This is a genomic window from Nocardia mangyaensis (assembly GCF_001886715.1).
GTDB lineage: Bacteria > Actinomycetota > Actinomycetes > Mycobacteriales > Mycobacteriaceae > Nocardia > Nocardia mangyaensis.
In genome coordinates this window covers 1,094,256-1,149,058 of sequence record NZ_CP018082.1, presented here as the reverse complement: position 1 = coordinate 1,149,058, position 54,803 = coordinate 1,094,256, and the positions used below count along the sequence as shown (strand labels likewise).

Annotated in this window: 55 protein-coding genes, 2 tRNA genes and 1 pseudogene (1 of these 58 only partly in view); 39 read left to right on the top strand and 19 right to left on the bottom strand. The window is 68.8% G+C overall.

All coding sequences use genetic code 11. The features are described from left to right. Positions 1-427 carry the 5' portion of a hypothetical protein gene (locus BOX37_RS05245; RefSeq protein WP_071926646.1) on the bottom strand. It extends 20 nt beyond the left edge of the window, so the window shows 427 of its 447 coding nt (coding positions 1-427); it begins with the start codon at positions 425-427; its stop codon lies beyond the left edge, outside the window. 130 nt (positions 428-557) lie between these two features. Here BOX37_RS05245 and BOX37_RS05240 point away from each other — a divergent pair, with 130 nt between their 5' ends. The 9 genes from BOX37_RS05240 (at position 558) to BOX37_RS05205 (ending at position 6,216) form a co-directional block, all read left to right on the top strand. Continuing rightward, positions 558-1,406, top strand: a complete 849-nt coding sequence (locus BOX37_RS05240; RefSeq protein WP_240505212.1) for a GntR family transcriptional regulator — start codon at positions 558-560, stop codon at positions 1,404-1,406. Positions 1,407-1,418: 12 nt separating this feature from the next. Next, a complete protein-coding gene (locus BOX37_RS05235) occupies positions 1,419-2,087 on the top strand; it encodes a YdcF family protein (protein ID WP_071926644.1) in 669 nt (222 codons plus the stop codon). A gap of 69 nt (positions 2,088-2,156) precedes the next feature. Next, positions 2,157-2,594 (top strand): winged helix-turn-helix domain-containing protein, encoded by a 438-nt coding sequence (locus tag BOX37_RS05230; RefSeq protein WP_167659898.1) that lies wholly within the window; start codon positions 2,157-2,159, stop codon positions 2,592-2,594. Then, positions 2,546-2,662, top strand: coding sequence for a sigma factor-like helix-turn-helix DNA-binding protein (locus BOX37_RS35930; RefSeq protein WP_338039862.1), 117 nt, complete (start codon positions 2,546-2,548; stop codon positions 2,660-2,662). Before BOX37_RS05230 ends, BOX37_RS35930 begins: the two co-directional genes overlap by 49 nt. Positions 2,663-3,480: 818 nt before the next feature. Further along, positions 3,481-3,543: transfer RNA gene (locus tag BOX37_RS33680), tRNA-Ser, on the top strand. A 115-nt stretch (positions 3,544-3,658) separates the two neighbouring features. Further along, positions 3,659-4,246 (top strand): Rv0361 family membrane protein, encoded by a 588-nt coding sequence (locus BOX37_RS05220; protein WP_071926642.1) that lies wholly within the window; start codon positions 3,659-3,661, stop codon positions 4,244-4,246. A gap of 68 nt (positions 4,247-4,314) precedes the next feature. Then, positions 4,315-4,386: transfer RNA gene (locus BOX37_RS05215), tRNA-Cys, on the top strand. 40 nt (positions 4,387-4,426) lie between these two features. Continuing rightward, the gene (locus tag BOX37_RS05210; RefSeq protein WP_084760650.1) at positions 4,427-5,014 is read left to right on the top strand and encodes a MarR family winged helix-turn-helix transcriptional regulator; all 588 of its coding nucleotides are present in this window, start codon (positions 4,427-4,429) and stop codon (positions 5,012-5,014) included. A gap of 149 nt (positions 5,015-5,163) precedes the next feature. After that, the gene (locus tag BOX37_RS05205; protein WP_071926641.1) at positions 5,164-6,216 is read left to right on the top strand and encodes an Hsp70 family protein; all 1,053 of its coding nucleotides are present in this window, start codon (positions 5,164-5,166) and stop codon (positions 6,214-6,216) included. Here the strand turns inward: BOX37_RS05205 and BOX37_RS05200 are convergent. Next, entirely contained in the window at positions 6,213-7,007 is a 795-nt protein-coding gene (locus tag BOX37_RS05200) for an enoyl-CoA hydratase (protein WP_071931203.1), read from the bottom strand. The two genes, BOX37_RS05205 and BOX37_RS05200, sit on opposite strands and share 4 nt — an antisense overlap. Positions 7,008-7,176: 169 nt before the next feature. Here BOX37_RS05200 and BOX37_RS05195 point away from each other — a divergent pair, with 169 nt between their 5' ends. Continuing rightward, a complete protein-coding gene (locus BOX37_RS05195) occupies positions 7,177-7,728 on the top strand; it encodes a hypothetical protein (protein WP_071926640.1) in 552 nt (183 codons plus the stop codon). 3 nt (positions 7,729-7,731) lie between these two features. Here the strand turns inward: BOX37_RS05195 and BOX37_RS05190 are convergent, their stop codons facing one another. Both BOX37_RS05190 and BOX37_RS05185 read right to left on the bottom strand, forming a co-directional pair. After that, the gene (locus BOX37_RS05190) at positions 7,732-8,907 is read right to left on the bottom strand and encodes a DUF2157 domain-containing protein (protein WP_167659897.1); all 1,176 of its coding nucleotides are present in this window, start codon (positions 8,905-8,907) and stop codon (positions 7,732-7,734) included. An 85-nt stretch (positions 8,908-8,992) separates the two neighbouring features. Then, positions 8,993-9,643: a TetR/AcrR family transcriptional regulator gene (locus BOX37_RS05185; RefSeq protein ID WP_071926638.1), complete on the bottom strand. Its 651-nt coding sequence runs from the start codon at positions 9,641-9,643 to the stop codon at positions 8,993-8,995. A 102-nt stretch (positions 9,644-9,745) separates the two neighbouring features. Between BOX37_RS05185 and BOX37_RS05180 the strand changes: the two genes are divergently transcribed. The 6 genes from BOX37_RS05180 to BOX37_RS05155 all read left to right on the top strand — a co-directional run bounded on the left by BOX37_RS05180 (position 9,746) and on the right by BOX37_RS05155 (position 15,162). Then, positions 9,746-10,582, top strand: coding sequence for an SDR family NAD(P)-dependent oxidoreductase (locus BOX37_RS05180; protein ID WP_071926637.1), 837 nt, complete (start codon positions 9,746-9,748; stop codon positions 10,580-10,582). A gap of 26 nt (positions 10,583-10,608) precedes the next feature. Continuing rightward, the gene (locus tag BOX37_RS05175) at positions 10,609-11,532 is read left to right on the top strand and encodes a reductase (protein WP_071926636.1); all 924 of its coding nucleotides are present in this window, start codon (positions 10,609-10,611) and stop codon (positions 11,530-11,532) included. Next, positions 11,529-12,092: an NAD(P)/FAD-dependent oxidoreductase gene (locus tag BOX37_RS05170; RefSeq protein WP_071926635.1), complete on the top strand. Its 564-nt coding sequence runs from the start codon at positions 11,529-11,531 to the stop codon at positions 12,090-12,092. The genes BOX37_RS05175 and BOX37_RS05170 overlap by 4 nt, the downstream gene beginning before the upstream one ends. Continuing rightward, a complete protein-coding gene (locus tag BOX37_RS05165) occupies positions 12,089-13,609 on the top strand; it encodes a flavin-containing monooxygenase (RefSeq protein ID WP_071926634.1) in 1,521 nt (506 codons plus the stop codon). Before BOX37_RS05170 ends, BOX37_RS05165 begins: the two co-directional genes overlap by 4 nt. 11 nt (positions 13,610-13,620) lie before the next feature. After that, entirely contained in the window at positions 13,621-14,025 is a 405-nt protein-coding gene (locus BOX37_RS05160) for a hypothetical protein (protein ID WP_156910265.1), read from the top strand. An 87-nt stretch (positions 14,026-14,112) separates the two neighbouring features. After that, positions 14,113-15,162: an amidohydrolase family protein gene (locus BOX37_RS05155; protein WP_071926632.1), complete on the top strand. Its 1,050-nt coding sequence runs from the start codon at positions 14,113-14,115 to the stop codon at positions 15,160-15,162. A gap of 2 nt (positions 15,163-15,164) precedes the next feature. On the opposite strand, the gene BOX37_RS05150 is transcribed toward BOX37_RS05155, so the two are convergent. Together BOX37_RS05150 and BOX37_RS05145 are read right to left on the bottom strand one after the other, a co-directional pair. After that, entirely contained in the window at positions 15,165-15,914 is a 750-nt protein-coding gene (locus tag BOX37_RS05150; RefSeq protein WP_071926631.1) for an SWIM zinc finger family protein, read from the bottom strand. After that, positions 15,915-18,746, bottom strand: coding sequence for a DEAD/DEAH box helicase (locus BOX37_RS05145; RefSeq protein WP_206045767.1), 2,832 nt, complete (start codon positions 18,744-18,746; stop codon positions 15,915-15,917). Positions 18,747-18,943: 197 nt separating this feature from the next. Here BOX37_RS05145 and BOX37_RS05140 point away from each other — a divergent pair, with 197 nt between their 5' ends. Then, positions 18,944-19,306, top strand: a complete 363-nt coding sequence (locus tag BOX37_RS05140; protein ID WP_071926629.1) for a hypothetical protein — start codon at positions 18,944-18,946, stop codon at positions 19,304-19,306. A 55-nt stretch (positions 19,307-19,361) separates the two neighbouring features. Further along, positions 19,362-20,048, top strand: a complete 687-nt coding sequence (locus BOX37_RS05135) for an HNH endonuclease family protein (protein WP_071926628.1) — start codon at positions 19,362-19,364, stop codon at positions 20,046-20,048. Between the two features lie 117 nt (positions 20,049-20,165). Here the strand turns inward: BOX37_RS05135 and BOX37_RS05130 are convergent, their stop codons facing one another. Further along, the gene (locus BOX37_RS05130) at positions 20,166-20,984 is read right to left on the bottom strand and encodes a sulfurtransferase (RefSeq protein WP_071926627.1); all 819 of its coding nucleotides are present in this window, start codon (positions 20,982-20,984) and stop codon (positions 20,166-20,168) included. 256 nt (positions 20,985-21,240) lie between these two features. On the opposite strand from BOX37_RS05130, the gene BOX37_RS05125 reads away from it, so the two are divergent. After that, positions 21,241-22,443, top strand: a complete 1,203-nt coding sequence (locus tag BOX37_RS05125; RefSeq protein ID WP_071926626.1) for a benzoate/H(+) symporter BenE family transporter — start codon at positions 21,241-21,243, stop codon at positions 22,441-22,443. A 58-nt stretch (positions 22,444-22,501) separates the two neighbouring features. Here BOX37_RS05125 and BOX37_RS05120 read toward each other — a convergent pair whose 3' ends face one another. Further along, entirely contained in the window at positions 22,502-22,996 is a 495-nt protein-coding gene (locus BOX37_RS05120; RefSeq protein ID WP_071926625.1) for an Lrp/AsnC family transcriptional regulator, read from the bottom strand. Positions 22,997-23,165: 169 nt separating this feature from the next. On the opposite strand from BOX37_RS05120, the gene pdhA reads away from it, so the two are divergent. From pdhA to BOX37_RS05095, 5 genes are all read left to right on the top strand, one after another. Further along, positions 23,166-24,260, top strand: a complete 1,095-nt coding sequence (gene pdhA, locus BOX37_RS05115; protein WP_071926624.1) for a pyruvate dehydrogenase (acetyl-transferring) E1 component subunit alpha — start codon at positions 23,166-23,168, stop codon at positions 24,258-24,260. Then, a complete protein-coding gene (locus tag BOX37_RS05110) occupies positions 24,257-25,231 on the top strand; it encodes an alpha-ketoacid dehydrogenase subunit beta (RefSeq protein ID WP_071926623.1) in 975 nt (324 codons plus the stop codon). The genes pdhA and BOX37_RS05110 overlap by 4 nt, the downstream gene beginning before the upstream one ends. 2 nt (positions 25,232-25,233) lie before the next feature. Then, positions 25,234-26,577 carry a dihydrolipoamide acetyltransferase family protein gene (locus BOX37_RS05105; protein WP_071926622.1) on the top strand — a complete coding sequence of 448 codons (1,344 nt, stop codon included), beginning with the start codon at positions 25,234-25,236 and terminating at the stop codon, positions 26,575-26,577. Between the two features lie 76 nt (positions 26,578-26,653). Then, on the top strand, positions 26,654-28,054 hold the full coding sequence (locus BOX37_RS05100) for a uracil-xanthine permease family protein (RefSeq protein WP_071926621.1): 1,401 nt from the start codon (positions 26,654-26,656) through the stop codon (positions 28,052-28,054). A gap of 180 nt (positions 28,055-28,234) precedes the next feature. Next, complete coding sequence (locus BOX37_RS05095) at positions 28,235-29,038, top strand: SDR family oxidoreductase (RefSeq protein ID WP_071926620.1); 804 nt, start codon at positions 28,235-28,237, stop codon at positions 29,036-29,038. A 133-nt stretch (positions 29,039-29,171) separates the two neighbouring features. On the opposite strand, the gene BOX37_RS05090 is transcribed toward BOX37_RS05095, so the two are convergent. Continuing rightward, positions 29,172-29,588 (bottom strand): acyl-CoA thioesterase, encoded by a 417-nt coding sequence (locus BOX37_RS05090; RefSeq protein WP_071926619.1) that lies wholly within the window; start codon positions 29,586-29,588, stop codon positions 29,172-29,174. A gap of 27 nt (positions 29,589-29,615) precedes the next feature. After that, positions 29,616-30,566, bottom strand: a complete 951-nt coding sequence (locus tag BOX37_RS05085; protein WP_071926618.1) for an AraC family transcriptional regulator — start codon at positions 30,564-30,566, stop codon at positions 29,616-29,618. Between the two features lie 81 nt (positions 30,567-30,647). On the opposite strand from BOX37_RS05085, the gene BOX37_RS05080 reads away from it, so the two are divergent. The 7 genes from BOX37_RS05080 (at position 30,648) to BOX37_RS35080 (ending at position 36,775) form a co-directional block, all read left to right on the top strand. After that, positions 30,648-31,490, top strand: coding sequence for an NAD(P)H-binding protein (locus BOX37_RS05080; RefSeq protein ID WP_071926617.1), 843 nt, complete (start codon positions 30,648-30,650; stop codon positions 31,488-31,490). 149 nt (positions 31,491-31,639) lie between these two features. Next, on the top strand, positions 31,640-32,638 hold the full coding sequence (locus tag BOX37_RS05075) for a FecCD family ABC transporter permease (protein WP_167659896.1): 999 nt from the start codon (positions 31,640-31,642) through the stop codon (positions 32,636-32,638). After that, positions 32,635-33,690, top strand: coding sequence for a FecCD family ABC transporter permease (locus BOX37_RS05070; RefSeq protein WP_071926616.1), 1,056 nt, complete (start codon positions 32,635-32,637; stop codon positions 33,688-33,690). Before BOX37_RS05075 ends, BOX37_RS05070 begins: the two co-directional genes overlap by 4 nt. Positions 33,691-33,700: 10 nt before the next feature. Beyond that, positions 33,701-34,513, top strand: a complete 813-nt coding sequence (locus BOX37_RS05065) for an ABC transporter ATP-binding protein (protein ID WP_071926615.1) — start codon at positions 33,701-33,703, stop codon at positions 34,511-34,513. 46 nt (positions 34,514-34,559) lie between these two features. Next, positions 34,560-35,555: an ABC transporter substrate-binding protein gene (locus BOX37_RS05060; protein ID WP_084759425.1), complete on the top strand. Its 996-nt coding sequence runs from the start codon at positions 34,560-34,562 to the stop codon at positions 35,553-35,555. Between the two features lie 28 nt (positions 35,556-35,583). After that, positions 35,584-36,426, top strand: a complete 843-nt coding sequence (locus BOX37_RS05055; protein WP_071926613.1) for a siderophore-interacting protein — start codon at positions 35,584-35,586, stop codon at positions 36,424-36,426. Positions 36,427-36,472: 46 nt separating this feature from the next. Beyond that, positions 36,473-36,775, top strand: a complete 303-nt coding sequence (locus BOX37_RS35080) for a hypothetical protein (RefSeq protein ID WP_071926612.1) — start codon at positions 36,473-36,475, stop codon at positions 36,773-36,775. A 24-nt stretch (positions 36,776-36,799) separates the two neighbouring features. Here BOX37_RS35080 and BOX37_RS05045 read toward each other — a convergent pair whose 3' ends face one another. Beyond that, the gene (locus BOX37_RS05045; protein ID WP_071931201.1) at positions 36,800-38,500 is read right to left on the bottom strand and encodes a nitroreductase family deazaflavin-dependent oxidoreductase; all 1,701 of its coding nucleotides are present in this window, start codon (positions 38,498-38,500) and stop codon (positions 36,800-36,802) included. 104 nt (positions 38,501-38,604) lie between these two features. On the opposite strand from BOX37_RS05045, the pseudogene BOX37_RS05040 reads away from it, so the two are divergent. From BOX37_RS05040 to BOX37_RS05030, 3 genes and pseudogenes are all read left to right on the top strand, one after another. After that, positions 38,605-39,165: pseudogene (locus BOX37_RS05040) on the top strand (TetR/AcrR family transcriptional regulator); the annotation flags it as partial. A gap of 137 nt (positions 39,166-39,302) precedes the next feature. Then, on the top strand, positions 39,303-40,895 hold the full coding sequence (locus BOX37_RS05035; RefSeq protein WP_071926611.1) for an MFS transporter: 1,593 nt from the start codon (positions 39,303-39,305) through the stop codon (positions 40,893-40,895). 159 nt (positions 40,896-41,054) lie between these two features. After that, positions 41,055-42,188, top strand: coding sequence for an isochorismate synthase (locus BOX37_RS05030; protein WP_071926610.1), 1,134 nt, complete (start codon positions 41,055-41,057; stop codon positions 42,186-42,188). 128 nt (positions 42,189-42,316) lie between these two features. On the opposite strand, the gene BOX37_RS05025 is transcribed toward BOX37_RS05030, so the two are convergent. From BOX37_RS05025 to BOX37_RS05005, 5 genes are all read right to left on the bottom strand, one after another. After that, entirely contained in the window at positions 42,317-43,711 is a 1,395-nt protein-coding gene (locus BOX37_RS05025) for a serine hydrolase domain-containing protein (RefSeq protein WP_167659895.1), read from the bottom strand. Positions 43,712-43,746: 35 nt separating this feature from the next. After that, complete coding sequence (locus BOX37_RS05020) at positions 43,747-44,748, bottom strand: poly(ethylene terephthalate) hydrolase family protein (protein WP_071926608.1); 1,002 nt, start codon at positions 44,746-44,748, stop codon at positions 43,747-43,749. A gap of 172 nt (positions 44,749-44,920) precedes the next feature. Further along, positions 44,921-46,342 carry an NAD(P)(+) transhydrogenase (Re/Si-specific) subunit beta gene (locus BOX37_RS05015; protein WP_071931200.1) on the bottom strand — a complete coding sequence of 474 codons (1,422 nt, stop codon included), beginning with the start codon at positions 46,340-46,342 and terminating at the stop codon, positions 44,921-44,923. Between the two features lie 17 nt (positions 46,343-46,359). Continuing rightward, a complete protein-coding gene (locus BOX37_RS05010) occupies positions 46,360-46,662 on the bottom strand; it encodes an NAD(P) transhydrogenase subunit alpha part 2 (RefSeq protein ID WP_071926607.1) in 303 nt (100 codons plus the stop codon). Next, positions 46,662-47,780 (bottom strand): Re/Si-specific NAD(P)(+) transhydrogenase subunit alpha, encoded by a 1,119-nt coding sequence (locus BOX37_RS05005; RefSeq protein WP_071926606.1) that lies wholly within the window; start codon positions 47,778-47,780, stop codon positions 46,662-46,664. The genes BOX37_RS05010 and BOX37_RS05005 overlap by 1 nt, the downstream gene beginning before the upstream one ends. A gap of 407 nt (positions 47,781-48,187) precedes the next feature. Between BOX37_RS05005 and BOX37_RS05000 the strand changes: the two genes are divergently transcribed. The 3 genes from BOX37_RS05000 to BOX37_RS04990 are packed head-to-tail and all read left to right on the top strand — an operon-like array spanning position 48,188 to position 50,111. Next, the gene (locus BOX37_RS05000; protein ID WP_071926605.1) at positions 48,188-48,628 is read left to right on the top strand and encodes an HIT family protein; all 441 of its coding nucleotides are present in this window, start codon (positions 48,188-48,190) and stop codon (positions 48,626-48,628) included. Further along, on the top strand, positions 48,628-49,470 hold the full coding sequence (locus tag BOX37_RS04995) for a maleylpyruvate isomerase N-terminal domain-containing protein (RefSeq protein ID WP_071926604.1): 843 nt from the start codon (positions 48,628-48,630) through the stop codon (positions 49,468-49,470). The genes BOX37_RS05000 and BOX37_RS04995 overlap by 1 nt, the downstream gene beginning before the upstream one ends. Further along, entirely contained in the window at positions 49,470-50,111 is a 642-nt protein-coding gene (locus BOX37_RS04990; protein ID WP_071926603.1) for a Type 1 glutamine amidotransferase-like domain-containing protein, read from the top strand. Before BOX37_RS04995 ends, BOX37_RS04990 begins: the two co-directional genes overlap by 1 nt. Before the next feature lie 150 nt (positions 50,112-50,261). Here the strand turns inward: BOX37_RS04990 and BOX37_RS04985 are convergent, their stop codons facing one another. Together BOX37_RS04985 and BOX37_RS04980 are read right to left on the bottom strand one after the other, a co-directional pair. Then, positions 50,262-50,774 (bottom strand): GtrA family protein, encoded by a 513-nt coding sequence (locus tag BOX37_RS04985; protein WP_071926602.1) that lies wholly within the window; start codon positions 50,772-50,774, stop codon positions 50,262-50,264. 98 nt (positions 50,775-50,872) lie between these two features. After that, entirely contained in the window at positions 50,873-51,184 is a 312-nt protein-coding gene (locus tag BOX37_RS04980) for a hypothetical protein (protein ID WP_071931199.1), read from the bottom strand. 337 nt (positions 51,185-51,521) lie between these two features. On the opposite strand from BOX37_RS04980, the gene BOX37_RS04975 reads away from it, so the two are divergent. Together BOX37_RS04975 and BOX37_RS04970 are read left to right on the top strand one after the other, a co-directional pair. Further along, the gene (locus BOX37_RS04975; protein WP_071926601.1) at positions 51,522-52,895 is read left to right on the top strand and encodes an FAD-binding oxidoreductase; all 1,374 of its coding nucleotides are present in this window, start codon (positions 51,522-51,524) and stop codon (positions 52,893-52,895) included. Positions 52,896-52,911: 16 nt separating this feature from the next. Further along, positions 52,912-53,196, top strand: coding sequence for a GNAT family N-acetyltransferase (locus tag BOX37_RS04970; protein WP_071926600.1), 285 nt, complete (start codon positions 52,912-52,914; stop codon positions 53,194-53,196). 337 nt (positions 53,197-53,533) lie between these two features. On the opposite strand, the gene BOX37_RS04965 is transcribed toward BOX37_RS04970, so the two are convergent. Further along, positions 53,534-54,682 (bottom strand): IS30 family transposase, encoded by a 1,149-nt coding sequence (locus tag BOX37_RS04965; RefSeq protein ID WP_420811610.1) that lies wholly within the window; start codon positions 54,680-54,682, stop codon positions 53,534-53,536. Positions 54,683-54,803 lie beyond the last annotated feature (121 nt).

Genomic DNA, 54,803 nt, shown 5'->3' with positions numbered 1-54,803 from the left:
CAGGCTCGTTGACCTTCGCACCCGAGTTGTCACCGACAATGCCGGTCGCACGGATGTAGAACCCGATCGACTTGAACTCACCGTTGCCGACCACACGCGGCTTGAGCATCAGCCCTTCCAACTGGATCGGCCGGAAGCCGGGCATCACCTCATCCGCAGACGGCACCGGAACGACATCGGAGACGAAGGTGATGTCCAGGCCGGTGTTCTTCGCACCCTTGCCCGCACCGGCCGGGTCCATGACCGTGGCCTTCCACATCCGCTTACGGGAACCGTTGCCGTCGCGGTCCATGTCGATCTTCTGCCGCTTGGGCGCGTTGCGGTCCGAGCTGAACTCCTCGTCCGGCTCGATGTTGCCGACGAGCATCAACCCCTGGGGGAAGACGGCGGCGAAGTCGGTGGGAATCCACATGTCCTTGAGTGCCATTGGAATCAACTCCTGTGCTGGTGAGCCAGAGCGAGCGGTGCGCCTGGCGGAGGATGGTCGCATCAGTGATTAGAACCACCTCTATTGGACACCAGCGACCGAGAGCTGTCAATAGAACCACCTCTATTGAGTGTCGGACCCTCCCTGCACACTTACAGCTACTCTTAATGGACGAGCCGACTTCACAGTCGAGGAGAAGGGAAGGCTCATGGGCACGACCGGATATCGGGAGCTCGCGGCTACGCTGCGGGACGCGATCAAGGCAGGCGAGTATCTGCCAGGATCCAATCTGCCGAAGCAGGGAGATCTGGCAGAGCAATACGGCGTGAACGTGAAGACGGTCCGCCAGGCGGTCGGGCTACTCGAAAGCGAAGGCCTGGTTACACCGATCCGGCGCCGGGGCACCGTGGTCCGCGAGCATCCCCCGATGCGACGTCAGGGCACCGAACGCTACGCCAAGAGGAAGTGGAAGTTCGGCGACACGGTCGCGTTCGTTGCCGATCGTGAGGCATCGGGCCGACCGTGGAAACTCACGGACCAGACGAACACCGTCCAGTTGATCGAAGCCGACGCCGAGGTCGCCGAGGCCTACGGAATCCCGGTGGGTACCAACGTGTACGAACGTGCCCGCACGGTGAGCGATGCAGGCCGACCAACACACACACTCACCAGCTACTACCTCCCCGAACACGTCGAAGGAACGCCGCTCGTCGACCCGACCGCAGGTCCCGCCGGACGGGGTGGCGGGTTCGCGGTCCTCACCCTGCAGGGATACGAGCCCGACCACATGACCGAGACGATCTCTGCGCGCATGCCAACGCCCGAAGAGGCCAAAAAGTTGGACCTACCTTCCGGCGAACCGGTGATGATCCTTGTCCGACAGACCTATACCGCCGAGGATGTTCTGATCGAGTTCGCACGCGGCGTCCACGCGGCCTCCCGGTTCTACTGGACGTACGACTTCAAGCTGCCCGACTGAGAGGTGCCACCGATGCCGACAACCGCCTATCCCGCCGCGGTTCGGCCCGACGTCGAAACGCTGTGGCAGTACAACCAACTCCACCATGACGTTCGACCGACCGACGTCGGCATCGGTCTCGGTAGCCATGATCTGGGTGTTGCCACCCACACCGCACACCTCTATCAGGCCGGCATGTTCCCCCTCATCGTGTTCACCGGCGCGAATGCACCCACAACAGTCGAACGATTCCCACGGGGCGAAGCCGTTCACTACCGGGAACACGCCATCGAACAGGGAGTGCCATCCGAGGCCATCCTCCTCGAGCCAAGAGCCACGAACACCAGCGAGAACATCGATTTCACACGAGCCCTCCTTGCCGATCACGGGCTGGTCGACTCGATCCGATCCGCGACTCTCATATCGAGGCCATACCAGCAGCGACGTAGCTACGCCATATTCCGCAAGCACTGGCCGGATGTCGAGGTCATATGCTCGTCGCTCCCTCTCGAACTCGGCGAGTACATTGCCGCCATCGGCGACGCCGACCGTGTCATCGACATGCTGGTCGGCGACACTCAGCGCATCTGGCTGTACCCCGAGCGCGGCTGGGCCATCGAGCAAGAAGTTCCAACACCCGTCAAAGACGCTTATGACCGACTTGTCAACGCCGGGTACACATCTCGGCTTCTCCCCACTTGATCCACTGCCGCTTCGATCCGTCGCCAAGTCATGTCACACTCGACTGATGCTGCGCCCCGAGGAGCCGCGTTGACCCGATCCGAGCCCGGCAGCCCCGACAGGCATGCCTACGAACGTATCGCCGACGACTACACGCGGCAGATTCACAATGGTTCTCTGCTTCCAGGCTCAGCCCTACCCAGTCAGTCCGAGATGGCTCAGCGATACGGCGTCTCAGGCATCGTCATTCGCGAAGTGATCCGCCTGCTGAAGTCGAGGGGTCTCATACGGACTGTCCCACGACGAGGTTCCTTTGTTGCCGAGCAACTCCCGGACGACCACGTTGCTGTGCCTCAAGGCCCGATCGCCGAGATCGACCGAATCCGCGCCACTGCTGACCCGATTCGTCGTGCGAGACTCGCGACCGAGCTGAGCACCCAGTACCAAATCCGCCTTGCCGAGCTATCGAGCTATCCAGCATCCGCCAAGCCGCTATTGACGATGCCTACGCAGCCGGTCTCACCGTGACAGAGATCAGCCAGCACCTCGGTCTGACCAAGGGCAGGATCAGCCAAATCCGGCGCCCGAAAGCCTGAACCAGCCACCTTCACAGAGTTGTTGCTGAAATTCGCTATATAGAGTCAAGGGCGCCTGCGGCGGCGCGTGCGCGCCGCCGCCGCGCTGCGACCCGCAGCGCGCTCCCTGAACGGCGGTCGCGCGGCGGGTCGGCACGTCGGCGACGAGCACGCGCTATCAGCAGACGCCAGAGCTCCTGAAAGCCCTCTACCGCATCGACCCGAGCAGCAGACGAGGCCGACGTGGTCCCCGCCGGAATGGCTGAACGAACTCCCGAGCCCGAATCGGTCGACATCCTGCCCGATCGACGGTCACCAGCGCACCGAGTCGCATACGTACTGCCGCACGACTTCGTCGCTTGCCTCATAGGACCAGCCTGCCGAACCCGTGCAGGTGGTCACCGAACCGTCACCGGTCCCAGCCGAAAAGGCCGGCATAGTTCCCAATCACGTTGGCCGGTCACCAGGTGCGAGTGAATTGCTGAACGGAATCCGCGCGGTGAGGGTGGTGGTATCGCGACCGGTGGCCGCGTGGCCCTGGTCTGGGTTGGCCTGCATTGTGATCCCGCGCCCCTCACACCTCAAGGGCGCCGATGGCGTCACTACGTGATGGCATTCGCCACCCTTGACCTGTGAGCCTCTGCGCGTGAACGGCAGGCCTTATCGGGCAGGCGGTGAGCCAGCCCCGGTATGCGCATCCCAACCCAGCACAGGGCCAAGAACGGACCCACTCCCCCGCCGCTCAGTGTCACCACGTTGTCACAAGTACCCCGGACAACCCCGGATTTCGCCGGACTGAACCCGCAGGTTACGGTACGCCGACAGTATTCGCAGGACTCGCCTGGACGGGCCGAGGCTGCCTCCGGAGCAGAAGGCCGCAGGTTCGAATCCTGCCGAGGGCACAACAGTTCGAGGCCCCGTCCGCTTGGTCGGGGCCTCGTTTGTTTGCAGTCAGGTTTGATCACGCACGGTTCCACAGGATTCGGGGCCTCGCCCCGGTGACAACAGGAGCGGGCCATGACGAATCCACCAGATCTTCCCGAGAACCTGCCCTCCGGGCCGCCCGGCTATCCGCACGCCGGTTCCGGGCCGGGTGGGCCGCCGCCCGGTCAGCCGGGGCCGGATGTCTTTCCCCCACCCCAGCCGCCGAAGAAGAGCCGCACCGGGCTGTTCATCACGCTCGGCGTCGTCGCGCTGGTGGTGATCGGGGCGCTGATCACCGGCATCGTGCTCACCATGCAGGGCCGCACGCCGCTGGCCTCGGACGAGAAGAAGATCGAGGTCGCCATCCGCGACTTCTACGACACCCTCGACAGCGACGGTTTCATCGCCGCCGCGCAGCTGGCCTGCCAGGCCGATCGCAGCGAGATCGACAATCTCAGCGCCGAGCAGCGTCAGCAGTTCGACAGCGCCTCGGTCTCGGTGGTCATCGACGAAGTCACCGACATCGTCATCACCGGAGACACCGCCAAGGCGACAGTGGTCGGCGAGTTGACTCTCACGGTCGAGGGCTCCGAGCCCAATACCGAGGACAGCACCGAAGAGCACCTGCTGAACGAGGACGGCACCTGGAAGATCTGTTCGGCACCGGCCATGCGCCGCTGACCGAGATCGGATCACGCTGATCGCAACCCTCGGCGCGAGCGCCCGCAACCGGCATCATCATGGGCGAGGCGGGCGTGGCCGAGTGGTTGAGGCAACGGTCTGCAAAGCCGTTCACGCGGGTTCGATTCCCGCCGCTCGCTCTGTGCCGGATTGCGGCTGGGTCGTGGAATGATCGGAATCATGTCACGGCCCAGACCGCTTCCCCATGACCCCATCGCCGAGGCGCACCGCCAGTGGGTGCAGCACGGGTGGGGCTCCGTCGCCGATGGCATGGCACTGGTGACCTCGCTGGTCCGGGCTCAGCAGATCGTGATGGCCCGCGTCGACGACGCGCTCAAGCCCTCGGGGCTGACCTTCTCCCGCTACGAGCTCCTGCAGTTGCTCAGCTTCAGCCGGACCGGCGCCTTACCGATGGCGAAGGCCAGCGCGCGACTGCAGGTGCATCCCACCAGCGTCACCAATACCGTCGATCGGCTGGAGGCGGCCGAACTGGTGCGCCGGGTTCCCCATCCCAGTGACCGACGGGCCACTCTCATCGAAATCACCGATGCGGGAAGGGAATCCGTCGCCGCGGCGACGGAAGCGCTCAACGTCGAGGTCTTCGCCGAACCGGGTCTGCCGCCCGAGCAGGGCAGGCAACTGCTGGAGCTGCTCGCCCAATTCCGCCACGATGCAGGCGATTTCGCTGCCGATGGGGTGAAAAGCCCGGCATTCCCGTCGACTTCGCGACCAGCGGGTGAGGCATCGGCCGGCACCGGCAGCGGATAGTCGCACGGTCCACACCCTTGCGCGGGCATCGGCCGAGTTTCCGGCCTCGAATGCCGCGAACCTCGCATTACACGCGACTTCGGGTCCGACCGTCGAATTACCGGCCGAATCGCTTGGCAGGTGACCGGCGACGGGCCACGATGTAGCCCATGGTTCTGATCCTTGGAGTGTCGGCGGGCGCTGGTGGCGCGCGCGCCGTGCTGACCCATTCCGATCAGCCGCACCTGTCACCGCTGGATCGGGCGCAGGTGCCGCGCCGAGCGGGTGGCCCGGTTGAGGAGCCGGTGTTGACGGCGATTCACCGGATGCGCGCGGCCGCGCTGGCGCGCGACGAGTGTGTCACCGGCACCGCGGTCACCTGCCGCAGCGAACTGCACGCCGAAGCGATCCGCGCGGCGGCGGGCCAGTCCGATATCGACATCGTGGACGAGCCGCTGGCCCAGCTGCGCTATCTGCGCTTCACCGGGCTGCTGCCCGATACCGACTCGGTGATCCTCTACGACCTCGGCTGCTCCGGCCTGACGGTCACCCATGCCGACTGCCGCACCGACGCCATCCTGGCGAGCCGACGCAGCACGGTGCCCAGCGGCGACGGCTACGACACTCTGGTGCGCCGGCGGCTGGCCCGCGGGGGCGTCGACGCCGACGCCCGCACCAGTCGCGCGCACCGGGAAGCGCTGAGCCAGGCCAGAGTGGTCACCGCCACCGATACCGACACCGGCGGACGGGCGGTGGTGACCCGCAGCGACCTGGCGGACCTGTGCGCGGCGGGCCTGCGCCATTCGGCCTCGTTCGTCCGGCAGGTGACCGAGGAGACCGGGCGGCGCCCCGGCGCGCTGGTGCTGCTCGGCGGGTGTAGCCGCAGTCCCAATCTGCGCGCGGGCCTGGCCGAGCTGATCGGATTGCCGATCGTGTACGACCCCGAGCCGGAGTACGTGTCGGCGCGTGGCGCGGTACTGCTGGCCACACGTCGCCCGGCGGCCCGGTTGCGGATGCCGCGTCTGCGGACCGGCGCCGCCCTGGCGCCCCGCGACGGTCCGCAGCGGCCGGGGCGCCGAAAACTCCTCGCCGCGGTAGCGGTCACAGCGACCCTCGGCGGCACGGTCGCCGGGCTGCTCGGCACCCAGGATCCGTCGGCGTGGCCCCGGGAACCCGGTACCGCGCCGACGCCCGCACAGCACACCGAGGATTCGGCGAACTAGCTGTTGGTGAAGTTCGGCGTCCGCTTCTCGACGAAGGCGGCCATGCCTTCCTTCTGATCGTCGGTGGCGAACAGCGAGTGGAACACCCGCCGCTCGAACAGCAGGCCCTCGCCCAGAGTGGTCTCGAAGGAGCGGTTCACCGCCTCCTTGGCGATCATGGCCACCGGCAGCGACATCGAGGCGATGGTCGTCGCGGTCTCGAGCGCGGTGTCGAGCAGCTGGTCGGCGGGCACGATGCGCGAGACGAGCCCGGCCCGTTCGGCTTCCTCGGCGCCCATGTTGCGGCCGGTCAGGATGAGATCCATCGCCTTGGCCTTGCCGATCGCGCGGGTCAGCCGCTGCGAGCCGCCGATACCGGGGATCACGCCCAGCTTGATCTCGGGCTGACCGAACTTGGCGGTGTCGGCGGCGATCAGGATGTCGCACAGCATGGCCAGCTCACAGCCACCACCCAGGGCGTAGCCGGAGACGGCGGCGATCGTGGGCTTGCGGAAGTTGCCCAGGCGGTCCCAGCGGGCGAAGTAGTCGGCCAGGAACATGTCCATGTAGGACTTGGGGGCCATTTCCTTGATGTCGGCACCGGCCGCGAAAGCCTTGTCCGACCCGGTGATGACGACGGCGCCGATCGAATCGTCGCGGTCGAGTTCGTCGAGCGCGGCGATGACGTCGTCGAGGACCTGCGCGTTGAGGGCGTTGAGCGCCTTCGGCCGGTTCAGCGTGATCCAGCCGACCCCGCCCTTACCCTCGCTGCCGCCCTTGCGTTCCAGCAGAATGGTCTCGAATTCGGTCACCAGGCACCTCTTACGCTCTTGGACAACGGTCACGGTCGGTGTGACGATACCCAGCGGCACCGCCATCGCGGTCACGTATGCCACCATAAAGTTGGATGTCCTAGTATCGACAAGCCCGGCGGGCCCGGTGTGACGCATCCCACCGGTCGTTCTGCGGCACAATCAGCGCATGGGCACCGACCACTTCGTGCGGATCACTCGGCTGCGCGCGCTGATCGAGCACGAGAACACCGGCGCGGGCGAGCGGGCGACCGCCCAGCGCATGCTCGATCGTCTTCTGCGAAAGTCGCTCGGAGACAAGACTTCCCATGGATCGCCGGATCGCGTCTACGGTTCGCGCCATGACCGGCCGGGCAGGCACGCGAGCACTGCCTCGATCGTGGAATCGGTGCGCGAGGACATCGCCTTCGCCCGCGATTTCGCGCCGTCCGGCGCGCCGGGTGAGCTGATCGTGCACAGCCCGCTGGCCGCCGCACCCGCCGAGCTGACCGTCGCGGTGAGCACGCCGTTCGCCGATCAGATCGTCGTCACCATCGAGAACATCCCGTCCGCGTGGGGCTGGGAGGCCGACGAGTTCGACCGCATCACCGCGACCAGGGATCTGCGCCGACTGGCCGCGGAGCTGGCCGAGATCATCGACAGCTACAACCACGACGGCTCCGATGTGGGGCCGCGCTTCTTCCGCACGATCCGCGCGCAGCAGACCACGCTGATCCGCTGAGGATCAGTCGGGCGGTCGCGGCTGCGACCGGGTGTTCAGCACGAGGACGCCCACCGTGAGCACCACCGCGCCGACGCCGAGCACCGCACTCGCCACCGCGGGCCCACCGGCCGTGTAGTCGGCCACCACCTGACCCACCGCTATCGCGACCGCCGACGCCCCGCCGAGCACGAGGACGGCCTCGCGTCGCCACAGGTAGAGCACCAGGCAGAGCACGCCGATCAGCCCGGTCAGCATCGGCCGCCACCAGGATTCACCGAGCGTCACCGACTGCGCGCCGATCACCGCCACGATCCCCCCGAGCAGGTAGCCGGCCCAGTCGACGACGACCAACCGTGCCGAGGCCAGCGCGAACCAGCCCGCCCCGAAGACCATCAGCGCGATCCCCTGCCACGGCGAGCGCGCGGCGAACACTCCCGAGGTCAGCTCGACGATGCCGGCCACGCCGAACACGGCCACCGCGACCATCCCGAGCAGGCTCGGGACCAGGAGGTACCCGAGCACCGCGACCAGCAGCCCGGCGATCGGGGCTGCCCAGTCAGGACCCCGGGTGTCGAACGCCGTCGCCACCGCGCCGGTCACCGCGCCCGCCGCCAAGGCGAGCAGCACGGCCGCGAGCCGAACGCGGCCCGGCGAGGCGATCGGCACGCGCCGGAACACACCGCGCCACCCATCGGCCAGCACGACCGCGCCGCCGATGGCGCACCCGGCGACGACCATCAGCAGCACCACCCGCCCGGTGCGCGCGATCTCGACCCACGCGCGATCGAGGAACAGCACCAGTCCCGCGGCCACCAGTCCGGCCCCGAGATAGGCGACGATCTCCGCGATCACCCGTCCCGCCGGCGCCCGCCGCGCCCGTTCCTGCTCGTCGATCGTGCGGACGATCGCCGTCCGCTGCTCAGCGCTGATCACACCCGAGGCCACCAGCCGCTCCAACGCCGTTCCCACCCGGTACTCACGAGCCATCCGTCGAGTATGTGTGCGGGAGCCGGCCACGTCGGCGATTCCACGCGGTGCGTTGCCCTCTGGTCCCCCGAGGCCGCTGCTCGACAAGCCGGGTTCGACGACGAGCAGCGACCCCGCCCACGGCGCGCCGTGCCACGCTGAACCGCGCCATTCCGCGCCACGCTGCCAGCGCCAGACTTGCGCCGTGCCGTACCACCACGGCTGGACCACGCAAGGCCGCACCACACCACGCGGGACCACACCACGCCCGCGGGGCCACACCACGCTGGACCGGGCCGCCCTGGATCGGCCGGGCTCAGCCGCCGATGATCTCCGGCGGCAGGAACATCGCGCCGAGCTGGGTCGCGATGGCGCTGGTGTGGTCGACGATGCGGTCGGTGTCGACATCGAGTGCGCCGGTACGCCAGGCGGTGAGGAGTTCGATGAAACCGCCGATGCCCGCCAGGGTGCTCATGCGCACGGCGGTCTCGTCGACGTCGGGGCGCAGGTAGGGCCAGGCGGCGGCGATGAGCAGGTCGGTGGCGTCGGTGAGCATGGTCTTGCGTCGCTGTTCGAGCACGGCACTGCCCGCGTGATCGGCGAGCAGGATGCGGGCCCGACCGCGCGGGTCGGTCTGCAATTCGACAGCGCGGGCGATGGCGGCGCGCAGGATCTCGAGCGGGGTGCTGCCGGTGTGCTCGGCGACGACGGCCGCCAGATCGGCGAAGACCTCGACACAGACCTGGTCCCAGGCCGCGGCGAGCAGTGCGTCGCGGTCGGCGAAGTTCTCGTAGAAGTACCGGTCGTTGAGGCCGGCGCGCTGACACACCCCGCGCATGGTCACCGCGGCCCAGCCGCTGTCGAGCCAGATGTCGAGGGCGGCCGTCACCAGGGCGTCGCGCCGTTGCACTCTACGCTCGTCGGCGGTTCGCCCGCCCCAGGTCCGGGCCGGTGCGCGCACATCCATGGTTGACAAAGTACCCCGTCGCGCGCCTAATTGGTGTCAGGTGCGGCCATTGGTGGCATACGCCACCAATTATGGGCCTCGCCGGGTGAACCGGGAGTTGCCATGCGACTGTTTCCTTTCGGCGGACGCCGTCGAACCGACGGGGCCGATGCCGTGGTCACCGGTGCGGGCAGCGGTATCGGCCGCGCGTTCGCGGTGGAACTCGGCAGGCGCGGCGGACGGGTGCTGTGTTCCGACATCGAACCCGAGCGCGCCGAGGAGACCGTCGGGCTCATCGAGGCCGCGGGTAGCAAGGCGATCGGCGTCCGCTGCGATGTCACCGCGATAGACGAAGTCACCGAACTGTCGACCACCGCGCAGGACTGGTTCGGCGGCGCGCCCACCCTCGTGATCAACAACGCGGGTATCGGCGCAGGCGGCCCGGTGGTCGGCGAGTTCACGCTGGCGGACTGGCAGCGCACGCTCGGGGTCAACCTGTGGGGCGTGATCAACGGCTGCCACGTCTTCACGCCGATCCTGCGCGCGGCGGGCCGCGGCGCGCTGGTCAATGTGGCTTCGGCGGCCGCATTCGGCGCCGCGCCGCGAATGGCGGCCTACAACGTGAGCAAAGCGGGGGTGCTCGCGCTGTCGGAGACGATGTCGGCGGAGCTGGCCGGGACCGGCGTCGGTGTCACCGTGTTGTGCCCGACCGGCGTGAAAACCAACATCATGCGGACGGACTCACCGATGGACGACACCGCCGAGCGGCTCGGCGGCCTGCTGCTGCGCTGGACCGGACGCGCCCCGTCCGCGATCGCCCGCACCACCCTCGACGCCGTCGATCGCGGTGACCTCTATGTGGTTCCGCAGGTCGAAGCCAAATTGCTGTGGCAGGCCAAGCGTCTGATGCCCGCCACCTACACCCGTTCGGCGGGCCTGCTGGAGCGGGTCGTGCGCTGATCCGCCACACAGGAGGAGATCGAACAATGACGTTCGCCTATCCCGACATGCTCGCCACGATTCGCGCCAGGCAGTGGGCCCTGGCCGACATCGACTGGGACGCACCGGGCGCCGAGACCATCACCGACGAGCAGCGACCGCGCCTGGCCACTTTCATGGCCGATCTGGTGTGGATCGAACACGTCGGCGCCCGCGGTTTCGCCGCCCTGGTGCGCCAGGCCCCACCCGGCGCGCTGCGCGAGATCTACAAGCACTTCCACGCCGAGGAACAGAAGCACGCCAATGCCGAACCGGCCCTGATGCGCCGCTGGGGCATGCTCGACGGCGACGCGATGCCCGAGCCCAACAAGAACATTCGCCTGGTCATCAGCTGGCTCGACCGCTACGCCGAGCAGCTGAGCCTGCCGGTGCTCGGCACCGTCATCCCCTCGCTGGAGACAGCGCTGGACGGCGCTCTGGTGAAGTTCCTGCTCGACGAGGTCGACGATCCCGTGTGCCACCAGGTGTTCCGGCACATCAACAACGACGAATCTCGCCACCTGGCCGTCGGATTCCAGGTGCTCGAGCAGCTCGGTGCCGGACCATTGCGCAAGATCGCCATCGAGACAGCGGGTTTCGCGGTACGCCCGTCGTTCGTGCTCGGCGCGTTGCTCTACGCGCCGCTGCTGTCGCGGATGTCGACCAACATCATCGCCCTCGGCCTCGACGAGGAGAAACTGTGGCAAGCGGTGCGGCGCTACGAGAACGTGGGCGAGCGCAGTCCCGACATCCGGCGGATGCCGCTCTATCACGTGGTGACGATGCACGGTAAGGCCACGATCCACCGTCGTCAGCCGTTCCAGCTGGTTGCCGATGTGACCAATGCCTGCATCGACCGGTTTCCGATCCGAGTGCTCGGCCGCCGTCCCTCCTGGGTCAAGGAACTCACCTACGAACCGGTGGCGAAATGACGGCGCCCCGCCACGACGACACGTTCACCGGTCGGCAGACGCACTGCACGGCGTTCCTGCCCCGCCGGGATTTCGTGGGCGAGCGCGTCGCGATCATCGGCAGCGGTGCGGCCGCGGCCCGCCTGCTGCCCGGCATCGCCGCCGAGGCCGCGCGGGTGACGGTGTTCCAAACCGACGCGACGTGGATCCTGCCCCGCGCCCCCCTGCCCGCCGCGCTGCTGCGCCGCGCGCCACAGCGTCTGGTGCGACTGGCCGCGCGGGTGAATCTTCGTGCGCAAATTCATGATTCGTGGCTGCGGCACCGACTGACGCCCGACGACACCGCGGGCGTCGCGGTGCACAACAGCTACTACCGCACGCTGCGGCAACCGCACTGCACGCTGGTCACCTGGCCGATCGCGCGCCTGGCGCCGCTGGGTGTGCGCACCGTCGACGGCATCGAGCACCGGGTGGACACCATCGTCTACGCCGACGACGCGCAACACGTCGTCCGCACGATCGACGGCGCGAGCAGCACCCGCTACACCGGCATTCCCACCCGGATGAAGGAGACAGCATGACCACCGCTGGAGTCGACAACGAGATCGTCATCGTCGGGGCCGGGTTCTCCGGCATCGGCGCGGCGATCGAGTTGCGCAAGGCCGGATTCGACGACTTCCTGATCGTCGACGATGCCGACGGTGTCGGTGGCACCTGGCACTGGAACACCTATCCCGGTGTCGCCGTTGATATTCCGTCGTTCAGCTATCAGTTCTCCTTCGAACAGCGCACCGATTGGTCGCGGGTGTACGCGCCCGGTCGCGAACTCAAGGCCTACGCCGAATCGTGTGTCGACAAGTATGAATTGCGCTCGCGCATTCGCTTCGGCACCACCGTCCTCGCCGCCGACTTCGACGAGGAAGGCGGCCGCTGGGTTCTGCGGACCGCCGACGGCGCGGAACTGACGGCGCGCTTCGTGATCAGCGCGACCGGTGTACTCACCCGCCCGAAACTGCCCGAGATCGCGGGCATCGAGGAATTCGCCGGCATCACCATGCACACCTCGCGCTGGGATCACCGCCAGGATCTGCGGGGCAAGCGGGTGGCGATCATCGGCACCGGAGCCTCGGCCGTGCAGGTGATTCCCGAGATCGCCCCCGAGGTGGAGCAGTTGACGGTCTTCCAGCGCACGCCGATCTGGTGCCTGCCGCGGCCCGACATGCCACTTCCCGCCGCCGCCCGGCTGGCGCTGAAAGTCCCCGGCGGACGCGCCCTGACCCGGCTGATCAGCCAGACCTACGTCGAACTCACCTTCCCGCTGGCCGCGCACTATTACACCTCGCTGCCCACCGCGGCGATCGGGGAACGCGCCGGTCTGGCGCATCTGCGGCGGCAGGTGAAGGACCCGGCGACGCGGGCCGCGCTCACCCCGAAATACGCCCTCGGCTGCAAGCGGCCGAGTTTCTCCAACGACTACCTCGCCACCTTCAACCGATCGAATGTCACCTTGGAGACCGATGCCATCGCCGAGGTCACCGCCACCGGTGTGCGCACGGCGTCCGGGGTCGAGCACGCGGCCGATGTCCTGATCCTGGCCACCGGATTCAAGGTGATGGAATCGGGCAACATGCCGACCTACGACCTGCACGGGGTCGGTGGCCGTGATCTGGAGAAATGGTGGGACGAGAACCGATTGCAGGCTTATGAGGGCGTCACCGTGCCGGGCTTCCCCAACTATTTCTCGATCATCGGGCCCTATGGCTACAACGGCGCGTCGTATTTCACGCTGATCGAGAATCAGACCCGCCATATTCTGCGGTGCCTGCGGCACGCGCGCACCGTGGGGGCAGCCAGAGTCGAGGTGTCCGGCGAAGCGAATGACCGATTCTTCCGGGAGATGCTGGCTCGGCGCGGCGGGCAGGTGTTCTGGCAGGACAGCTGCGCGGTGGCCAACAGCTACTACTTCGACCAGCACGGCGATGTTCCGCTGCGACCGTCCTCGACGGTGGAATCGGCTTGGCGCAGTGGTCACTTCGACCTCGACGACTACGAGTTCACGCACGGAGAGCGACCGGCCGAGGTATCGCGGTCACGGTAGGTTCTCTGTTCGTGCATCCAGCGCGACCCTCTCACCCGACCACTGTTCCCGTCGCGATCACGGCGTCGACCGGGATCAAGCTCAGGCACCGCCGGGCGACCATGATGGCCGAGTTCGCGCCGGGTCACGTCGTGGAACTGCGTCCCGGGCCGAATCACTTCCAGCTGCTGCCCGGACACCATCGGGTCCAGTTGTGGTCGCAGTACGCCTGGCGGTGCGGCCGGGCGACGCTCGACATCGATACCACCCGCGGCCCGGTCCATCTCTACTACGCGGCGCCCTACACCATTCACAGCCGGGGAGCCGCCGGTTTCGTCCCGCAGGAGCGGCCGGGCATGCGTGCCAAGATCGCGATCTTCGCGACCGCGATCCTCGTGCCACTGCTCATCGTCGCGGTCGCGCTCCTCCAGCGCTGAATCCCCGACGGGACCTACGAACCGGTCCGTCCCTGGTCGGCGCGTGTGACAATCACGGGAGCAGACGGCGGCGATGGGACGCACAGTATGGATCTGACCGGCCTCGACATCATCGATGCGCACATCCACCAGTGGGACCCGCACGCGACACCGCGGGAATTCAGCACACTGGCCAAGCTGATGCGCTACATCCCGCTCCCGGTGGATATCGCGGCGAAACTGGCGCCGCGGCGTGACCGGCAATTCGTCGGTGACCCGACCGCGTATCTGAATCCGTATCTGCCTGCGAATTACCGTTCGGATCTGGGCGCGACGCCGGTGTCGTCGATCGTGCACGTCGAGGTGGAGTGGGACGGCGCCAAAGCCGACGAGACGCGCTGGGTGGCGAGCCTGCCGTTCGGCGTCGACACCCCAGTGCTGGCCGCGATCGTCGGATCGGCCGATCCGGCAGCCGCCGACTTCGGTGCGGTCCTGGACGCCCATCAGTCCGCCTCGCCGCAGTTCCGCGGGATCAGGACGATGGTCGCCCACCATCCGGATCCGGATATCAAGTCCTTCGCCGCGCACGACGGCGCGCTCACCGCACCCGCCTTCCTGACCGGATTCGGACGGCTGGCCGAGCGCGGGCTCTCGTTCGAGGCGTGGGTCTACTCGGGGCAGCTGCCCGAGGTGACGGCGCTGGCCGAACGGTATCCCGAGGTGCCGATCGTGCTCGACCACCTGGGTACCCCGGCGGGCATCTTCGGGCAGGACACCGGCCGCACCGCCGCGCAGCGCCGCGGCCTGTTCGAGCGCTGGTGCGACGACCTCACCGACCTGGCCGCGCAACCGAATGTGGTGGCGAAGGTGAGCGGGCTGATGATGCCGGTCCTCGGGCACCCGGTCCCGCGGCGCGGCACCACGACACCGGTGTCGACCCTGGTCGACCGGGTGGGTCCGCTACTGGGACACGCGCTGGCGGTCTTCGGCGCCGACCGGCTGATCTGGGGCTCGAACTTCCCGATCGACAAACCGATCACCACCCTGTCGGGCGCGGCCGAGACCGTCGCCACCGGACTCACCGACGCGGGCGCCGGTCCCGAGGACCTGCGGAAGGTGTTCGGCGGCAATGCCGTCCGGGTCTACCGGATCGACTGAGCTCAGCTGTCGAATTCGGGGTAGAGCGAGCGCAATTCACGCAGGCCCGTGGACGCGGTCTGCTCGTCCTCGGAGGACATGCGCAGGGCGCGGCGCAGGGGGATCGGGTCGAGATCCTCGATGACGGGGTGGAATTCGATGCGGGGCAGGTCGGGCAGGATCAGGTCGTCGCCATAGTGATCGTCGGATTCGACGGCGCGCGTGGACTTCTCGACGCCGCCGATCAGGGTGTCGAGGTCGAGGCCGCGCAGGGTGAGGATCTCACCGGGCTGTTCGTCGAGGCGTTCGGCGAGCAGGTAGCACACGGCCGCGACGTGTTTGCACGGCCAGCCCATGTCCGGACAACTACAGGAGAAGTCGAGTTCGGCGGCGGTGGTCGGCAGCAGATGCGGTCCGAGGGCGGGTGGTAGTGCGCCGGAGACGATCTCGGCCAGCATGCCGGGCGCGGATCTGATCTCGGCCAGCAGGAGCTCGATCTCCTCCGTACGCAGCGGGCGCACGGACAGGACCGAGGTGAACGGGCGCGGCTGGCTGCCCTGCACCTCGGCGGTGACCGCGCCGCGCTCGATCCGGTAGTTCACCACCTGCCCGGCCCTGGCGTAGGTGCGGCCGCGGGACAGCCTGCCCGCGTCGGCGACCTGCTCCACGGCGTCGAGCAGCGACTTGCCCCACCAGGTGCGACCGAAGCCGCCGCGGGCCCGCGCGCCGCCGCTGACCGGTTTGCGCGGTCCGAACTGACTGAAATCGGCCATCTACTCCCCCACCGCCTCGGCGCCGAGAGTGAACAGCTCGCGCAGTTCGTCGGTGCTCAGTTCGGTGATCCAGTTCTCCCCCGTGCCGACCGCCAGCTCCGCCAACTGCTTCTTGCCACTGATCATCTCGTCGATGCGCTCTTCGATGGTGTCCACGCACACCAGCTTGCGAACCTGCACCGCGCGCCGCTGACCGATCCGGAACGCGCGGTCGGTGGCCTGGTTCTCCACCGCCGGATTCCACCAGCGGTCCAGGTGGATCACGTGGTTGGCGGCGGTGAGGTTGAGACCGGTGCCGCCCGCCTTGAGCGAGAGCAGCATCAGAGGCGGACCATCGTCGCGCTGAAAGCCGGTCACCATGTCGTCGCGGCGCTGTTTGGACACCCCGCCGTGCAGGAACGGGACGGAACCGCCGAAGCGTTCGGTGAGATACGGCAGGACCAGGTCGCCGAACTCGCGGAACTGGGTGAACAGCAGGGCCTTCTCGCCGTCGGCGATCACCGCGTCCAGGACGTCCTCGACCAAGGCCAGCTTGCCGGAACGGTGGCTGCCCCGGCGCAGCAGCGGGGAGCCGTCGCCCAGGTAGTGGGCGGGATGGTTGCAGACCTGCTTGAGCCTGGTCAGCGCGCCGAGCACCGCGCCCTTGCGGGCCATGCCCTTCGCGTCTTTCAGTTTCTCCATCATGTCCTCGACCACGGCCTGGTAGAGGGCGGCCTGCTCGACGGTGAGGTTGGCCCGCACCGTCATCTCGAGCTTCTCGGGGAGGTCGCTGATGACCGTCGGATCGGTCTTGAGTCTGCGCAGTACGAACGGGTCGGTGATCAGGCGCAACCGGTCGATGGCGTGCTGGTCGCGTTCGCGTTCGATCGGGACGGCGAAGCGGGCCCGGAACGATTGTGGGCTGCCGAGGAGTTTGGGCATGGCGAAGTCGAACAGGGCGCGCAGTTCTTCCAGGCGGTTCTCGACCGGAGTGCCGGTGAGCGCCAACCGATGTCGGGCGGGAAGCGCTCTGGCCGCGCGTGCCTGTCTGGTGGCGGCGTTCTTGATGTGCTGGGCCTCGTCGAGGACGATGCGCTCCCACTGCTGTTCGCTGAGCAGGGTCGCGTCGCGGGCGAGCAGGGCATAGGTGGTGACGACGAGATCCGAATCACTCACCGCCCCAGCGAATTCTGCGCCTTTGAGCCGACCGGCACCGTGGTGCACCAGGACCCGCAGGTCAGGGGTGAAGCGTTGCGCCTCGCGCTGCCAGTTGCCGACAACCGACATCGGGCACACCAGCAGCGTGGGGCCGACCCGCTCAGCCGGACCCGGCGGCTCGCCAGTTGCCCGCGCGGCCACCGCTTCGCGCTCGTGAACCAGCAAGGCGAGCACCTGGATCGTCTTGCCGAGGCCCATGTCGTCGGCCAGGATCGCACCGCAGTTCAGGCGGCTCATGGTGGCCAGCCAGCTCAGGCCGCGTTCCTGGTACGGGCGCAGCTGGGCCTTCAGGCCGACCGGGGTCGGGACGGGCTCGGGTTCGCCCTCCCTGGCGAACAATTCGGCCGCCCAGCCGTCGGCGGTGACCTCGGTGACCGGGACGTCGTCGACGCGTTCGGCGGCGAGTTCGCCGATCATGTCGGCCAGGGTGATCGGCGTGTCGTCGATGTGCTGGGCTACGTAGCGGGCGGCGGCGGCCAGCACACGGCGGTCGGCCTGCACCCATTCGCCGCGCAGCTGCACCAGATCCGACTTGCTGCGAATCAACCGTTCCATCTCGGCCTTGGTGAGCACGAGGTCGCCGAGGGCCAGTTCCCAACGGTAGGACAGCAATCCGCTCAGGCCTACGGTGGACTCGGCGGCGGCCGGGCTGCTGACCCGCAGACGCATGCTGGGTTCGGCGATGTTCCAGGCGCGCGGTAGGAGCAGCCGGATTCCGGCCTCCTGCAGGGCATTCGCGCCGTGGGCGACCAGGTCGGCGACGACCTCGGTCGGCAGCAGCAGATCGAGGCCGCGCGGGTCGGTGGGCAGGTCGCGCAGGCGTGGGTAGGCCTTGCGAGCCTGGCCGAGCTTCTCCGCGGCGGTGCGAACCAGGACCGGATCATCATCGAGGGCAACGGGTTTGGGAGCGTCATCGACCGGACGCAGACACACCTGCAACCGCCACAGCGCCACCGACTCGTCGGGAGAACCGAATTCGCCGTCGGGTTCGCACAGGCGCAGGACGAGTTCCGGCTCGTCGGCGGCGTAACCGGCCCGCCATTGCGTCAGTGTCTCGGCCAAGCGGTAGGAGCCGGCCTCCAGCGGGGTGTCGCCGACCAGGGCGGTCAGCAAGGGGTGCGTCATCGTGCGGTGCGCGAGGTATTCGCGGGCGATCGGATCGGTGAGTTCGGTGACCAGATCGTCGAGCACGGCCGCGGGCGATCCGGCGACCCGCAGCGCGGCGGGCATGGCCGTGGCCAGCTCCGCCAACCAGGCGCGCTGACGTTGTCCGCCGACCAGGCGCCAGCGCACCCACCACTGGCCGTCGGCGCGCTCGACCTGCGGAACGACCCGCCCGGCCCGCACCCACCGTTCGATCCCGCGCGCGGTGTGGGCGAGGAAGCGCAGATCGCCGGAGACGTTCTCGCGCGGCAGCCGACTGCGCAGCACGACCGCCGCCGTGGGCGGCGCGAGGGCGTGCGCGCGGACCTCGGCGGTGTTCGGCTGCCCCGTGGCATCGACGACGAGCACCTGGGCGCGGTGGCGGAACCGGGCGCGTTCCAGGATGTCGCCGAGCACCGAACCGACCGCGACCGGCTTTCCGTCGTGCCACAGCAGCAGGCCCGAGCCAGGGGACCACAGACCGTGCAGCATGGCCCCCATCCAAGCAGGCGGCACCGACACCGATCGTCGGTACCCATACCCCTGGATTTCTGGACGCTCCCGGAACATACTGGGATATCCCCTGGTCACGGCCGGGCCATCACCCGGCGACAACTTCATACCGACCCAGGCGAACCGGCCATGACCGGCTCGGCCGATGAACCCCTGTACGCGTGCGGAGGGCAGCGATGACGATTCTGCTCCAGGTTCTCGAGCAGAGCTACACCCCCACCACCCCGTGGGAGCGGCGCAAGTTCACGTTCATCGACACCGGGAAGATCGTCGGCATGCGCCTGGACGGTCAGTCCGGCGTGTGGCTCGATCTGTCCAGACCCGGTGAATCCCAGCGGTTGGCGCACACCGCCGACCCGCGGGAATCGATCACCTTCCTGCTCACCGTGTTCGCCAAGATCGCCGAGTGCGAGGACCGCGGCGGGTCCTGGCTGGTCGGCCACGACGGCACCCACGTGTCCTCGATCGCGGCCACCCGCTTCCCGCCGAGTGCCAGTCAGCAGGCCGCCGACGACATCCTGGCGCGCGCCTGGCTGTAGGGGTCATCTGCCCGGTCGCGAAACGTGTCAGTGCCACCCGCTACAACCTGCGGGTATGGGGAAACTGATCTGGGTGCTCTGCGCGGTGCTCTTCGTCGCGGGCTGTGGGGTGCTCGTTCCGGATCAGACGGTCGCCCCGGCGCCCGGCAGTCCCTCGCGGGCGGAGGTGACCGCGCTGCTCGACACCGTCCGGGTCGTGGCGTCGCGCCCGCGCCCCGGCGGGTACGAACGCGGCTGCAAGGCGGGCCAGGGATGCGTGTTCGGCCCGGCCTGGACCGACGACACCGACGCGCCGGGCGGTCACGACGGCTGCGACACCCGCAACAACGTGCTGGCCGCGCAGTTGCGGGACGTGGTGACGCGGGGCCGATGTGTGGTGGTGGAAGGCGTACTCGCCGACCCCTACACCGCTACGGACATCCCCTTCCGCAAGGCCGAGGGCGGCCGCATCCAGATCGACCACGTCTATCCCCTGGCCGCGGCCTGGGATCTGGGAGCCGCCGGGTGGTCGCGCGACCTACGCCTGCGCTTCGCCAACGACCTGTCGGTGAACCTGCTGGCCACCAGCGCCGCAGTCAACCAGGCCAAGGGCGACAAGACGCCCGGCACCTGGCTCCCACCCGCCCGCGCCAACCACTGCTTCTACGCGGCCAAGTACCTCACCGTGGCGGTCGACTACGACCTCCCGATCACCGCGGCCGACAACGCCGTGCTCCACGACATCGCCCGGGATTGCCCGTGATCCGCCGCCGAGCGAGATCCACGCCAGTTGGCGATGTGTCGGCGAGAGTTCGGCGATGCCGACCGAATGCCGCGTCGACGCCGGCTGGCAGCGCGCGCCCGGCACGGTCGCCACCGGCTATGCGCCGGTGGCGACCGGTCGCTTCGGGTCGTTCGACCATTGTGACCAGGAGCCCGGATAGAGGGCGGCGTCGATGCCCGCGACAGCCAGGGCGGCGATCTGGTGGGCGGCGGTGACGCCGGAGCCGCAGTAGACGGCGACCGGGCCGTCGCCGAAGGCGGTGAAGCGGGCGCGCAGCGCGTCGGCGTCGTGGAAACGGCCGGTGTCGTCGAGGTTCTCGGCGGTGGGGGCGCTGATCGCGCCGGGGATGTGGCCGGCGCGCGGGTCGACCGGTTCGACCTCACCGCGGTAGCGCTCACCAGCTCTGGCATCGAGGAGGACACCGGGCCAGGTCGCGGCGGTGTCGGCATCGATCACCGGGAGTCCGCCGGGGCGCACCACCAGATCGCCGGAGGCGGGATCGGGTTCGGCGCCGGTGGCGAGTTCACCGTCGATGGCGATCCACGCGGGCAGGCCGCCGTCGAGGATGCGCACGTTCGCCACGCCCGCCCAGCGCAGCAGCCACCAGGCGCGCGCCGCGGCCATGCCGCCGGTCGCGTCGTAGACGACCACCGGTTCGTCGCCGCCGAGCCCCCAGCTGCGCGCGCACTTCTCGAACGTGCCCGGATCGGGCAGCGGATGCCTGCCGCGCGCCGGTGCGGGCGCGGCGGCCAGTTCGGTCTCCAGATCGACGAAGACCGCACCGGGGATGTGCCCGTCCAGGTAGTGCTGCGGGCCGTCTGGATCACCCAGCGCCCACCGCACATCGAGCAGATGAATCCTGTTGTCCGCCAGCTGTTCCCGAAGTTCCTCCGGGGAGATCAACACCGCGCCCACGCCCACTCCTCACGTCCCGAGTCCCCCGCCTCGCCACCCTACGCACCAGCATCGCTTGCCGGTACCGAACCACCTCGCCCCTACCCGACCCGATTCGCACCGGGCCGAACAAGTTCCATCGCCGCCCGGCCCGACGACGTGTCGACGTTGCGCAGCGCTCGACGAGAGGCCGAGGCCGACCCGCAGTCCCCAGATCAGGCCACTTTCGCGGGACTGGCTGGCGACACGAGCAGGTGTGACGGGCAGTATCTGCACAATGTCGCAGGTCACCACCACTACCCCCGATGTCGTCGACGAGCGTGCGGGAATATTCGCGCCGCTCGGGGCGGGGGCGATCACCGCACTGGTCGGGTTCACCAGTTCGTTCGCGGTGGTGTTGAGCGGGTTGCGGGCGGTGGGGGCCACACCGGCGCAGGCGGCTTCGGGGTTGCTGGTGCTGTGCCTGACCCAGGGACTGGGAATTCTGCTGTTGAGTTTCCGGTACCGGATTCCGATCACCCTGGCCTGGTCGACGCCCGGCGCGGCGCTGTTGGCGAGTACCGGGCTGGTCGCGGGCGGCTGGGCGGGCGCGGTGGCGGCGTTCGCGGTGACCGGTGTGCTGATCGTGATCACCGGGCTGTGGCAGCGGCTCGGTGCGCTGGTCGCGGCGATTCCGGTGCCGATCGCGCAGGCCATGCTCGCGGGTGTGCTGGTTCCGCTGTGCCTGGCTCCGGTACAGGCGCTGCGCACCTCCCCCGCCGTGGTGGTTCCGGTGATCGTGGTGTGGCTGGTGCTGGTGCGGTTCGCGCCGAAGTGGGCGGTGCTGGTGGCTTTCGCCACGGCGGCCGTGGGCACCGGCATCGATATCGTGGTCAGCGGGCGCCACCTGGACCTCGCGGCCATGGTGCCGACGGTGGAATGGACGGCGCCACACTGGCATTGGCAGGCGATCGTCGGGATCGCGATCCCGCTCTACATCGTCACCATGGCCTCGCAGAACATCCCGGGCGTCGCGGTGATGCGCTCGTTCGACTACCAGGTGCCGTGGCGCGCCTCGATGCTCGTCACCGGTCTCGGCACCATCGCCGGGGCGGGGGCGGGTGGCCACGCGATCAACCTGGCGGCGATCAGCGCCGCCCTCTCGGCCGCCCCGAGCGCCAGCCCGGACCCCAAACGCCGCTGGATCGCCGCCGCCACAGCCGGTGCGACCTACCTGATCCTCGGCCTCGCCTCCGCGGCCCTGGTCACCCTCATCGCCGCCGCACCGGCGGGCACTCTGGAAACCGTCGCCGGTCTGGCCCTGCTGGCCACCCTGGCCGCCGCCCTCACCGGTGCCCTCAGCGACCCCGAGCACCGCATGGCCGGCCTGGTCACCTTCCTGGTCGCTGCCTCGGGCACCACCCTGTTCGGCATCGGCGGCGCCTTCTGGGCCCTGGTAGCCGGCCTGATCGTCCGCCGCTTCCTCCCCAGCGGAATCTGACGGTTCTGCCCGTGATCGCGACTGCCGCCGAACCGGACCACGACCTCGCCGCGACAGCTCAGTTCGGACCGGCGAGGCGGTCCAGGAGGGGGCCCGTGCGTGGGCCGACGAGTTCGCGCATGACCAGGGCCATGTTGGTGCGCTCCACGCCGGGGATTTTCAGGATCTGGCCGGCGATGCGATAGAGGTCATCGGCGTCACGGGCGACGATGCGGACGGTGAGGTCAGTGGAGCCGGTCATCCCGCAGACCTCGGTGACCTCGGCGACCTCGGCCAGTTCGTCGACCACGCCGTCGAGTTGATGCTGGTCGACCACGACGGCGACGAAGGCTGCCAGCGGATAGCCGAGGGCCCGGGGTTCCACCCGCCGTTCGAAGCTACCGAGCACCCCGCCGCTGTCCCAGCGGGCCAGGCGCGCCTGCACCGTGTTGCGCGACAGCCCGAGGCGAGCGGCGAGTTCGACGCCGGTGGCGCGGGGGTTGGCGATCAGTTCGCGCAGCAGCCGCGCGTCGGTGGCGTCGAGCGTCACGGCAACGGGTTCGCGACTGGTCATACAACGCAGTATGACAGCGGGGAGTGCGCCGAGACCATGCATTCTGCTCATCGCCGTGTCGATCGCTTGCGCAGTCGGCATTATCGTGGATGCTGAGTGATACACATCGCACTCAGCGATTGTCGGACTTGCGTCGGCTCACGAGGCCGGTGATGAGGAGGCGATCTCGATGGTGTCCAAGAAGTCGGACAAGCAGACCTATCCGGTCCAGTTGGTGCAGCCCGACGGTCGCCGTGTACTCGATCGCGAGCACGCCGCCCTGGTGGCCGACACCGATGGCGCCCGCCTGCGTCAGCTCTACGAGGACCTGGTGGTGACCCGCCGGATCGACGTCGAGGCGACCGCCCTGCAACGCCAGGGCCAGCTGGGCCTGTGGCCCCCGCTCTACGGCCAGGAAGCCGCCCAGGTGGGCTCGGCGCACGCCCTGCACCCCGACGACTACGCCTTCTGCTCCTACCGCGAGACCGCCGTCGCCTACTGCCGCGGTGTGCCTCCCGAGCAGCTCACTGCCCTGTGGCGCGGCGTGGCCCACCACTGCTGGGACCCGAACCAGGTGAACATGACCAACGCCAACATCGTGGTCGGTTCCCAGGGCCTGCACGCCACCGGATACGCCTACGCCGCCCATCTCGACGGCGCCGATATCGCCACCATCGCCTACTTCGGTGATGGTGCGACGAGCGAGGGCGACATCGCCGAGGCGCTCGGTTTCGCGGCCTCGTGGAGCGCGCCGGTGGTGTTCTTCTGCCAGAACAATCAGTGGGCGATCAGCGAGCCGGTCGCCGTGCAGTCCACCGTGCCGCTGGTGCGCCGGGCCGACGGGTACGGGATTCCGGGCGTGCAGGTCGACGGCAACGATGTCCTCGCCGTCCTCGCCGTCACCCGCCGGGCCGTGGAGCGCGCCCGCACCGGCGGCGGTCCGACCTTCATCGAGGCGCTGACCTACCGGATGGGCCCGCACACCACCGCCGACGACCCCACCCGCTACCGCACCGCCGCCGACACCGAGTACTGGGAGCACCGCGACCCGATCGAGCGCATCCGGCTGCTGCTCGACCGCGAGGGCCTGCTCGATCCGGAGTTCGCCCAGCGGGTGGCCGACACCGCCGACGACATCGCCCGGCGTCTGCGCACCGCCACCGTCGAGATGCCCGACCCGGACCCGGCGAGCATGTTCGACCACGTCTACGCGACCGATCACCCACTGATGGCCGAGCAGGCACAGCAGTTCTCGGCCCACCTCGCCGAAGGAGCGCAGCCATGATCACCACCTTCGCCGCCGCACTCAACACCGGCCTGCGCCGGGCGATGGACGACGACACCAAAGTCGTGCTGCTCGGTGAGGACATCGGCAAGCTGGGCGGTGTGTTCCGGGTGACCGACACCTTGCAGAAGGACTTCGGCGACAACCGGGTCATCGACACCCCGCTCGCCGAATCCGGCATCGTCGGAACGGCTTTCGGCATGGCTCTGCGCGGGTACCGGCCGGTCGTGGAGATCCAGTTCGACGGTTTCGTCTATCCCGCCTTCGACCAGATCGTCTCCCAGGTCGCCAAGATCCACTATCGAACCGGTGGAAAGGTCACGGCTCCCTTGACGATTCGCATCCCGTTCGGGGGCGGGATCGGTGCGGTCGAGCATCATTCGGAATCGCCCGAGGTGTATTTCGCGCACACCGCGGGCCTGCGGGTGGTCGCACCGAGCACCCCGGCGGATGCGTATTCGATGATCCGCCAGGCGATCTCGCTCGACGATCCGGTGGTCTTCTTCGAGCCGAAACGTCGCTATTGGGACAAGGCCGACGTAGATTTCGAAGGCGAACCCGATCTGCCGCTGCACAAGGCCAGGGTGTGCACCCACGGCACCGACGCCACCGTCCTCGCCTACGGCGGCACCGTCGCCACCGCGCTGGCAGCGGCGAAGATCGCTGCCGAGGAAGGACATTCGCTGGAGGTGATCGATCTGCGCAGTCTCTCACCGATCGACGTCGACACGATCGCCGAATCGGTGGACAAGACCGGCAGGCTCGTCATCGTGCACGAGGCGCCGGTGTTCGCCGGACTCGGCGCCGAGATCGCGGCCCGGGTCACCGAACGCTGCTTCTATCAGCTCGAGGCGCCGGTGCTGCGCGTCGGTGGCTACGACATTCCCTACCCCCCGGCTAAGCTCGAAAAGCACCACCTGCCCGACCCCGACCGCATTCTGGCGGCGGTCGATCGCTGTCTAGCCGCGTGAGAATGAAAGGTGCCCCCGTGCCGGAACCAGCCGCCGCCGACGACGGTCACGTTCTCGAATTCCGCCTCCCCGATCTGGGTGAGGGCCTCGCCGACGGCGACCTGGTGTCCTGGTCGGTCGCGGTCGGCGACACGGTGGAGTTGAACCAGACCATCGCCGAGGTGGAGACGGCCAAGGCGGTGGTCGCGCTGCCCTCGCCGTTCTCCGGGACCGTGGTGGAGTTGCTGGCTCAGCCAGGTGACACCGTGCCGGTCGGGGCACCGCTGATCCGGGTGCGCAACGATCTGGAGATCACCGCGCCACCGACCGCGGAGTCGGTCACCAGCACCGATGTGCTGGTCGGCTACGGGCCCGAAGCCGAAGCGACCTCGCGCAGGCGCCGGCCCACCCCGTCGGCCGCGATGGCGGCGAGTACGCCGAGCACCCATCGCGCGGCGGCGACCCCGGCGGCGCGAAAGCTCGCCAAGGAACTCGACATCGACCTGTGGTTTGTCGCCGGTTCGGGGCCCGAAGGCGCGGTCACCGTCGACGACGTGCGCTCGGCGGTCCCGGTGACGGCGCCGCGCACCCAGGCCAAGCTCGGCGACCACGCCCCCATCCCGGCCAATGGCTCGGGCAGCGACGGCGGACTGATCGAGCCGGCCGCGCGCGAGGAGCGCACGCCGGTCACCGGTATCCGCAAGCGCACCGCCGCCGCGATGCAGGCCAGCTCGCGCACGATTCCGCAGGCCAGCACCTTCGTCACCGTCGACTGCACCGCCTCGATGGAGCTGCTCGACCACCTGCGCACCACGAAATCCTTCGAGGGCCTCACCCTCACTCCCCTGGCGCTGGTCGCCAAGGCGGCGCTGGCGGCGATCGCGGAATACCCCGGGGTCAACACCGCCTGGGACGAGCAGAACCAGGAGATCGTCACCAAGCACTACGTGAACCTCGGCATCGCGGTCGCCGCCGAGCGCGGGCTGCTCGTCCCCAATCTCAAGGACGCCCAGTCACTGAGCCTGCGGGAACTGAGCCGCGAGATCAGCTGGTCGGCCGAGACCGCCCGCTCGGGCAACGCGACCCCCGCCGACCTTCGCGGCGGCACCTTCACCATCACCAATGTCGGCGTCTTCGGCGTCGACATCGGGGTGCCCCTGGTGAACCCCGGCGAAGCAGCCATCCTCTGCCTCGGTTCGATCCGCAAGCGCCCCTGGGTCTTCCGCGACGAACTCGCCGTCCGCTGGGTCACCACCCTGGGCCTGAGCTTCGACCATCGCATGGTCGACGGCGAACTCGGCGCCCGCTTCCTCGCCACCACCGCCAGCTTCCTCGAGGACCCGTTGACGCTGCTCAGCCGCGTGTGAGTGATATATCCGACGCGCAATGCCGACGAAACACGGCGCTCATTCGCTGTAAAAAACGGGGGCTACAACCTCATGTATGAGTGAGGCCCATCCCGTCGATACCCGGTTGCCGTTCGGTCGGCAGCTGGCGTTCGGCCTGCAGCACGTTCTGATCATGTACACCGGCTGTATCACGGTGCCGTTGGTGTTCGGTGCGGCCGCGGGGCTGGACCAGGCGACGATCGGGCTGCTCATCAGCGCTGATCTGCTGGTCGCCGGGATCATCACGCTGATTCAGAGCCTCGGGGTGGGCAAGCTGGCGGGTGCGCGGTTGCCGATCGTGTGTGGGGCGACCTTTGTCGGGTTGAATCCGATGATCCTGATCGCCAAGGAGTACGGGCTCGAGGCCGTGTACGGGTCGATGCTGGTCGGCGGTGTGGTCGGGGTGGCGCTGGCGTGGCCCTTCGCGCGGGTGGTGCGGTTCTTCCCGCCGCTGGTCACCGGGACCGTGCTGACGGTGGTCGGGGTGTCGCTCATCGGAGTCGCCGGTGGCCTGATCATCGGGACCGACCCGTCGGCGCCGAGCTTCGCCGCGCCGTCGAACATCGGGCTGGCCGCGGTGGTGGTGTTGATCGCGGTGGCGTTCGTCTGCCTGGGGCGCGGGGTGTGGTCGCAGCTGGGCGTGCTGATCGCGCTCCTCGTGGGCATCGTGATCGCGGTGCCGATGGGGTTGGTGAGTACCGCTGGTGTGGGCGCCGCGGACTGGATCGGGATTCCGCAGCCCTTCCACTTCGGATCGCCGCAGTTCCCGATCACCGCGGTGGTCGCGATGAGCATCGTGATGGCCGTGGTGTTCGCCGAGTCGACGGCGAGCATGCTGGCGATCAGCGAGATCACCGGCAAGCCGATCGGCAAGGGTGATCTGGCGCGCGGCCTGGTCGGTGACGGCCTGTCCGGCGTGCTGGGCGGGGTGTTCACCGCGTTCGTCGACACCATCTTCAACCAGAACGTCGGCGCGGTCGCCGCGACCAGGGTCTACAGCCGGTATGTGACCGCGGTGAGCGGCGCGATCCTGGTGGTGCTCGGGCTGGTACCGCGCATCGGTGAGGTGGTCGCGGTGATTCCCAAGCCGGTCGTCGGTGGTGTCGGGCTGGTGCTGTTCGCGACCGTCGCGGTCGTCGGCATCAACACGCTGCGCCAGGCGAACCTGCTCGACCGGGTGAACGCCACGATCGCGGCCACGGCCATCGGTATCGGCCTGCTCCCGGTGTTCACCCACGGCATGTTCGACAAGTTCCCCACCTCGGCCCAGATCCTGCTCGACAGCGGCGTCACCCTCGGCGCTCTCACCGCCTTCGTCCTCAATCTGATCTTCAACCACACCCCGCTGGGCACCATGGCCCGCGCCGCGATCACCCCGGACCCCGGCGAACCTACCGAGGCGAAAACCGACCTCACGAAGACGGACCCGGCGGCCGCTCCTACCGTCGTCAGCTGATACGGCACCGCGCCACTGGCACCTACCGCTGCACACCGCCGGGCCCGCGGCGGTGGCGATCGGGTCGGAGAAGCGAGCAGGTCGGCCACGGCCACTGCGGCTCCGGCGGCCGGCGCGGACCGCGCGGCTGCCGGTGCGGAATCGGTGCGGGGCGCGGGAAGCCGCCGTTAGGGTGCGGGGATGGAGATTGCTGGAAAAGTCGCGATTGTCACCGGAGCTGGGGCGGGGATCGGGGCGGCGCTCGCGCATCGATTGGTTGCCGGCGGGGCGCGGGTCGTGGTCGCCGATCTGGACGCGGACACCGCGGCGAAGGTGGCCGGTGTGCTCGGGGCGGACGCGGTCGCGGTCGGTGGCGACGTGGGCGCGGAGTCGGTCGTCGCCGAATTGATCGCGGTGGCCGAGCGTGAATTCGGGCCGGTCGACCTGTATTTCGCGAATGCGGGGATCGGGGGCGGGCCGGGGCTGGACAGCACCGAGGAGCAGTGGGCCGCTGCGCTGAACGTGAATGTGATGGCGCATGTGCGGGCGGCGCGGCTGCTCGTGCCGGGGTGGGTCGAGCGGGGCAGCGGGTACTTCGTGTCGACCGCGTCGGCGGCGGGTCTGCTGACGCAGATCGGTTCGGCGCCATACTCGGTGACCAAGCACGCGGCGGTCGGTTTCGCCGAGTGGCTCTCGGTGACCTACGGCGATCAGGGCGTTCGCGTGAGCTGCGTGTGCCCGATGGGCGTCGACACCCGTCTGCTCACCGGCGACCTGATCCCGGACGACCCCGACGCCTCCGCGCTGGCGATCAAGGCCGTGACGACGGCGGGCGCTGTCCTCTCCCCCGAGGACGTCGCCGACACCGTGGTCGAAGCCATGGCCGCCGAACACTTCCTGATCCTCCCGCACCCCGAGGTCCTGCGGATGTACCGCAACAAGGGGTCCGACTACGACCGCTGGCTCGCCGGAATGCGCCGGTTCCAGACCATGCTGCGCGGATAGCGAGAACCAACCACCGTCACGCTCCAACCGGCCGAATCGCTACGGCACGATGTCGGACCGTGCTCACCGGGTCGGGGCGTGGCGACTTCGGCTCCGGTGTGCGGCCGTGATCGGCCGCACGACCGCGCACGCGCTATTCGGTGACGAGTTCGGCGGCCGCCGTGCGGATGACGTCGGGGATCGGCACCGGCTTGCGGGTCTGCGCGTCGACGTAGACGTGGACGAAATCCCCGGTGGCGGCGAGGTCGAGGCCGCCGGAGGTTTCGCGGAAGATGGCCAGGTCGTAGGTGATGCTGGAATTGCCGAGGCGGGCGATGCGCAGGCCCACCTGGAGCTGGTCGGGGAAGCTGATCGAGCCGTGGAAGCGGCAGGCGGTCTGGGCGACGACGCCGAGGGCGGGCAGGGCGGTGATGTCGGCGCCGGTGGCCCGCATCAGCCAGGCGTTCACCGCGGTGTCGAAGTAGGAGTAGTAGGTCACGTTGTTCACATGACCGTACTGGTCGTTGTCGGCCCAGCGGGTCGGCATCGGCCACAGCACGGGGTAGTTCATACCGTCATCCTTACAGCATCGACCCGCTCAGGCCGACGACGACAGCGCCGCCGTTCCGCCCTGACGGTGATCGCGTGGACTCACCCCGAAGTGCCGCTTGAACGCGGTACTCAGCGCGAAGGCGCTGCCGTACCCGACCTGGCGGGCGATGGACTCGACGGTCGCCTCGGATTCGGCAAGCAGATCGGCGGCCAGGGACAACCGCCATTCGGTCAGGAACGTCATCGGCGGCTCGCCGACCAGCTCGGTGAACCGCCGGGCCAGCGCGGCCCGCGACATGCCGACCGCCTCGGCCAGCCCGACCACTGTCCACGGGTGGGCCGGATTGTGCTGCAGCAGGCGAAGAGCCTTGCCGACCAGCGGATCACTGTAGGCGTGGTACCAGGCGGGGGCGTCCTCACGGGCGAACCAGGCACGCAGAGCGGCGATGAGCAGCAGGTCGAGCAGGCGGTCGAGCACCACGCCCTGGGCGGGCAGGTCCTTGGTCGCCTCATCGACGAGCAGGTCGAGCAGCCGGGTGTCGAGCTCACCGCGCGGCAGCACCGCGACCTCGGGCAGCGCGCGCAGCAGCCGTCGGCTCACCGCGCCCGCCGATTCGTAGGTGCCGGTGACCATCAACGTCTCGCCGTCAGGATCGGTGCCCCACTGCCGAACACCGAGACTCAGTGTCTCGCAGAGGATCTCACCGTCCGGGGTGGTGGTGACCTCGCCCGGGTGGATGACGATCTGCGGTTCGGTCGCCGGATCGTCGGCCACCGTATACGGTTTCGGCCCACGGAAGACCGCCACGTCGCCGGGGCCCAGCTGGCGGGGCGGCGCGGAATCGGTACTCACCCAGGCATTTCCGCGAATCATCGCGAGCACTGTGAGCGGCGCCTCGTCCTGTATCCGCAGCGACCACGGCGGGTTGAGCAGCGAGCACATGAGGAACGCACCGCGTGCTCGTGGACCTTCGAGCAGACCGGCCAACGCATCCACATCTCTCACAGTAGACGACGGCGCATGTTCGTGAGCGTCGCGACGATGTCACCCTCGGCCGTTCACCGATGTACTGAAGGCATGACAAACATCGCTTCTCACCAGCAGCTTTTCCTCGTCACCGGCGGCACGGGCAAGACCGGCAGTCGCGTCGCGGCACTCCTCGAAGCCGCCGGACATCCGGTCCGGCTCGGCTCGCGCACTGCCCCGATCCCCTTCGACTGGGCCGACCGCACCACCTGGGAGCCCGCCCTCACCGGGGTCGACTCCGTCTACCTGGCCTTCCAGCCCGATGTCGCCGTGCCCGGGGCACCGGACACCCTCCGCGCGTTCACCACGGCCGCGAAGTCCGCGGGGGTGCGCTCGGTGGTGATGCTGTCTGGGCGCGGGGAGCCCGAGGCGCGCGAATGCGAACGGATCGTCGAGGACTCGGGCCTGACCTGGACGATCGTGCGCTGCAGCTTCTTCGCCCAGAACTTCAGCGAGGGCGCGTTCCTTCCCGATGTCCTGGCCGGGACCGTCGCCCTGCCCAACGGCGATGTACCGGAACCGTTCGTGCACGTCGACGACATCGCCGAGGTGGCCTTCGCCGCCCTCACCGATCCCCGGCACGCGGGCGAGGTCTACGAACTCACCGGACCCCGCGCGCTGACCTTCGCCGAGGCGGTCGCCGAGATCGCCGCCGCCACCGGCCGCGAGATCGACTTCATCCCGGTCTCGCGCTCCGAGTTCGTCGCCGCGCTCACCGAATACCAGGTCCCCGACGACGTCGTCTCCCTGCTCGACTACCTCTTCGGCACCATCCTCGACGGCCGCAACACCCCGACCGCCGACGGCGTCCACCGCGCCCTCGGCCGAGAACCCCGCGACTTCACCGACTACGCCAAGCAGACCGCCGCCTCCGGGGTGTGGACTCCGCGATAGCCGAACAGTCCTGGCCGGTCGGCCACCAGGACCCGAAGACCTTGAAATACACCTCCCATATGAGCGCCATATCAGGGTAGGCTCACCTGCCTGACCGTTGCTCGAGCTAACTTCCTCGAGGTTTGGTTCGACGCGAGAGAGATCCCCTGATGAGAAGTCCGCGCTGGTTCGGCTGGTTGCTGACAGTCGCGCTGCTGATCGCGGCCTGTTCGCTGAGCCTGCTGGTCGGCACGAAGTCGATTCCGTTCGGCGAGGTCTGGCTGGCGCTGACCGGCCCCGCGACCACACCCGACCACATCACCGTCACCGAATACCGGCTGCCGCGCACGGTCCTCGGACTGCTCTGCGGAGTCGCTCTCGGTGTCGCGGGCTGCCTGATGCAGGGCCTCACCCGCAACCCGCTCGCCGACCCGGGACTGCTCGGGGTGAACGCCGGCGCGGCCTTCGCGATCACGCTGGCGGTGGGTGTGCTCGGCGTGAGTGCGATCACCTCCTATGTGTGGTTCGGCTTCGTCGGTGCCGCGCTGGTCTCGATCGTCGTGTACCGGCTCGGCACCGCGGGCCAGACCGGCACCGATCCGATCCGCCTCACCCTGGCCGGGGTCGCCGCCACCGCGGTGCTCACCGGACTCACCCGGGGCCTGATCCTGGTCGACCCCAGGGCTTTCGACGAGATGCGCAACTGGGACTCCGGTTCGCTCACCGGCCGCGGATTCGACATCATCACCGGCGCCGCGCCGTTCATCGTGGCCGGGCTGCTGATCGCCGCGGTCTGCGCGCGCTCGCTCAATGCCGTCGCCCTCGGTGACGATCTGGCCCGTTCCCTCGGCGTGAACATCAGCCGCACACGGCTGCTCACGGCACTGGCGCTGGTGCTGCTGTGCGGAACCGCGACCGCGGCCGTCGGCCCGATCGCCTTCATCGGTCTCGCGGTGCCGCACATCGCCCGCTGGCTTGTCGGTGCCGATCAGCGCTGGATCTTCGGGTACTCGCTGGTGCTCGCGCCGCTGCTGGTACTCACCGCCGATGTCCTCGGCCGCGTGCTGATCCGTCCCGACGAGGTGCCCGCCGGCTTGGTCACGGCGTTCCTCGGCGCGCCGATGCTGATCTGGTTGGCCCGCCGTGCCCGAGTGGGAGTAGCCGCATGAGTACGAAATTCGACTTCGGGCGCACCATGCTCGTCGTCCGGTCGCAGCGGCTGGGCATCACCACGAGAATCGGCGTGCGCACCGTGGTGGTGTGCGCGATCCTGCTCGCGATCGCCCTAGCCACCGCCGTCTTCGCACTGGGCACCGGCGATTTCCCGATTCCCGCCCAGCGCGTGGTGCGCGCGCTGTTCATCGGCGACGAGCGCTTCGACCGGCTGGTGGTGTGGGACTGGCGGCTGCCGCGCATCCTGCTGGCGCTGGCACTGGGTGCGGCGCTCGGCGTCAGCGGTGCGATCCTGCAGTCGGTCACCCGCAATCCGCTCGGCAGTCCCGACATCATCGGCTTCAGCACCGGCGCCTACACCGGGGCGCTGCTGGTGATCCTGATCATCGGCGGTGGCAGCTTCCAGACCGCGGCGGGCGCGATGGTCGGCGGCCTCGGCGCCGCCCTGGTGATCCACCTGCTGGCCTTCCGGCACAACGTGACCGGCTTCCGGCTGATCATCGTCGGCATCGGCGTGAGCGCCATGCTCGCCTCGGTCAACACCTGGCTGATCATGCGGGCCGACCTGGACGCGGCGATGTCGGCGGCGGCCTGGGGAATGGGCTCGCTCAACGGACTGTCCTGGCCCCAGGTCCTGCCGACGATGCTCATCCTCGGTGTGCTGGCGCTGGCGCTGATCCCGGCCGCGCCCCGCCTGCAGATCCTCGAACTCGGTGACGACACCGCGCGGGCCCTCGGCGTGAACGCGAGCAAGGCGACCGGCTGGCTGATCGCGCTCAGCGTGGCCTTCACCTCGCTGGCGACAGCCGTCGCCGGGCCGATCGCCTTCGTCGCGTTGGCCGCGCCGCACCTGGCGCGCAGGCTCACCCGCACTCCGTCGATCGCGCTGGTCCCCGCCGCGGCGATGGGCGCTGCCCTGCTGGTCGTCTGCGACTGGATCGCCCAGCGCGCCTTCGCGCCGACCACCATCCCGGTCGGCATCGTCACCGGCTCGGTCGGCGGCCTGTACCTGGCGTATCTGCTCGTCGCCGAAGCGCGACGGAAATAGGAAAGCGATCATGAACGACTCTCCTGCCGCGCGGTTGCGCGCCGACCAGGTCCGGCTCGGGTACAAGAGCACCACGATCAGTGACCAACTCTGCGTGGACATCCCCGACGGCGAGTTCGCCGTGATCATCGGCCCGAACGCCTGCGGCAAGTCCACGCTGCTGCGCGCGCTGGCCCGGCTGCTCACTCCCGATTCCGGGACGGTGCTGCTCGACGACCGACCGGTGACCGAGTATCCGGCCAAGGAATTCGCCCGTCAGGTCGGTCTGTTGCCACAGACCTCGACCGCACCCGACGGCATCCGGGTGGCGGATCTCGTCGCGCGCGGCCGGTATCCGCACCAGACGCTGCTGCGCCAGTGGTCCAGGACCGACGAAGAGGCGGTCGCGGCGGCCATGGCGGCCACCGGCGTCGTCGATCTGTCGGCGCGGCCGGTCGAGCAACTGTCGGGTGGTCAGCGTCAGCGCGTGTGGATCTCCATGGTGCTCGCCCAGCAGACGCCCATCATCCTGCTCGACGAGCCGACGACCTACCTCGACATCGCTTACCAGATTCAACTGCTGGATCTGTGCCGCTCGCTCAATCGCGATGCCGGACGCACGGTCGTGGCGGTTCTGCACGACCTCAACCATGCCTTCCGCTACGCCGACCACCTGATCGCCATGCGCGACGGGCGCGTCGTCGCCGCCGGGCCGCCCGCCGAGATCGTCACCGTAGCGCTGGTCCACGAGGTGTTCTCGCTGCGGTGCCGGATCGTCGACGACCCGGAAACCGGTACGCCACTGGTGATTCCACTGGCCGAGAACGCCGCACCGGTGCACTGAGGTGGCACTGCCGCCACCAACCCTAGAAATGAGGAATTCCCCGTCCATGTTCATCAACCGTTCTTCGGGTCGGCTCCGCGCCGCCCTCGCCCTCGTGATCCTCGCGCTGGTCGCGGTCCTCGCCGCGTGCGGTGACTCCGCCACCGACGCCACCGACACGGGCGCGCGGACAGTGCCGTCGGCGAAGGGCCCCATCGAGGTTCCCGCCGACCCGCAGCGCGTCATCGTGCTCAACGGCAATCTGGCCGGCTACCTCTACGATCTCGAGGCCACCGTCGTCGCGGCGGACCCGCGCCTGCTCGGCGTGCCGAACAAGCCGGGCGAGTTCCCCACCGGCTGGGCCGAGGACGCGAAGAAGCAGGGCACGCAGGCCGTGCCGTCCGGCGAGAACATCAACCTCGAGTTCATCGCCGCCCAGCGTCCCGATCTGATCATCGGCGGTGGCCAGGGCTACCCGGGCCAGCAGTCGGTGAACGCCTACGACCAGCTCAGCGCCATCGCCCCGACCGTGCTGATGCCGACCGAGACCACCAACTGGCAAGACCAGCTGCGGTTCCTCGCCGAGGCCGTCGACAAGCCGGCCAATGTCGACACCCTGATCGCGAACTACCAGGCCAAGATCACCGAGGCCAAGAGCAAGATCAACGCGCCCGCCGGCGCGACCGTGGTGTTGCAGTCGATCAAGAGCCAGCAGCCGACCCTCTTCATTCCCACCGCCGCCCTGCCCGCGCTGCTGGCCGAAGTCGGATTCACCCTGGACACCCAGGTGGAGGCCAAGGCGGGCAACCCGGCCAAGGAGCAGAGCGCCGACTTCATCAGCTTCAGCCCGGAGCTGATCAACACCGTGATGGACGCGCCCGTGCTGTTCACGATCCCGCTCGCCGGCGGCCGTTCGCTCGAGGAGCTGCGCGCCGACCCGATGTACGCCACGCTGCCTTCTTTCACGGCGAACAAGGTCTTCGAACTGCCCGCCACCAGCTCGCGGCCCGACTACCGCACCGTCATGGCCACCCTCGACCTGCTCGTCGAGCGCTTCCAGTGACCCGCGGACCGCACGGAGAGGAGCAACGGTGAAGGATCGCAGCGCCTGCGCCGAGAATGTCGCCGAGGTGCTCGCCGGGGACCACGGCGCCAAGGTGCCGTACCCGATCGGCCTGCAGGAGGTGGAAGTACTGCGGGTCGTCCCCGTCGGCGCGGCGCTGCTGCGGATCACCTTCGGCGGCCCTGATATCGCGCAGTTCCACAGTTACGTCCCGGATGAGCATGTGCGCCTGATCTTCCCGGGCGAAGACGGCGTGCTCCGGCTGCCGCGGCGGGCGGGCATGGGGCTCGAGTGGGGTAGCGACCCGCGACCGGTCTCGCGCGAGTACAGCGTGCGCCGCCACAGCGTGGAAGACGGCGAACTCGACATCGACTTCGTCATTCATCCCGGCGGCCTCGCCTCCGAATGGGCCGGCTCGGTCACCCCCGGCACCACGATGTACATCGCCGGTCCGCCCGGCGGCGTGGTCATCCCGGACAGCTACGACGACTACCTGCTCGCCGGTGACATCACCGCGCTGCCCGCCATGGCCCGCTGGCTGGAACGCATGCCGCGCGACACCACCGGCTGGGCGTTCATCGAGGTGGCCGGGCCCGAGGAGGAGATCCCGCTCGATCCGCCCGCCGGTGTCACCGTGCGATGGCTGCATCGCGGCGAGCTCGAGCCGGGTACCAGCGACTTCCTCGAGCGGGCCGTGCGCGAGGTGGAAGTGCCCGCCGGGCGCCGCGTCTACGCGTGGGCGGCCGGCGAAGCGGGCTGCCTGCGCGGGGTCCGCAAGTTCATCCGCAAAGACCTCGGTATCGGTCCCGAGGACTCACTCATCGCCGGGTACTGGAAGCGCGGCGTCACCGATTTCGATCAGGAGGACTGAACGGCGCGCACGAGCCGCGGACGCCAAGGAGCAGGGCACCGTCGCGGTGACCTCCGGTGACGACCTGAACCTGGAGTTCATCGCGGCCCAGCAGCCCGACCTGATCATCGGCGGCGGACCCGGTTGGCCCGGACAGCAGACGATCAAGAACTACGACAAGCTCGCCGCCGTCGCGCCCACCGCGCTGGTGCCGTCGGACCTCGCCAAGTGGCCATGGCGACCCTCGACCTGCTGGCCGAGCGTTTCAAGGTCTGACCGCGCCGCACCTCGCCACCACGATCACCCCGTTCGCCGGAACCCGGCGGGCGGGGTGATCACGTTTCGATGGGTGCACGAATGCTCCGCATGACCTGCGCTCCGGTGGCGCCGGCAGTCAGTCGGTGAAGGTGATCCGGACCGAAACCGGGGTGCTCTGCAGCGCACGGAAGGTCGCCGCGGTGAGGCCGGCGAACAGCGGGTTCGGGGCGAAAGTACGGGCCCTGGCGACCACGTCGTCGGACGGGTGCAATTCCGCGGTCCCGGTGCGCCACTGGTTGCCCTGGCGCACGCGGACTTTCGGCTCGGCGCCGATATTGGCGGCCCAACCGGATCGGGTGCCGTGCTGGCTGATCACCCACGCGCCGGTGTCGTCGAAGGCGACCGAGACCGGGACCACCCTGGTCTGGCCGGATTTGCGCCCGGTGGTCTCCAGGTCGGTGGCGAAGGAAGTGCGGATGCCGAGGCGGCTCAGGGCGCGAACCGTCGGGTTGGCGACGTAGCGGCCGACGGCGCGTTCGACCTCGAACTTGCGCAGCGTCGGGTCCTTCGGTTTCCGGTTCACTGTCGAACTCCTTCTGCTCCGGAACGCGTCGACGCCGTTGCGTTTGAACATGGTCGCCGCCGTGAACCACGCGGTGCGCTCGGGATCGGGTTCGATGCCCGCCCCGATGCGGTGCAGCTGATCGGTGTGCCACTGCAGGTCGAGCGCGCCCTCGACCGCCTTGATCCCGGCCAGCGTGGTCATCGCGGCGGGCAGTCGCAACGACACCCGCGGCGAGCGCAGCCGGGCGGTGCGGCCGTGCAGCAAGTCACCGGCCGCGCCGGGCACGAGGGCACTGGGCCGCCCGAGGCCGACCACATCGCACTCCCCCGACTCGACCGCCGCGTCCATCGCCGTGCGCGTGCGGAAGCCACCGGTGACCGCCAGCGGCACCGCCGCGGCGACCGCACGCACCGAGCGGGCGTACTCGAGGAAGTACGCCTCACGGGCCGCCGTGCTCGCCGAGCGGGCGACCGGCCGCCCCATCATCGCGGGCGATTCGTAACTGCCACCGCTGATCTCGATCAGATCCAGCCGCTCGGCGGCCAGCCGCCGCACCACCGCACGCGACTCGTCCTCGGTGAAACCACCGCGCTGGAAGTCGGCCGAGTTGAGCTTGATCGCCACGGCGAAGGATTCCGACACCTCGGCCCTGATCGCGCGAGCCACCTCGAGCACGAAGCGCGCCCGCCGCTCGGCGTCCCCACCCCAGCGATCCGCGCGCTGATTGGCCAGCGGCGACAGGAACTGCGAGACGAGATAGCCGTGCGCACCGTGGATCTGCACGCCGTCGAAACCGGCCGTCTCCGCGATCCGCGCGGTGGTGGCGAACCGGCCAACGATGTCGACGATCTCGGCATCGGTGAGCGCGCGGGGCGCGGGCACACCGGGCAGATCGAGGCCGATCGCCGACGGCGCCACCGGCTGCGTCCTGGTGGCCAGCGGATTGGCCTGTCTGCCGGGATGGTTGATCTGCATCCAGATCCGGGCGCCGCCCGCCTTCGCGGTCTCGGCCCAGCGGCGCAGGTCCGCGAGGTGACGTTCGTCCTCGACGACGACATTGCCCGGCTCGCCGAGCTGGGTGCGGTCGACCATCACATTGCCGGTCACGATCAAGCCGAAACCGCCTGCGCCCCAACGCCGGTAGAGCCGGTCGAGACGCTCGTCGGGTCCGAACTCCGGCGAGCCGAGGCCTTCGCTCAGCGCGGCCTTCATCAGCCGGTTGGGCAGCACCTGGCCGCACGGTAGGGCGAGCGGATCGCTCAGGGCTGTCATCGTCGACTCCTCCGCGGGACGCGTGTAGTACACCGATCGGTGTACCTTACCGCAGAGTAGTACACCGATCGGTATACTTCCATCGGACCGACGAAAGGACGCCGATGGCAGCGCGTGACGGACTCGTGCAGAGCGCGATCGACCTGGTACGCCGCAACGGTGTGGCCGGAACCGGGGTCACCCAGCTGCTCGAACACAGCGGCATCTCGCGCCGGACGATCTACCTCAACTTCCCCGGCGGCAAATCCGAGCTCATCACCGAGGCGACCCGGGTCGCGGGCCGGGCGATGACGACGCTCATCGAGACCTTCGGCCGCGGCGGCAAGCCGGACACGACCGTCAGCTCGTTCACCGACTCCTGGAAACAGGTCGTCGAATCCAGCGATTTCCTCGCGGGCTGCCCGGTCGTGGCCGCGGCACTGGGCCGCTCGGAGTCGGCCGAGGCCGCCGATGCGGCAGGCACGGCGTTCGACGACTGGGAGCAGGCCCTGGCCACCCGGCTGCGCGCCGAGCACATCGCCCCCGAGACCGCGCTGTCGCTGGCGACCACCGTCATCGCCGCGATCGAGGGCGCGGTGGTCATGTCACTGGCCAAGCGCAGCGCCGAGCCGCTGGACCGGGTGGGCCGACATCTCACCGAACTGATCCGCGCACATACCCCCGCGCGGCAAGTCACAGATACAGACCGGCCGACGGCCGATCCGGACAGCGACCAGGTCGCACCACCGCCGGGGACAAGCCGGGAAGATTGGGGGCGAAAATCCACTGGCATGCCTGACCGATCGGTCGGTAGCGTCATGAGGTGACGTCCACCCAGCACGACGAACAGACCCCCGGCGAATCCCCCGCGCGAGCCGGGGTCAAGGAATGGATCGGGCTGGCGGTCCTCGCGCTGCCGACGCTGCTCATCTCGATGGACCTGAGCGTGCTCTACCTGGCGATCCCCCAGATCAGCGAGGCCTTGCAGCCGAGTAGTTCGCAGCTGCTGTGGATCCTCGACATCTACGGCTTCCTGGTCGCCGGCTTCCTGATCACCATGGGTACCGTCGGTGACCGCATCGGCCGCCGCAAACTGCTGATGATCGGCGCGCTGGCCTTCGGCGTCGCCTCGGTGCTCGCCGCGTACTCCACCAGCGCGAGCATGCTCATCGGCACCCGCGCGCTGCTCGGCATCGCCGGCGCGACGCTGATGCCCTCCACACTGGCGCTCATCCGCAACATGTTCCACGACGACCGCCAGCGCACCACCGCGATCAGCGTGTGGATGACCAGCTTCATGGTCGGCATGGTGATCGGCCCGCTGGTCGGCGGCGCGATGCTGGAGCACTTCTGGTGGGGCTCGGTGTTCCTGGTCGCGGTCCCGGCGATGGTACTGCTGCTGGCCAGCGGCCCGGTCCTGCTGCCGGAGTACAAGGACCCGAATCCGGGCAAGCTCGATCTGCTCAGCGCACTGTTGTCGCTGCTGGCGGTGATGTCGGTCATCTACGGCATCAAGGAACTGGCCAAGGACGGCTGGTCGATCGAAGCGGTCGGCGTCCTGGCGGCCGGCTTGGCCCTCGGCACGGTGTTCGTGCTGCGGCAGCGGCGGCTCACCGATCCGCTGATCGACCTGCGGCTGTTCGGCAATGTGCGGTTCAGCGGCTCGCTGGTGGCGCTGATGGTCGCCATGCTGGCGATGGGCGGGCTGTTCCTGCTGCTCGCCCAGTACCTGCAACTCGTGCTCGGCCTGTCGGCGTTCGAAGCCGGACTGTGGACCGTGCCGCAGGCCGCCGCGATGGTGGTGGCCGCCGGTGTGGTGAGCGCGGTCGCGCCCCGGGTGCGGCCCGCGTATCTGATGGCCGGCGGCCTTGTCCTCGCGATGTTCGGCTACGCGGTGTTCACCCAACTCTCCGGCGGCGACGACCTCGCGCTGATCGTCACCGGCATGGTCATCTTCTCCCTGGGGCTGAGCCCGATGTTCGTGCTCGGACTGGATCTGATCGTCGGCGCGGTCGACCCGGCGCGTGCGGGTGCCGCCTCGGCGATCTCGGAGACCGGTCAGGAGCTCTCGGCGGCGCTCGGCGTGGCGGTGATCGGCAGCATCGGGACCGCGGTCTATCGCGGCCAGATGGCCGAGACGATGCCCGCCGGGCTGCCCGCCGAGGCCACCCTCGTCGCCGAGGACACCCTCGCCGGCGCCCTGCATGTCGCGACGGCGCTGCCCGCGGCGCTCGGCGGCGAGCTGACCGAGGTCGCGCGGCAGGCGTATACCCACGCTCTGCAGGTGAACTCGGTCGTCGGTATCGGACTCACCGCCCTCGCGGCCACGCTGGTCATGGTGCTGCTGCGCCACATCCCGGCGCCGAACGACGCGCGGGAGCGCGAGCCCAGCGCGGAGGTCGCGGACTCGCACTGACGGTCGGTCCGAGCGGGTGATCCCGCCGGTCCTGTCAAGCGCCCTGCCACCTGAGCCGACCACCCGACAGTCAAATCAGGTTAGGCTAACCACAGGGGAGGCGTCCCCGGTCGCGCCACGGCCCGACGGTGGCGCAGCGCACGACATGTGACCGAGAGGATGATCACCATCAGTACTGACAGCTCCGATCCCGCTTTCGTTCTGTCCCGCCCGCAGCGGACGGTGTCCGCGACAGCGGGCGATACCGTCTTCCGCTCGGCCCACGACGCGATCACCGCGCTGCGCAGCGGCCGGATCAGCCACATCGTCGGCGCCCTGCCGTTCGCCCCCGGGGCCCCCGCGGCGCTGTGGGCGCCGGACTCGGTGACCATCACCGACGCACCGCACCGCCCCGAACCGCGCGCGCTGCCCGGCTTCACCATCGATGCCGCGATCCCCGCTCCCGAGGAGCATCATCGCCGTGTCGCCGCAGCGGTCGAACTGCTCGCCGACCCTGGGCATCCCGTGCGGAAAGTGGTGCTGGCCAGGGCAGTTCGCGGCATCGCCACGCAACCGGTACGCGCACACCACATCCTGGACCTGATGGTGGCCTCCGATCCCCACGCCAACGGATTCCTGGTCGACCTGTCCGCCGCCGGTGGGCGCTATCCGGGCCTGCACCTCGTCGGTTCCAGCCCCGAGATCCTGGTGCGCCGCGACGGGAACGAGATCCTGAGCCATCCGCTGGCCGGATCGGCCCGCCGCGTGCACACCGACAGCCACGCGGACCAGGCGGCCGCCGACGCTCTGCTCGGCTCGCCCAAGGACCACGCCGAGCACCGCTTCGTCACCGACCAGGTGTCGACGGTGCTGCGTGACCGATGCGCCGACGTGCACACTCCCGCACCGGAACTCACCAGCACCCCCGCGATGTGGCACCTGGGCACCCCGATCACCGCCTCCGTGCCGACGGCCGGACCGACGGCGCTGGAACTGGCGGTCGCCCTGCACCCGACACCCGCGGTCTGCGGCACCCCCACCGCCGCGGCGGCGCGTGTCATCGCCGAACTCGAGGGCGAACGCGGCTTCTACGCGGGCGCGGTCGGCTGGTGCGATGCCGAGGGCAATGGCGAGTGGATGGTGAGCATCCGCTGTGCCGAGCTCTCCGCCGACGGTCTGAGCCTGCTCGCCCACGCGGGCGGCGGCATCGTCGCCGAATCCGATCCGGCCGCCGAACTGGCCGAGACCACCGGCAAGCTCGGGCGCATCCTGGGCGCACTGGGCGTCACCGACCTGCCGGTCACCGTCTCCTAGATCGATCGACCCGCTGCGCCCCTCCGCAGTCGGTGGCCGCCAACGTCAACCGCCCAGAGAAGGTGGACGGGATGATCGCCGCCGACAAGGCGGGGTGGTCGCGTTTCGGCAGCGCCGGAGAAAGCTCCTCAGCGCGGGGTGTTGCCCAGGGCGAGCGCGGCGGCTGCCACCTGTCCGCCGACGTCGAGAACGAGGTGGAACACGTCGACCGCGACGAAGGTACCGTTACACCAGACAATGTTGCAGTCGCTCGCGGCATAAGGGCCGACCCCGAGCAGGATGGCGGCCGCGGTCGACGCGTCGAGCAGCGCGGCCAAATCCTCGGCGGTCCGGACCGACAGCGGCTTGCGCTCGACCAGGTACGGATCGACGTAGGGGTCGGCGGGAATATCCGTGACCGCTCGGGTGATCCGCTGGAACAGCTCGTTGTTGTCAGGGTTGCCGCTCCCGGTGAGTATCGCGATGGGGTTGTCCAGGTCGACCCGCAGCGGAATCCCGAGACGGACGACGACCAGGTCGCGGCTGGGAACCACGGTCATGAACTGGCCGAGCGCTCCTTCGTAGGAATACATGTCGCGCGGGGAGCCGGGGAATTGCGGGTGATCGTAGAAGATCGCGCTCGGGACCTCGGTTCCTCGGTAGGTGTCGCCGGAGTTGAGCCAGGTCAAGAAGCCGTATCCCGGGTTCGCGGCGGTGCCGGTGGCGGCCTGCCGCAGATAGTCGGCGTCGATGAGCTGGTCACCGTTCCAGCGACCCTCACGGAGCAGTAGGTGGCCGAGGAGGGCGAGGTCGTCAGGGCGCATGGCCAGGCCGCCGTTGACGGCGGTGTTGCCGCTGCGGTCCCGGAGCCAGACCCAGTTCCCACGGTCGATGCCCAAGGGCGCGAACAGTTCCCGCTGCGCGAAGTCCTGGAAGTCGGCGCCGGTGGCGATCTCGATGATCTTCGACAGCACCATCACGGTGTTCTGCGCGTATTGGAAAGTGCTGCCCGGGGCGTAGTCGGCAGGTGCGGCGAGGGTTTGCCGGACCGCGTCGGTCTGCTGTCCGGCGAGGTCGGCGGGCCAGCTGAAATGCAGGCCGGTGGTCTGGGTGAGGACTTGGCGCACCGTGAGATTCGCGTGCGCGGAATCAGCATGCGGGAAGAACCTGCCGAGCGGATCGTCCACGCTGAGATGACCCAGCGTCACGGCTCGTCCGATCACCGCGGCGGTGACGCCCTTGGTGGCGCTGGCCAGCGGCAACGGCTGATTCCGCGTCGGAGTGTGGTCGGCGACCAGACAGCCGTGCCGGTAGACCTGGACCGCGATTCCGCCCGCGCGCGTCCCGAAGTCGAGTGCGTCGCGCAGCGCCACCGAGTCCATCCCGACCTCCCCTGGGCTCGCGCGCGGCACCGGCTGCCCGGAGACGCGCTCGGAACAGCCACGCTCGCCACCCTGTTGCGCGGTGGCGGCCGGTGACACCATCGGGAAGACAGTGATCGCGGCAGCCGCGATACCGACGAGCCAGGGAAAGTGTCGGGACATCAAGGATTTCTCTCCGATCATCAAGGCGCGGCGACTCATCGCAGGCTGTCGGCCGTCGAGTTGCGCTCGACTCTGATAAAGGTCGGGTCCGCCCGCAGCAACCAGTCGGGGCCGACAAAGAACCGGCGGGCGGTGTCGTCATCGAAGGCGAGGTACTCGAGCCAAGCCACCGCTGCCCCGGACGACGGGAAGGCGCCGGGTCCGTCAAGGGGCGAGAAATGGCTCACGCCACGGGCATTGGCGATCCAGGCGGGTGCGTGGAAGGTGAGGTCGTACTGCCACCAGCGCACCCAGGCGAAGTCGGGAACGACGAAGTCGTCGGCGCCGGTGAGGAACAGCGTCGGGACGCCGACGAGCGCGCCGACTCCCACGGGGCCCGGCGCGATCGCCAGTACGCCGATTACCGCGAATCCCGGATCGACCGCCGCCGCGATCTGCGGGAACAGCGCCGCCGCTTGCAGGGCGGCGCCCCCGCCCGCGGAGTGCCCGGCCAGCACGGTGCGACCGAGATCGATCCGGCCGAACAGCGGCGAGCCGGGATCGCGATGCTGGGCGATCGCCGTGGCCAGACCGATCACGGGCAGATGGGCGAGCGAGTTCACGAAGTCGTAGGTGATCACGACGACGAAGCCGTGACTGGTCCACTGCCGCGCCAAGGTGTCGTACATGCCGGGGTTCGCGGTGATGCCGCCCTCGAACAGGATCAGCGGCGCCTGCTCCATCATGGCGATATCGGCCGGATAGTAGGTGTTCGCGCCGACCGGCGACTGCAGCCCGTAGGGAAACGCCTGCGTGCATCGCGCGTCGTCGCGGTTGCCGAACAGGCGCACGGTGAGGTGCGCGATCATGCCGGCGACCGATTCCTGACAGGAGTTGGTCACTGTCGCAGTGGCGACCGGGTGCGGTCCTGGCTGGTCGAAGACGCTTTGCGCGGTGATTCCTGGCGCGATCGCCTCGGCGTTCGCGGTGGTGCACGACAGCGCGGCGGTCAGGGCCGACATCACCATGGCGGTCAGCAGGCGGGCGAGTGGCCTCATCGTCGAGGACTCCGTTTCTTCACGCCGACTTCCCGGTCGCCGATTGAGACTGCTTCGTCTCAATCAAATTAGCACCCCTGTGGCGTGCGACACAATGGGTGAAGGGACGGCAACGAGACGGGCCCCGCCGTTCTCCGAGAACAGCGGGGCCCGTCAGCTGTGTAGCGGTCTCTTACAGCGCCTTCAGTTCCTCGGTGACCGCACCGACGGACTTCTTGGCATCACCGAACAGCATCGAGGTGTGGTCGGCGTAGAACAGCGGGTTGTCGATGCCGGCGAAGCCGGAGTTCATCGACCGCTTGAGCACGATGACGTTCTTGGCCTGATCCACATTGAGTACCGGCATGCCGTAGATCGGGCTGCTGGCGTCCTCGCGGGCCGAGGGGTTGGTGACGTCGTTGGCGCCGATGATCAGGGCCACATCGGTGCGGCTGAACTCGCCGTTGATGTCGTCCATCTCCTTCATCGCGTCATAGGACACCTCTGCCTCGGCCAGCAGCACGTTCATGTGCCCGGGCATCCGACCGGCGACCGGGTGGATCGCGTACTTGACTTCGACACCCTTGGCCTCGAGCAACGCCGCCATCTCCTTGACCGCGTGCTGGGCCTGCGCCACGGCCATACCGTAACCGGGGACCACGATGACCTGATTGGCGTAGGCCATCTGGATCGCGGCATCGGCGGCGGAGGTGGCCTTGGCCGACTTGGCCTCGCCCCCATCGGCACCCGCGGCCGCGCCGCCGCCACCACCGAAACCACCGGCCACGATCGCCGGGATGGACCGGTTCATCGCCTTGGCCATCAGATTGGTAAGGATGGTGCCCGAAGCACCGACGATCATGCCCGCCACGATCATGGCGGTGTTGTTCAGCGCCAGACCCGCGGCCGCGGCCGACAGACCGGTGAGCGCGTTGAGCAGCGAGATGACAACCGGCATGTCCGCGCCGCCGATCGGCAGCACGACCATCAGGCCGAGCACACCGGCCAGCACGAGCAGGCCGATCATCCACAGCTGCGAGACACCGCCACTGCCTGCGCCGACGCCGATCACCACGGCGCAGGCGATGGCGCCGAGCAGCAGCAGCAGGTTCAGCGGCTGCTGCAGCTTGCCGATCCCGATCGGCTTGCCGGACAGGATCTCCTGCAGCTTGGCGAAGGCGATGATCGAGCCCCAGAACGAGATCGAACCGATCACCGCGGCGAACAGCGAGCCGATGATGATGTGAATGGTCGGCTCTTCGTGCAGCTGGGAGAAGCCCGAGCTGTCGATGAACTCGGCCCACGCGATCAAGGCGACCGTGCCACCACCGACGCCGTTGAACGCCGCGACCAGCTGCGGCATCTCGGTCATCTTGGTGCGCACGGCGGGCGGAACACCCAGTGCCACACCGACGATCAGACCCGCGCCGATCAGGATCCAGTTGAGCAGGTCGGCGTTGCGCACCGAGATCAGCGTGGCGATCACGGCGATGGCCATACCGACCGCGGCGATCTGGTTACCGCGCACCGCGGTCTTCGGCCCGGTCAGGCCCATCAGGCCGTAGATGAACATGGAGAAGGCCACGATGTAGAGGCCGTTGACCAGATAGGTCATGTTGTCGACTGCGTGCATCACTCGGCCGCCTTCTTCTTACCCTTGAACATGCCGAGCATGCGGTCGGTGACCACGAAGCCACCGATCACGTTCAGCGTGCCGAACACCACGGCGACGAACAGCACGATCTGCGCCAGCAGTGAGGGGTCCTTGATGTTGCCGAGGACGACCAGCGCACCGAGCACGACGATGCCGTGAATGGCGTTGGTGCCCGACATCAGCGGGGTGTGCAGGGTGTTGGGGACCTTGGAGATGACGGCGAACCCGACGAATCCGGACAGCACCAGGATCGAGAGGTTCGCGATGAGTTCGGTGTACATCAGGCTTCCACCTCACGAGTGACACAGGAATCCGCCAGCACCTGATCGGAGAAGTCGGGCACGAGTTTCCCGTCGACCAGCATCAGTTCCAGCAGTGCCGCGATGTTCTTGGAGTACAGCTCGCTGGCGTGCTCGGGCATGGTGGCGGGCAGGTTCAGCGGCGAGGCGATGGTCACCTCGTGCTTGACCACGACCTCACCCGGCTCGGTGAGCTCGCAGTTGCCACCGGTCTCCCCGGCCAGGTCGACGATCACGCTGCCCGGCTTCATCCCCTCGACCGCGGCCGCGGTCACCAGGCGCGGTGCGGGACGACCCGGCACCAGCGCAGTGGTGATCACCACGTCGAAGCCCTTGATCGCGTCCTCGAGCGCCTTCTGCTGCTGAGCCTTCTCCTCGTCGGTGAGTTCGCGGGCGTAGCCACCCTCACCGGCGGCGTCGATGCCGAGGTCGAGCCACTGGGCGCCGACCGAGCGCACCTGATCGGCGACCTCGGGACGCACGTCGTAGCCGGTGGTCCGCCCGCCGAGCCGTTTGGCCGTGGCCAGCGCCTGCAGACCGGCGACACCGACGCCGAGCACCAGCACGGTCGCGGGCTTGACGGTGCCCGCGGCGGTGGTCAGCATCGGGAAGAAGCGAGTCGACTCCGACGCGGCCAGCAGCACGGCCTTGTACCCGGCCACGTTCGCCTGCGAGGACAGTGCGTCCATCACCTGCGCGCGCGAGATCCGCGGAATCGCCTCCACCGCAAAGGCCTGCACTCCGGCGGCTTTCAGCGCGCCGATCTGGTTGTCGGCATTGCGCGGCGCCAGGAACCCGATCAGCGTCTGGCCCGAGGACAGCTTGCCGATCTCGGCATCGCTGGGCGGTGCCACCTTGACGACGACATCGGCCGACCACGGATCACCGATGGTCGCGCCCGCCTCGACATAGGACTCGTCGGGAATGAGCGCACCCAGACCCGCCCCGGCCTCCACGACCACCTCGACACCCTGCTTGGACAGGGCGGGGATGATCTTGGGCACCAAGGCGACTCGGCGCTCGCCCGCACCGGACTCGCGAACGACTCCGACACGCGCTCCCCGCGGCGATTCCTCGCCGGCGTTTTGCGTTGTCTCCACTAGTCAGACTTCCTTTTCGTGCTGGCTTCGAGCCTGGGTACAACGGTCCAGCCGAAGCTACCTACGAGTAAGTTCGGCTGAAATCCTCGCAACTGTACTCGGCTCGCGGTGAGCCTAGCCGAGATCCCCGTCACAGCGGGATGCCGGTTTCTCGCAGACAAATTCGACTGTGCCCAGCGGTTTCGCGGAAACGGCGGCGCGCGGACCCGGCGAACACCGGGTGGCGGCCACTCCGGGATTTCGTCGCCGCAGGTGGGAACAGACAAGACCGAACGTCCAGGTCGGGCACTCACCTTGACGCCCGAGTCCTGGTCAGGTGATCAATAGGGCGTCGGACGTGATGCGAGTCATGCCGGTATCGCGTTCGGGCTGTCGCCGGACCCGGCCGACGCCGTAGGGTTCTCGCCGTGAACGACTGCGTCTTCTGTCTGATCGTGGCGGGTGCGGCGCCCGCGACCAAGGTCTACGAGGACGATGCGGTGTGCGCGTTCCTCGATATCCGCCCGGTCACCCGCGGCCACACCCTGGTCGTGCCCAAAGCACACGCCGACGAACTCGAGGATCTCGACCCCGAACTCGGCGCGGAGGTGTTCCGCGTCGGCCATCGGCTCGCGCGCGCCGTGCGCCGAGGCGGATTGGCCGGCGACGGTGCCAATCTCGTGGTCAACGACGGCACCGCCGCCTTCCAGACCGTCGGTCACGTCCATCTGCACGTGGTGCCGCGCAAGCACGGAGACAAACTCAGCTTCGCCAAGGGTTTCCTGCTGCGGCGTGCGCACGAGCCCAAGGCCACCGCGGCGGCGATCCGAGCCGGCCTCGCCGAGCTCGACAGCGAAGGAGCGCAGTGATGCCCGACCGGATTCCCGATCGCGAACAGCTCACCGATCTGCTCTCCCAGCAGTGGGAGGCCATCGCGCTGCTCGTCGCCGACCTCGACGAGAAGGCCTGGCGCCGCCCGTCCCCGCTGCCGGGCTGGACCCTGTTCGACGTGGTCGCGCACGTGGTCGGCACCGAATCGTGGCTGCTCGGGCAGACACCGCCGCCGCATGATCCGCTGCGCCCCAAGACCGATGTGCGGACCCTGCCGCACGTGCGCAACGAAGTGGCCGTGCTCAACGAGATCTGGGTCGACCGGTTGCGCCCGCTCTCGGGCAAGCGACTGCTCGCGCTGCTGGACGAGGTCACCGACCTGCGTCGCGCGGCGCTGGCCGCCCTCGACGACGACGCCTGGCAGGCCTTGACGGTGTCGCCGGTCGGTCAGGTGCCCTACGGGCGGTTCATGCGCGTGCGGCTGTTCGACTGCTGGATGCACGAACTCGACCTCGCCGACGGGATCGGTCACCCGGTGGCCGAGGGCGGCGCCCGCGCGGAGACGGCGTTCACCGAGCTCACCCTCGGCCTCGGCCGTGCCGTGGTGAAGGGCGCCAAGGCGCCGGAGGGCGCGCGCGTCACCATCGACCTCACCGGGCCGGTGACCAGGCAGGTCGCCCTCGCGGTGACCGACGGGCGTGGCGTGCTGCTCGACGAGGCCGACAGCGAGCCGACCACACTGCTGCGGCTGGACTCCGGGCTGTTCGCGCGCCTGCGCGGTGGCCGATCGACCGCCGAGGCGCATCTCGACGAGATCGCCATCGAGGGCGATGTGGACCTGGGCCGGCGGCTCGCGCGGAATCTGGCGTTCACCATCTGATGAGACTGTTCCTCGCTTCCTATCGGTTCGGCGCGTTCACCGACCGTCTCGCCGGACTCGTCGGCACGCCAGGACGAGTCGCGGTGATTCCCAACGCCTGTGACGCCTGGCCCGCCGCCTGGGCCTCGGCGGTCACCAGCGACCTGAAACCGCTACAGCAGCACGGGTATTCGCCCGAGATCTTCGACCTGCGCGACTATGTCGACCAGCCGGACCGGCTGGACAAGCATCTGCGCGAGTTCCCGATGGTGTGGGTCCGCGGCGGCAACACCTTCGTGCTGCGGGCCCAGTTCGCCCGCAGCGGAGCCGATTCCGTTCTCCCCGCCCTCCTGCGCGAGGACGCCCTCGTCTACGCGGGCTACAGCGCGGGCGCCTGCCTGCTCGGCCCCGACCTGCACGGGCTCGAAACGATGGACGATCCCGCCGAGGTCCGCCCCACCACCGGCATCGAACCGCAGTGGGACGGACTGGGTCTGGTGGATCGCCGCCTGGTCGTCCACCTCGACTCCCCGGCCGATCCGGACGGTGAATCGGCGAAGATGGTGGCTCGCTGCCGTGCCGAAGGCTTCCCGCACTGGGCGCTCACCGACGACGACGTCGTTCTGGTGGACGGCGGACGGCCGCAACTGCTGCGGGGCTGAGCACGGCCGGGCCCGCCGCCGCCGTTGTTCGAGGCGATCACCCGCATTCGCTTGGCGCGACGCGTGTGCTCGCCCCGGCGTCGACACCCGCCCGCCTCGCCGCAGCGCCGGTGTCCACGCCCGCCGGGCGAAGACACTGGGCCGCACGACTCACCCGACGCGCTGACCGGTCGCAACAGGGTCGGCGGATCGCCTGCGGCGGAAGACGATCCAGCGCATCGCGCTGTACATGTAGACCGCCTCGCAAGCCCCCGCCCCCAGCCTGGCCAGGTGGTAGTCGACGCCGAGGGCGGTCAGCCCCGATCCGACGCCGAGGATGAACGCCAGGTAGTTCACCAGCACCACGACCGCGTAGACGGCAGCCTGCTTGCCCATCGGCGCGTGCGAGTGGAAGTTGAACGTGCGGTTGAGCACGAACGCCAGGCCGAACGCGACGATGTAGGCGAGCGTGATCGACAGCGCGATCGGCACCCCGAGACCGCCGTGCAGCACGGTGAGCAACAGCAGGTCGACACCGAAGGTGAAGCTGTTGATCAGGCCGAACCCGAGCAGGGTCGGCGCGACCACGGAGTCCAACCCCCACGGCAGCCGGGCGACCACGGCTTCGCACCAACGGGTGAACCGATCGGCCACCGACTCGATCACGCTCGCCCGCTGCTGCACGCGGCCAGCCTGCCAGCGCCAGGTGACGTCAGAGTGAGCAGTCGGCAAACGCGCAGCGGGTCGGATCACCGCGTCGTCGGCGAACGCCTGCCGCTACCTCAGCCGCCGGCAGCCGCGACCGGGGCGGCCTCGAAAGAGGCCCACGCGGCCGAGCAGCGGCGGCGGGTGAACTCGTCGGCTTCGGCGAGCAGGGCGTCGCGCAGCAGGCGCGGATCGGCGGTCCAGTGGGTGGCGATCTCGGCGAGCGCCTGCACGCCGAACAGTCCGGTCGACTCCAGCGCCGACAACCACTCCTCGTGGGCGCCCGTGTAGACGCGGCGCATCGCCTCGACGTCGATCCCCGCGTCGGCGAACTCGGCCGCCAACAGCGCGCCGACCAGCTCGGCCCGGTCCTGCGGTTCCCTCGTCATCCAGTCCTCCTTGCGAAAAACGGTGCGGCGCAACAACAGCGTCGCCTGATCGATGCGCTGACCGCATCGCGGAGCGGAACTCGAAACACGCCGGGCATCCCTGAAGAACGAACACCCTCCCCCGCATTGTGACGGCTTGGACGCCGTATACACCACCCGGGCGCGCCGAATCACAACATTGCCCAACTCGCGTGATCCCGACCCACATCACCTCTGGTCAGGCGATCACCAGGATCTGGTGGCATTCACCTCGGCCGATGCCGCCGCCAGAGCCTGGTGATCACCTGACCAGCGCGAGTACCCGCGGGCGGCGGGGTGCGCGGGTTAGCGTAGGGAGATGGCTGAGCGAAGCGTGGCGCTGGGGGCGTTGGTCGATGCGGTGTCGGACGGGGCGGTGCTGGTCGATCCGGACGTGCTGACGGGGTACCGGCAGGACTGGGCGCGCGATCCCGCGGCGGGGACGCCGCTCGCGGTGGTGCGGGCGCGCAGTACCGCCGATGTCGCCGCCACGCTGCGGTGGGCGCACGAGCATCGGGTGCCGGTGGTGCCGCGCGGAGCGGGGTCGGGACTGTCCGGCGGGGCCACCGCGGTGGACGGCGGGATCGTGCTGAGTACGGAGTTGATGCGTGAGATCAGCGTCGATCCGGTCACCCGGACCGCGGTGGTGCAGCCGGGGCTGCTCAACGCCGAGGTCAAACGGGCCGTCGCGGCCGAAGGGCTGTGGTATCCGCCGGACCCGTCCTCGTTCGAGATGTGCTCGATCGGCGGAAACGCGGCGACCAACGCGGGCGGCCTGTGCTGCGTGAAATACGGCGTGACCACCGACTACGTGCTCGGCATGGAGGTGGTGCTCGCCGAGGGAACCGTGGTCCGGCTCGGTGGACCACGGCTCAAGGACTCCGCGGGGTTGTCGCTGACGAAACTGTTCGTCGGCAGCGAGGGCACGCTCGGGGTGATCACCGAACTCACCCTGCGCCTGCTGCCCGCCCAGCCGCCGCAGTCGACCGTCGTCGCGAGTTTCGGCTCGCTCACCGCGGCGACCGAGGCGATCCTGGCGATCACCTCGACCCTGCGGCCCGCCATGCTCGAGTTCATGGACACCGTCGCCATCAACGCGGTCGAGGACGAGATGCGGATGGGCCTGGACCGCACCGCGGCCGCGCTGCTCGTCGCCCGCTCGGACGCGCCGGGCGAATACGCCGCACACGAAGCGCGATTGATGGTGACGCTGTGCGAGAAGGCAGGCGCGACAGAGGTTTTCCACACCGAGGACCCCAGCGAAGGCGAAGCATTCACCGCCGCCCGGCGATTCGCCATCCCCGCGGTGGAGAAGATCGGGCCGCTGCTGCTCGAGGACGTCGGTGTGCCGCTGCCCCGGCTGGGCGAGCTGATCACCGGCGTCACCGCCATCGGCGAACGCAACGACGTCCTGGTCTCGGTCATCGCGCACGCGGGCGACGGCAACACCCACCCGCTGATCGTGCACGACCCCACCGACCCCGACAACACCGCCCGCGCCCACCGCGCCTTCGGCGAGATCATGGATCTGGCCATCACCCTCGGCGGCACCATCACCGGCGAACACGGCGTCGGCCGCCTCAAGAAGGCCTGGCTGCCCGATCAGGTCGGCCCCGAGGTCATGGCCCTGACCCGGCGGATCAAGGACGCCCTCGACCCCGAAGGCATCCTGAACCCCGGCGCGGTTCTCTAGCGGGTTAGCATCCCCTATGACCACCAGGCTCGAACACAACGTCGCCGACACCCGCTTCGAGATCTACCTCGACGACGTCCTCGCCGGTTACGCCGACTACGCCGAACGCGAGGACCCCAAGGTCCGCGACTTCCACCACACCATGACCTTCCCCGAGTTCCGTGGCCACGGCGTCGCCGCCAAGGTGGTCGAATACGCCCTCCAGGACTCCCGCACCAACGGCTACCGCGTCATCCCCACCTGCTGGTACGTCGAGAAGTACATCGCCGAACACGCGGAATACGCGAATCTCGTCGCCTAGCGGAGCGGCCGAAGCCATGCACAAGCTCGACGCCGTCCTCGCCACCTTCTGGGAACCCGAGAAGACGCCTCCGCACCCGCGACCGACACGCTCGTCTCCGCGGCCGAGCAGACGCTCGGTGTGCGGCTCCCGGCCCTGATGTGCCGCCTGCTCCATGAGCAGAACGGAAGACCCGGTTGCTGCTAAAGGGTTTCTCGAATCACTCTGCCCGGAAAGCACTTTCGACGACGAGGAGCTGTTCGGCGGGAAATAGGAATCCTCGGCCACCACGCCGCCGAGAAAGCCTGTGCCCCCGGCAGGGAAGGCGGATTCCAGGGGTCGTTGCAACACAGGTTGATCAACTGACTGTTGCCAGGAGCTTAGCGAGACGCTCGGCTGGGGTTTCCCAGCCGAGCGTTTTGCGTGGCCGACTGTTCAGTTCGGCCGCGACCCTATCGAGGTCTTCACGGCTGTGCCGGGACAGATCAGTGCCCTTGGGGAAGTACTGCCGCAGCAGCCCGTTCGTGTTCTCGTTCGAGCCGCGCTGCCATGGGCTGCCGGGATCGCAGAAATAGACAGGGATGTCGGTGGCGACGGTGAACTCTGTGTGTCGAGCCATCTCCGATCCTTGATCCCAGGTCAGGGATCTGCGCAGATGCGGCGGGAGCGATTCCACGGTCCTGACGAGTGAATCTCGGGTGGCGGCGGCGTTATGGCCGTCGGGAAGATGGGCGAGCATCACGTAGCGGGTGGTGCGTTCAACGAGCGTGGCGATGGCCGACTTGTGATCCTTGCCGATGATCAGGTCGCCTTCCCAGTGTCCAGGGACAGCGCGGTCGGCGGCGTCGGCGGCCCGTTCGCTGATCATCACCTTGTCCGGGATGTTGCGGGGCCGACGTTTGTAAGACATTCGATGAGGCCGGCGCATCGTGCGTCCTGTCCGCAGAGCCTTGGTCAGCGCCCTGCGCAGTTCTCCGCGGCCTTGGACGTAGAGAGCCTGGTAGATCGTCTCGTGGACCACGTGCATATCCGGTCGGTCGGGAAAGGTTGTCCGCAGAGCCTGGCAGATCTGTTCTGGGCTCCACCGCAGGGTCAGGTGCTGCTGGATGAAGTCCCGCAGTTCGGGGTTCTGGCCGATCTTGCCGGCTTTTGGCCGTGGGCCGCGTTGTTCGGCCCGGCGGTGGGCGGCGTGCGGCCGGTAGACCCAGTCCTTGCCCCGCCATAGCGCTCCGTTGCGGCGGATTTCTCGGCTGATCGTGGAGGGGCTGCGGCCCAGCTCAGCTGCTATCTGCCGGATAGATGCGTTCTCCCGTAACCGGTCAGCGATGTAGATGCGGTCGGCTTCCCTGAGATAGCGGGACGGGCCAGCAGTCGAGGAACCGGCCGAGATCGGCGGCTTGGGCTTGCCGTAGGTCGGCGAGTGATGGCCGTGGCGCCATCTCTTTCCGGTCCGCCGGTTGACCCCGACGATCCTGCATGCTTCCGCGTTGCCGTAGCCCTGACTCATGAGCCGGAGATATACCTCCCGCTCACGAGTCAGGCGACGGCCGCCCCCACCCGTTCTGTTCTCACGGATCTCGAAATCCACTGCACCCCTTGAGCTGGGGTGTTGCAAGGACCACTAGAAC

Excerpts from the sequence above, each read along its gene's own strand:
- BOX37_RS05235 (WP_071926644.1), top strand. The coding sequence starts at position 1,419 with ATGCCGACAACCGCCTATCCCGCCGCGGTTCGGCCCGACGTCGAAACG.
- BOX37_RS05220 (WP_071926642.1), top strand. The coding sequence starts at position 3,659 with ATGACGAATCCACCAGATCTTCCCGAGAACCTGCCCTCCGGGCCGCCC.
- BOX37_RS05210 (WP_084760650.1), top strand. The coding sequence starts at position 4,427 with ATGTCACGGCCCAGACCGCTTCCCCATGACCCCATCGCCGAGGCGCAC.
- BOX37_RS05205 (WP_071926641.1), top strand. The coding sequence starts at position 5,164 with ATGGTTCTGATCCTTGGAGTGTCGGCGGGCGCTGGTGGCGCGCGCGCC.
- BOX37_RS05195 (WP_071926640.1), top strand. The coding sequence starts at position 7,177 with ATGGGCACCGACCACTTCGTGCGGATCACTCGGCTGCGCGCGCTGATC.
- BOX37_RS05185 (WP_071926638.1), bottom strand. The coding sequence starts at position 9,643 with ATGGATGTGCGCGCACCGGCCCGGACCTGGGGCGGGCGAACCGCCGAC.
- BOX37_RS05180 (WP_071926637.1), top strand. The coding sequence starts at position 9,746 with ATGCGACTGTTTCCTTTCGGCGGACGCCGTCGAACCGACGGGGCCGAT.
- BOX37_RS05175 (WP_071926636.1), top strand. The coding sequence starts at position 10,609 with ATGACGTTCGCCTATCCCGACATGCTCGCCACGATTCGCGCCAGGCAG.
- BOX37_RS05170 (WP_071926635.1), top strand. The coding sequence starts at position 11,529 with ATGACGGCGCCCCGCCACGACGACACGTTCACCGGTCGGCAGACGCAC.
- BOX37_RS05165 (WP_071926634.1), top strand. The coding sequence starts at position 12,089 with ATGACCACCGCTGGAGTCGACAACGAGATCGTCATCGTCGGGGCCGGG.
- BOX37_RS05155 (WP_071926632.1), top strand. The coding sequence starts at position 14,113 with ATGGATCTGACCGGCCTCGACATCATCGATGCGCACATCCACCAGTGG.
- BOX37_RS05150 (WP_071926631.1), bottom strand. The coding sequence starts at position 15,914 with ATGGCCGATTTCAGTCAGTTCGGACCGCGCAAACCGGTCAGCGGCGGC.
- BOX37_RS05145 (WP_206045767.1), bottom strand. The coding sequence starts at position 18,746 with ATGCTGCACGGTCTGTGGTCCCCTGGCTCGGGCCTGCTGCTGTGGCAC.
- BOX37_RS05140 (WP_071926629.1), top strand. The coding sequence starts at position 18,944 with ATGACGATTCTGCTCCAGGTTCTCGAGCAGAGCTACACCCCCACCACC.
- BOX37_RS05135 (WP_071926628.1), top strand. The coding sequence starts at position 19,362 with ATGGGGAAACTGATCTGGGTGCTCTGCGCGGTGCTCTTCGTCGCGGGC.
- BOX37_RS05125 (WP_071926626.1), top strand. The coding sequence starts at position 21,241 with ATGTCGCAGGTCACCACCACTACCCCCGATGTCGTCGACGAGCGTGCG.
- BOX37_RS05120 (WP_071926625.1), bottom strand. The coding sequence starts at position 22,996 with ATGACCAGTCGCGAACCCGTTGCCGTGACGCTCGACGCCACCGACGCG.
- pdhA (WP_071926624.1), top strand. The coding sequence starts at position 23,166 with ATGGTGTCCAAGAAGTCGGACAAGCAGACCTATCCGGTCCAGTTGGTG.
- BOX37_RS05110 (WP_071926623.1), top strand. The coding sequence starts at position 24,257 with ATGATCACCACCTTCGCCGCCGCACTCAACACCGGCCTGCGCCGGGCG.
- BOX37_RS05105 (WP_071926622.1), top strand. The coding sequence starts at position 25,234 with ATGAAAGGTGCCCCCGTGCCGGAACCAGCCGCCGCCGACGACGGTCAC.
- BOX37_RS05100 (WP_071926621.1), top strand. The coding sequence starts at position 26,654 with ATGAGTGAGGCCCATCCCGTCGATACCCGGTTGCCGTTCGGTCGGCAG.
- BOX37_RS05095 (WP_071926620.1), top strand. The coding sequence starts at position 28,235 with ATGGAGATTGCTGGAAAAGTCGCGATTGTCACCGGAGCTGGGGCGGGG.
- BOX37_RS05090 (WP_071926619.1), bottom strand. The coding sequence starts at position 29,588 with ATGAACTACCCCGTGCTGTGGCCGATGCCGACCCGCTGGGCCGACAAC.
- BOX37_RS05080 (WP_071926617.1), top strand. The coding sequence starts at position 30,648 with ATGACAAACATCGCTTCTCACCAGCAGCTTTTCCTCGTCACCGGCGGC.
- BOX37_RS05075 (WP_167659896.1), top strand. The coding sequence starts at position 31,640 with ATGAGAAGTCCGCGCTGGTTCGGCTGGTTGCTGACAGTCGCGCTGCTG.
- BOX37_RS05070 (WP_071926616.1), top strand. The coding sequence starts at position 32,635 with ATGAGTACGAAATTCGACTTCGGGCGCACCATGCTCGTCGTCCGGTCG.
- BOX37_RS05065 (WP_071926615.1), top strand. The coding sequence starts at position 33,701 with ATGAACGACTCTCCTGCCGCGCGGTTGCGCGCCGACCAGGTCCGGCTC.
- BOX37_RS05060 (WP_084759425.1), top strand. The coding sequence starts at position 34,560 with ATGTTCATCAACCGTTCTTCGGGTCGGCTCCGCGCCGCCCTCGCCCTC.
- BOX37_RS05045 (WP_071931201.1), bottom strand. The coding sequence starts at position 38,500 with ATGACAGCCCTGAGCGATCCGCTCGCCCTACCGTGCGGCCAGGTGCTG.
- BOX37_RS05030 (WP_071926610.1), top strand. The coding sequence starts at position 41,055 with ATGATCACCATCAGTACTGACAGCTCCGATCCCGCTTTCGTTCTGTCC.
- BOX37_RS05025 (WP_167659895.1), bottom strand. The coding sequence starts at position 43,711 with ATGTCCCGACACTTTCCCTGGCTCGTCGGTATCGCGGCTGCCGCGATC.
- BOX37_RS05020 (WP_071926608.1), bottom strand. The coding sequence starts at position 44,748 with ATGAGGCCACTCGCCCGCCTGCTGACCGCCATGGTGATGTCGGCCCTG.
- BOX37_RS05015 (WP_071931200.1), bottom strand. The coding sequence starts at position 46,342 with ATGACCTATCTGGTCAACGGCCTCTACATCGTGGCCTTCTCCATGTTC.
- BOX37_RS05010 (WP_071926607.1), bottom strand. The coding sequence starts at position 46,662 with ATGTACACCGAACTCATCGCGAACCTCTCGATCCTGGTGCTGTCCGGA.
- BOX37_RS04995 (WP_071926604.1), top strand. The coding sequence starts at position 48,628 with ATGCCCGACCGGATTCCCGATCGCGAACAGCTCACCGATCTGCTCTCC.
- BOX37_RS04990 (WP_071926603.1), top strand. The coding sequence starts at position 49,470 with ATGAGACTGTTCCTCGCTTCCTATCGGTTCGGCGCGTTCACCGACCGT.
- BOX37_RS04980 (WP_071931199.1), bottom strand. The coding sequence starts at position 51,184 with ATGACGAGGGAACCGCAGGACCGGGCCGAGCTGGTCGGCGCGCTGTTG.
- BOX37_RS04975 (WP_071926601.1), top strand. The coding sequence starts at position 51,522 with ATGGCTGAGCGAAGCGTGGCGCTGGGGGCGTTGGTCGATGCGGTGTCG.
- BOX37_RS04970 (WP_071926600.1), top strand. The coding sequence starts at position 52,912 with ATGACCACCAGGCTCGAACACAACGTCGCCGACACCCGCTTCGAGATC.
- BOX37_RS04965 (WP_420811610.1), bottom strand. The coding sequence starts at position 54,682 with ATGAGTCAGGGCTACGGCAACGCGGAAGCATGCAGGATCGTCGGGGTC.